The following is a 57,260-nucleotide window of genomic DNA, read 5'->3' on the forward strand; positions in this document are numbered from 1 at the left end:
CTTTTTCGCGGGCGTAGCCGGCAAAACAGCCACGCCTCCAAGAACCCAATCCCGCAATCCGGCGAAGAACCTTTTCTTTGGTTTTGGCCGGGCGAGAGGAAGCGTAGATTGGACCTTCTACCGCCCAATATCGGAAACTCCCTATAATCGAACGACCGTTCATTTAGCGTGCCCCCCAAAGGCACCCCCCGTGGTTCAGGAGACACCATGCCCGCCGCCAAACAACTGCCCAAGGCCCTGCAAAACCTGGCCCTGCCTGTGATTGCCTCGCCGATGTTCATCGTCAGCTACCCCGAGCTGGTGCTGGCGCAATGCAAGGCCGGCATCGTCGGTTCCTTTCCCGCGCTGAATGCGCGTCCGGCGGAACTGCTTGACGAATGGCTCACGCAGATGCAGGAAGAGCTGGCCAGCTTCACGGCGGCCAATCCCGGCAAGCCGGTCGGCCCGATTGCGGTGAACCAGATCGTGCATACGTCCAACGCGCGCCTCGAACATGACGTGAAGGTCTGCGTCGAGCACAAGGTGCCGATCTTCATCACCTCGCTGCGCGCGCCGGTGAAGGAGATGATCGATGCGGTGCATAGCTATGGCGGTATCGTGCTGCACGATGTCATCAGCCTGCGCCATGCCGAGAAGGCAATCGAAGCCGGGGTTGACGGCCTGATCCTCGTCGCGGCCGGCGCCGGGGGCCATGCGGGCATGCTGTCGCCATTCGCGCTGGTGGGCGAAGTGCGCAAGATCTTCGACGGCCCGATCGCACTGTCGGGCTCGATCGCCACCGGCGATGCCGTGCTGGCCGCGCAGGCCATGGGGGCGGACTTCGCCTACGTGGGCACGCGCTTCATCGCCTCGCAGGAAGCCCATGCCGCCGAGTCGTACAAGCAGTCGATCACCGGCTCGGCCGCCGCAGACATCGTCTACACCAACCTGTTCACGGGCGTGCACGGCAACTACATCCGCGAGAGCATCGAGAACGCGGGCCTGGACCCCGACAACCTGCCCGTGGCCGACAAGACCAAGATGGACTTCTCCAGCGGCAGTTCCAAGGCCAAGGCGTGGAAGGAAATCTGGGGCGCCGGCCAGGGCGTGGGCCAGATCCACGACATCCCCGCCGCCGGCGAGATCGTCGCCCGCATGAAGGCCGAGTACGACGCCGCCAAGGCGCGTCTGGGCATCAAGGTCTGACCCGCCATTGCAGCCGCAGCATCAGGACCTCTCCGCGACAAAACTCACAGCCGTCGCTGAACTGAGCCGCCGGCAGCGGGCGTTGCGCGCGATCTGGGTGTTTCTGGGAGCGCTGAGCCTGCTGCTTGGCTTTATCGGCATCTTCCTGCCGGTGCTGCCGACCACGCCCTTCGTGCTGCTGGCTGCGGCGTGCTTCGCGCGCGGGTCGGAGCGCTTCCATCACTGGCTGCTGACGCATCAGCGCTTTGGCCCGCTGGTAAGCGACTGGCAGCGCCACCACAGCATTCCGCTGCGCGCGAAATGCTTGGCGCTGAGCATGATGTGGGTATCGATGGGTACCACGGCCTGGCTGATGCGGGCGCGGCCGCTGGCCTCGGTGGCGTTAGTCGCGTGCGCGGCTGCGGTCAGCATGTGGATGCTGAGGCTGCCGACCCGCCCACCGGGCGGGCACAGCAATCAGTCGTAGCGGCGCGCGTCCTCGATCAGCTTGCCATCCTGCGGCAGCGAGCCCGCAGGCACGAACAACACGTCTCCGCGCAGCCGCATCACTTCGCGCAGCGATTCCGCGATCGCGCGCTTGAGCCCTTCGTCTTCGCTCGTGGCCTCGCAATGCAGTGTCATCACGTCAGCGCCGACCGCACCGGTCACCACCAGGCGCGCCGCGCGGATTTCCGGATGCCGGCGCAGCACATCGGCCACCTGTCCCGGATGCACGAACATGCCCTTGACCTTGGTCGTCTGGTCGGCGCGGCCGAGCCAGCCCTTGAGCCGGACATTGGTGCGTCCGCACGGGCTGGCGCGGTGCGAGGAACCGGCCACGATGGCCGACAGGTCGCCGGTGCCGAAGCGGATCAGCGGATAGTCGCCGTTACCGAGCACCGTCACCACCACCTCCCCGGTCTCGCCTTCCGGCATCGGGCGCGAGCCGCCCGGCTCGACGATCTCTACCAGCACGCCTTCATCGACTACCCAGCCATCGCCGCCATCGGTTTCATAGGCAATCAGGCCGAGATCGGCGGTGCCGTACATCTGGTGGACGTGCACGCCCCGCTCCAGGAACCAGGCGCGCAGCGATGGCGGCAGCGCCTCGCCCGATACCAGCGCCTTGGCCAGGCTCGTGCAAGGCGTGCCCATCTCCGCGCCGCGCTCCAGCAGCAGCTTGAGGAAGGACGGCGTGCCCGCATACGCCGCTGGCCGCAGGCTTGCCAGCGCCTGCACCTGCGATTCGGTCTGCCCGACTCCGGCCGGGAACACGCAGCAGCCCAGCCGGTGCGCGCCGGTTTCCATCATCATGCCGGCCGGCGTGAAGTGGTAGGAGAAGGTGTTGTAGACCAGATCGCCCGAACGGAAGCCCGCGGCAAACATCGCCCGCGCGATCCGCCACCAGTCGGCATCGTGGCCGTCCGGCTCGTGGATCGGCCCCGGCGACTGGAAGATATGCTTCAGCCCGCCCAGCGGCGTGGCATTGAGGCCGCCCAGCGGCGGCACTGCGTGCTGGCGCGCCGTCAGCTCGGACTTGCGCGTCACCGGCAGCGCCGCCAACGCCTCGCGCGAGGTCAGCGCAGAGGGATCGACGTCGCGCAGGATGTCAGCAAAGTACGGCGCATTGGCTCGCGCATGGGCCACCTGGCGCGACAACGCGGCAAGCAACGCCTGCTCGCGGACTTCCGGCGCGCGGGTTTCGAGCGAATCGAAGTGTTCTGGCATGGTGCGGTACGTTGCAGGATTAGGGGGTACTTTGAAAGCTGCGACAGCGCGTCGAGAAGCCGTAGCGAGCGGGTCGGAGCGGGCCTGAGGAGCGCAGCCGTACATGGGTACGGCGAGCACCGCAAGGCCCGATCCGGCCCGCGCAGCAGGCTTATTCGTTTCTCTCAGGCAAGCCAGCGTTTGCGCCGGCGGTAACTCTTCACATCCCGGAACGACTTCCGCCCGGCGCCATCGGCATCATTGGCCGCAACGCCAAGGTAGAACTCCTTCACGTCCTCATTGGTGCGCAGCGATTCGGCATCGCCGTCCATCACCACGCGGCCGTTCTCCAGGATGTAGCCGTAGTCGGCATAGCGCAGTGCCACCATGGTGTTCTGCTCGGCGAGCAGGAAGCTGACCTTCTCGCGCGAGTTCAGGTCGCGCACGATCTCGAAGATCTCCTCGACGATCTGCGGCGCCAGGCCCATCGACGGCTCGTCGAGCAGGATCATCGCGGGCTTGGCCATCATGGCCCGGCCGATCGCGCACATCTGCTGCTCGCCGCCCGACGTGTAGCCGGCCTGCGACTTGCGGCGGGTCTTCAGGCGCGGGAAGTAGTCGTAGATCTTCTCCAGCTCTTCACGCGTCTGCGCGCGCGACAGGCCGCGCGTGTAGGCGCCGGTGAGCAGGTTTTCCTCGATCGTGAGGTGGGCGAAGCAGTGCCGTCCCTCCATCACCTGGATCACGCCGCGCCGCACGAGGTCGTTGGGCGTGAGCTGGTCGACGCGGCTGCCGCGGTATTCGATCGAGCCCTTGGTCACGTCGCCGCGCTCCGCGTGCAGCAGGTTGGAAATGGCCTTCAGCGTAGTGGTCTTGCCCGCGCCGTTGGCGCCCAGCAGCGCCACGATCTTGCCTTCGGGCACGTCGAGCGAAACGCCCTTGAGCACGAGGATCACGTGATCGTAGATGACTTCGATGTTATTGACGGAGAGAAGGCTCATGGTGCGGCTCGGTTGGGTATTGCGGTAACTCTGGACTTCGCTTTCCTGCCGTTTTGCTCCCCTCGCCCTCCGGGAGAGGGGAGCCAACCGTCAGGATTCGCGCGGCATCAAGACTTCATGCAAGCCGGCGTAATCCCCTTCTCCTTCGCATACTGCGCGGCGGTCGCCTTGAACAGCGGATGGATCAGGTTCTTGTTGCCCTCGATCCAGTCGGACACCACCACCCACTTGGTGCCATCCCATTGCTGGATCTTCACCTTGCCGGAGCCTTCATGGTTATCGCAGCTGGTCTTGATCTCCGGCAGCAGGCCGGTGGCACCCAGCTGCTGCAGGCGTGCATTGGTGATGTTGAGGTTCTCGAAGGCCCAGCGCATCTGCTCGCCGGTCATCGGCTTGCCCTTGCCGAACTTCGCCTGCGCCACACGGATGGCTTCCACCGTCACCACCGCGGCCGACACGCCACGGTTGTACAGCACCGAGCCCACCTTGTTCTTGTCCTGCATATTGCCCTTGCCGGCGCCATAGACCACCTTGTCGATATCGGCAATCAGGGGCACGGCGTGGCCCGCGACGTTCCAGGTCGCGCTCATGTAGCCCTTGGCGGCATCGCCGGCCGGCACGGTGTCTTCTTCCGAACCTGCCCACCATGAGCCGATCATCTTGTCGCGCGGGAAGCCCACCTTCTGCGCGGCCTTCAGCGCGGTCTGGTTCATCACGCCCCAGCCCCAGAAGATCACGTAGTCAGGCTTCTCCTGGCGGATCTTCAGCCACTGGGCGCCCTGCTCGTTGCCGGGGTGGGCTACCGGGATCTCGACCAGGTCGAACTTGCCGAGCTTCGCTTCGGCCTGTAGCGCCACGATCGGCTCCTTGCCATAGGCCGAGTCGTGATACAGGTAGACGATCTTCTTGCCCGCCAGCGAGCCGCCGCTCTTAGAGGCCAGGTACTTGACGATGGCCGAGACCTGCATCTGGTAGGTCGTCACCAGCGGGAAGGCATACGGGAACACCGAACCGTCCACGGCATCGGTACGGCCGTAGCCCATCATCACCAGCGGCACCTTGTCGGCGGCAGTCTTGTCGACCAGCGCGTACGAAATGCCAGTCGACATCGAGTGATACGCAGTGCCCTTGGACGTGGCGTTCTTCGACTTCAGGCGCTCATAGCATTCCACGCCCTTGGCATTGTTGTATTCGGTCTCGCACTCTTCCCACGACAGCTTGACGCCATTCACGCCCCCTTCCTTGAGGTTGACGTAGTTCAGGTAGTCGATGAAACCGCCGTACCACGACTGCCCGTTAGCGCCATACGGTCCCACGCGATAGCTCGGCAGCGCAACGAACTGCTCGCTGCTTTGCGCCAGTGCCGTTGCCGCCGGCGCCAGCAGTGCAGCCGCGGTGCTGAGCACCAGGGCGGCGCGTTGCACATTGCGGATCAGGTTGGTCATGACAGTCTCCTTCGCCCTCGAGGGCGTTTGTTATGTGCAGGCTTTGCAGCCTTGATACGACAGACAGGAACTGCGAATAAATGGATGCGCCAACATCAATGCGGGAACGGCCACAGGCGCAGCTTCTCCTTGGCGATCTGCCAGAGGCGCGCCAGGCCATGCGGCTCGACGATCAGAAAGAAGATGATGAGCCCGCCGAATACCATCAGCTGAATATGCGACACCGTGGCGTTGGTGAACGGCAGGTGCAGCATCGACGCCAGCGGCGGCAGCATGTTGTCCAGGAAGATCGGCAGCAGCAGGATGAACGCCGCGCCGAGGAACGAGCCGAGGATGCTGCCCACGCCGCCGATGATGATCATGAACAGCACGCGGAACGACAGGTCCAGCGAGAAGCCGTCGGGCTCCACCGAGCCGAGGTAGCAGAACGCATACAAGGCGCCGGCCACGCCGCAGTAAAACGAGCTGACCGCAAACGCCAGCAGCTTGGTGCGCATCAGCGGAATGCCGATCACCTCTGCGGCAACATCCATGTCGCGCACCGACATCCAGGCGCGGCCGGTGGCCGAGCGCACCAGGTTCTTGGCGATCAGCGCCAGCACCGTCACCACGCCCAGCACGAACAGGTACTTCTTCACCGGTGTGTCGATGGCGATGCCGAACAGGTCCAGCCGCTGTGCCGTGATCACGCCCGACGAGCTGTTGTTCGAGAACCAGGGGAACTTGGTCAGCGCCCACACCACGAAGAACTGCGCCGCCAGCGTCGCCACCGCAAGGTAGAAGCCCTTGATGCGCAGCGACGGCAGGCCGAACGCCACGCCCACCAACGCGGCGGACAACCCGGCGAGAATGAACGTCAGCAGCACCGGCAGCCCTTCGATGCGCAGCTGGAAGTTGTATGCCGCATAGGCGCCTACTGCCATGAAGGCCGCGGTGCCGAGCGACAACTGCCCGGCGTAACCGGTCAGGATATTCAGCCCCAGCGCCGCCAGCGCGAAGATCAGGAACGGGATCAGGATGGCCGAGAACCAGTACTCCGAGCCGGTGAACGGGATCACCACGAACGCCACGGCCATCAGCACGGCAAAGCCGATGCGGTCCTGGCGGATCGGGAAGATCTGGCTGTCGGCAACGTAGCTGGTCTTGAACTGGCCGGCTTCACGATAGAACATGGCAAGTCTCCTGTGCGAAGTCGGTCAGACGCGGTCAATGTGTTTCTCGCCGAACAGCCCTTCGGGCCGCACCAGCAGAAACAGCAAGGCAAATACATACGGGAACCAGCCTTCGATGCCGCCGAAGTTGCCGCCGAACACCGACTGGAACACCGGCGGGATGTAGATCTCGGCCAGCTTCTCCGACGCGCCGATGATCAGCCCGCCGACGATCGCGCCGGGCACCGAGGTGAAGCCGCCGAGGATCAGCACCGGCAACGCCTTCAGCGCGGTCAGCGTCAGCGCGAACTGCACGCCGTTGCGCGACCCCCACAGCAGGCCGGCCACCAGCGCGACGAAGCCCGCCACGCCCCACACGATGGCCCAGATGTTCTGCAGCGGAATGCCGAGCGACAACGCCGCCTGGTGATCGTCCGCCACCGCGCGCAGCGCGCGGCCGACCTTGGTGTACTGGAAGAACAGCGCAAGGGAACCCACCAGCACGCCGGCAATGCCAGCCGCCGCCAGGTCGAACTTGGAGATGACGATGTTGAAGTTGGTCAGGATCGATTCGATCGGCTCGTCGACGATGCCCAGGTTGATCGGGCGCACTTCATTGCCGAACAGCAGCGGCCCCAGCCCTTCGAGGAAGAACGACAGGCCGATGGTCGCCATGAACAGCGTGATCGGCGGCTGGTTGACCAGCTTGCGCAGCACGAAGCGCTCGGTGCTCATGCCGACCAGGATCATCACGATAAAGGCGCCGATCACCGCCGCCCACATCGGCATGCCCTTGTCCATCAGCCCCACCACCGCCAGCGCGGCGAAGTAGACCATCGCGCCCTGCGCAAAGTTGAACACGCCCGAGGCCTTGTAGATCAGCACGAAGCCGAGCGCCACCAGCGAGTACATCAGCCCCGATAGCAGGCCGCCGATCAGGATTTCGAAGAAGAACGTCATGGCTGCGTTCCAGTGAATGCGATTTAGGAGTGAGCCCGTCTGGGGCTCAGTGCGACGTACCCAGGTAAGCCTTGATCACGTCCGGATTACCCTTGACCTCGTCCGGCGTGCCGTCGCCGATCTTCTTGCCGTAGTCGAGCACCACCACGCGGTCGGAGATATCCATCACCACGCCCATGTCGTGCTCGATCAGGACGATGGTGGTGCCGAACTGGCGGTTGACGTCGAGGATGAATCGGCACATATCCTGCTTCTCTTCCACGTTCATGCCGGCCATCGGCTCGTCCAGCAGCAGCATCGACGGCTCGGCCGCCAGCGCGCGCGCCAGTTCCACGCGCTTCTGCAGGCCGTACGGCAGGCGCCCCACCGGCGTCTTGCGGATCGACTGGATCTCGAGGAAGTCGATCACTTCCTCGACCTTCTGGCGGTGGCGCATTTCCTCATTGCGCGCCGGCCCCCACCACAGCGCATGGGCGAAGAGCCCGGTGCGGAACTGCGTGTTGCGCCCGGTCATGATGTTGTCCAGCACCGTCATGCCCTTGAACAGCGCGATGTTCTGGAACGTGCGCGCAATGCCCTGCCGCGCGGCGGCGGTCGGGTGCATCTGCTTGCGCTCTTCGCCGCGAAAGACGATGCGGCCCTGCTGCGGGTGGTACACGCCGTTGATCACGTTCAGCATCGAGCTCTTGCCCGCGCCGTTGGGCCCGATGATCGCGCGGATCTCATGCTCGCAGACATCGAACGAAATATCCGTCAGCGCCTTCACCCCGCCGAACGCCAGCGAAATATGCTGCAGGTCGAGAATCACTTCGCCGCCGGTGCGCGCGTGCTCACCGGTGCGCTGTGCGTGTTGCGTGCCGGTTTGCGCGCCGCTGTCGTCAGCCAGCCCTGCCGGCGACAGCGGGCCGGATGGCGCAATCGCACCACCGCTGCCCGCGCCGCTCGCATCGGTCCGTGCCGTGCCGGTCCACTCGCGCTGTCCAGCGCCTTGCCAGGCCACTTGCGTCATCTTGCTGTCTCCGCTTGTACCGCTCAGGCTGCGCGCGCTGCCGGCGGCAGGCGCTTCGCATCTACCAGCTTCAGCGTTGCCGACACGCTGCCTTCACGCCCGTCCTCGAACTTCACGCGGGTCTCGATAAACTGCTCGGCCTTGCCGGCATAGAGCGCCTCCACCAGCACGCCGTACTTGTCGGCAATGAAGCCGCGCCGCACCTTGCGCGTGCGCGTCAGCTCGTCGTCGTCCGGGTCCAGTTCCTTATGCAGGATCAGGAAGCGCGCAACCTGCGAGCCGGCCAGCATGGGATCGTTGGCCAGGTCGGCATTCACCTGGTTCACGCATTCGCCGATCATCTCGAGCACGTCCGGCTGCGCGGCCAGGTCCACGTAGCCGGCGTACGGCAGGTGGCGGCGCTCGGCCCAGTTGCCGACGGCCTCGAAATCGATGTTGATAAAGGCGCAGACCTTGTCGCGGCCAGTGCCGAACGCCACGGCTTCCTTGATGTACGGGAAGAACTTGAGCTTGTTCTCGATGTACTTGGGCGCGAACATCGAGCCGTCCGCCAGCTTGCCCACATCCTTGGCGCGGTCGATGATCTTCAGGTGGCCGTCGGCGTCGATCACGCCGGCGTCGCCGGTCATGAAATAGCCTTCGTCGTTGAGGGCCTCGCGCGTGGCGTCGTCACGCTTGTAGTAGGACTTGAGCAGGCCCACGCCGCGCACCAGCACTTCGCCGTTCTCGGCAATGCGGATTTCCATGCCGGGCGCAGCCGGGCCCACGGAATCGAACTTCACCTGGCCATCCGGCTGCAGGCAGACATAGGCGCAGGTTTCCGTCTGGCCGTAGAACTGCTTGAGATTCACGCCGATGGAGCGATAGAAGCGGAACAGGTCCGGCCCGATCGCCTCGCCGGCCGTGTAGCCGACGCGGATGCGGCTCATCCCCAGCACGTTGCGCAGCGGGCCGTAGATCAGGAACTCGCCAGCCGCATAGCGCAGGCGATCGGCCAGCGGCACCGGGCGTCCGTCGAGAATATCGGAGCCGCAGCGACGCGCCACGCCCATCGCCCAGTGGAAAAGCTTGCGCTTGACCCACCCGGCATCTTCCATGCGGATCATCACTTGCGTGAGCAGCCCTTCATAGATGCGCGGCGGCGCGAAGTAATACGTGGGGCCGATCTCGCGCAGGTCGGTCATCACCGTCTCGCGCGATTCGGGGCAGTTGACGGTGAACCCCGCCACCATCGCCTGCGCATACGAGAACAGGTTGTCGCCCACCCAGGCCATCGGCAGGTAGGACAGCACATCGTCGTCGGCCTTCAGGCCATCGAAACCGCATCCGTTCTGCGCCGCGCCGATCAGGCCCTGGTGCGCATGGCACACGCCCTTGGGCTTGCCGGTGGTGCCGGACGTGTAGAGGATGATCGCGGTGTCTTCGGGCGATCCCGCGGCAACGGCCTCTTCATAGAAGCCCGGGTGCGCCTGGTCATATTCGCGGCCGATTTCCTGCAGGCGCGCATAAGACATCAGCGACGGATGATCGTAATCGCGCAGCCCGCGTGGATCTTCATAGATGACGTGGCGCACGCCGCGGCCGATGGCAGCAAGCTGCTCTTCGACCTCCAGCAGCTTGTCCACCTGCTCCTGGTCCTCGACGATGGCGAATTCGATCTCCGCATCGTCCAGCACATAGACCATCTCATTGGCGATCGCGTCCTGGTACAGCGGCACCGGTACGCCGCCAAGCGCCTGCGCGGCGGTCATGGCCCAGTACAGGCGCGGGCGGTTGTCGCCCACCACCGCGAGGTTCATGCCGCGCCGGAAGCCGAGCGCGGCCAGCCCGCACGCAAGCGCCCTGACCTCAAGCGCTACCTGTGCCCAGCTGTATGTCTGCCAGATGCCGAGATCCTTCTCGCGATAAGCCGGGTGTGCCGGCCGCTGCCGGGCGTGACCCAGCAGCAATCGCGGAAAGGTCGTCGCCGACGATTCCTGCATCGCTGTCTCCTGTCCCTCCGGCGTGGGGGTCCACGCGCGGTGTCAAGCGCCGGTCCGGTCGTTATACTTGGCTTGTTTTGCCTGGCGGCGCTCATGCCGCAGTGCATCAAGCCCGTTGTGCCTTGTATTTACTGGCACTCGCGGTTCGGTGTGATCGTAAGATAGCCGATGCCAATCACCGGGGTTGTCACGCCGGTGACAATTCCGGGTTAATCCCTACGGGAGCCATTCCAGGCCATGCTCAACGATTTTGTCGACCGCTGCGTGTGGGCAGCCGACCTCAGCCCCGAGCAGCGCGAGCGCGTGCGCCGCGCGATGTTCGTGCATGATTACAGCCAGGGCGACTACGTCTGTCACAAGGGTGACATCGCCGAGCACTGGATGGGCGTGCTCGAAGGCATCGTCAAGATCACTACCGTCTCGCCCTCGGGCAAGTCGGTCACCTTCACCGGCGTGCCGACCGGCGGCTGGTTCGGCGAAGGCGCCGTGCTCAAGTCGGAAATCCGCAAGTACGACGTGATGGCACTGCGCCGCTCCACCATCGCCTTCCTGCCGCGCGACACTTTTCAGTGGCTGCTGGATACCAGCCTGCCCTTCACCCGCTTTCTGCTGACGCAGTTCAACGAGCGGCTCGGGCAGTTCATCGCGGCGGTGGAATACGAACGGCTGCTCGACATCGATTCACGCGTGGCGCGCGCGGTGTCGTCGCTGTTCAACGAGCACCTGTATCCGGGGATCGGGAAGACGCTGGAAATCTCGCAGGAAGAGATCGGCTTGCTGGCCGGCATCTCGCGTCAGCGTGCCAACCAGGCGCTGAAGGTGCTTGAGCAGCAGGGGCTGGTGCGCGTGGATTATGGCGTGATCGAGGTGCTGGACCTCGACGGCCTGCGGCAGTACGGCGAGTAGCGGCGAGTGGCGATGTCTTGCGCTTCAGTGATTGATGACGCCACCGTCCGGGCCTACCGGGAAACGCATTACTGCGTCCACGGCGACACGCCCATGACGCTGAAGGTGGACGAAGCCAGCCCGCCACTGGCGGCACTGCATTGTCGGCTCCAGGTCGCGTCGAGCGCGTTCATCACCGCCGCCAACCCGTTCAGCCAGCGCTGCGATGAACAGGCCAACGCCCGCCGACAGCAGTCATTGTCAAAGGAGCTGGCGCAACTCGGCCTGAGCGTCATCGCAGGCCTGGGCGAGCATCCGTCCAACGGCTGGCCTGGCGAGCCGAGCTTCCTGGTACCCGGCCTCTCGCTCGAAGCGGCAAAGGCACTCGGCCGGAAATACGGCCAGAACGCGGTGATCTGGTGCGGCGCCGACGCGGTGCCGCGCCTGATCCTGCTGCGCTGAACGCGCAGGCGCCCTCCGGAGCCGCACTACCGCGGCCCCGTTCTCGCTTAGCGCTTAATAGCGGTAGTGGCGTGGATGGTGGCCATACCAGGCGTCATGCGTCCACCAGCGGCGGCCATCCCAGTAGCGGTCGCCATGCCAGCCGATCACAAAGGCCGGCGCGACCACGGCCGGAGGCGGCGCATAGACCACGGGCGGGGGCCCGTAGACGACCGCCGGCGGAGATGGCGGGGCCACATAAACCGGGGGCGGCGGAGGCGGCGGCGCCACGTAGACCGGAGCGGGCACGCCGATATTCAGGTCGACATCGACACGGGCCATCGCGGACCGGGCTGCAACCAGCGACAGCGCGCCGAGCATCAGGGCAGCAAAGACCGGGCGGGACATGGATTTCCTCTTTTCGTTAATGTGCACAATTCCACTTTAGCGGTGGTTCCCAGTAATCGGTTGCGGCGAAATGTTTCGGCATATCACCGCGTGTAAGCACGCCTTGGCTGCACACAAAAGGGGCCGCAAAATGCGCACCGGCCGCTGAAAAGCGGCCGGCGGGTCTCGCTTGCCGATCCCCGACGCTGCGCGCGGGGATCAGTGCGGATCACTTGCTGTAGACGTACACGCCACGGCCGGTCTTGCGGCCCAGGTAGCCCGCAGCCACCATCTCGCGCATCAGCATGGCCGGACGATACTTCGGATCGGCAAACTCGGTGTACAGCACTTCCATCACCGCCAGCATGGTGTCCAGGCCGATCATGTCGGCGAGCGCCAGCGGCCCGATCGGGTGGTTGCAACCCAGCTTCATGCCTTCGTCGATTTCTTCCGGCGAGGCCAGGCCTTCGCCCAGCACGCAGAAGGCTTCGTTGATCATCGGGCACAGGATGCGGTTGACGACAAAGCCCGGGCTGTTCTTCACGGTGATCGGGTACTTGCCTAATGCCTTCGACAGCGCCTCGACGGCGCCGTGCGTGGCGTCGCTGGTCTGCAAGCCGCGGATCAGTTCCACCAGGGCCATCACCGGCACCGGGTTGAAGAAGTGCATGCCGATGAAGCGGTCGGGACGCGCGGTCACCGCGGCCAGCTTGGTGATCGAGATCGACGACGTGTTCGAGGCAATGATCACGTTCTCGCCGACGATGCCATCGATCTGCTTGAGGATCTTGACCTTCAGGTCGAAGTTCTCGGTAGCCGCTTCGATCACGATGTCGGTGGCCTTGAGGTCATCGTAGGACGTGCTGCCCTTGATGCGCGCCAGCGCGGCGGCCTTGTCGGCTTCGCTGATCTTTTCCTTCTTGATCAGGCGATCCAGGCTGCCCGATACGGCGGCAACACCTTTCTGTACGGCGGCGTCGCTGATGTCCACCATCACCACGTTAAGGCCTGCCACTGCGCAGGCCTGGGCGATGCCATTGCCCATGGTACCGGCACCGACGATGCCCACTGTCCTGATTGCCATCTTGTCTTCCTCTGTTGCTGGTTAAACTGGTTAAGTATCGGGTCAGGCCGCCTGCTCGCGCAGCGCAGCGATGATGCGTTCGGCATGCTCCTTGAGCAGCTCGGGCTCCTGCATTTCGCGCGCGTGGCCACGCAGGGCGTGGTCGGCATAGCGCGGGACGATATGGAAATGCACGTGCGGCACGGTCTGCCCCGCTGCCGCACCGTTGAACTGTCCGATAGAAATGCCGTCGGGCGAGAACGCCGCGCGTACCGCGCGCGCCACGCGCTGGGTGGCGACGATGGCCGTCTGTGCGCCATGCTCCGACAGGTCGAAGAGATTCACCGCGGCTTCCTTGGGCACCACCAGCGTGTGGCCGTCGGCCTGCGGCATGATGTCCATGAAGGCCACCGTGTCGTCGTCTTCGTACACCTTGATGCACGGCAGCTCGCCGCGCAGGATCCTGGCAAAGATGTTGTTCGGGTCGTACTGGCTGTTCATGATCTTGTCTTGCAGTTGTCTCGAATGGGGGCTTACGGCGCAGCCATTGAGTGTAACGCAGGGCAGCCGCCGGTTGAGGGCACCCCGCCCGTCACCCACCCGTCAAACCGGCTGCGGCGTGAACCGGGGTCTACATATTGCGCCGATATTGCCCCCCGACCTCGAACAGCGCATGCGTGATCTGGCCCAGCGAGCACACCCGCACGGCATCCATCAACACCGCAAACACGTTCTCGTTGTCGATCACGGCCTGGCGCAGCCGCTGCAGCATGGCCTGCGCTTCTCCCGCATGTGCCGACTGGAAGGCATGCAGGCGGTCTAGCTGGCTCTGCTTCTCGGCCTCGCTCGAACGCGCCAGCGCCAGCTTCTGCGGCGTCGGATCGCCTTCCGGATTGCGGAACGTGTTGACGCCGATGATAGGCAGCGTGCCGTCGTGCTTGAGCTGCTCGTAGTAGAGCGACTCCTCCTGGATCTTGCCGCGCTGGTAGCCGGTTTCCATCGCGCCGAGCACGCCGCCGCGCTCGGCGATGCGTTCGAACTCCTGCAGCACGGCCTCTTCCACCAGGTCGGTCAGCTCCTCGATCAGGAAGCTGCCCTGGTTGGGGTTCTCGCATTTCGCCACACCCCACTCGCGGTTGATGATGAGCTGGATTGCCAGCGCGCGGCGCACCGATTCGCCGGTGGGCGTGGTGATGGCCTCGTCGTAGGCGTTGGTGTGCAGCGAGTTGCAGTTGTCGTAGATCGCGATCAGCGCCTGCAGCGTGGTGCGGATATCGTTGAAGTCGATTTCCTGCGCGTGCAGCGAGCGGCCGGAAGTCTGGATGTGGTACTTGAGCTTCTGGCTGCGCTCGTTGGCGCCGTACTTTTCGCGCATCGTCACGGCCCAGATGCGGCGCGCCACGCGGCCCAGCACGCTGTACTCGGGGTCCATGCCGTTGGAGAAGAAGAACGACAGGTTGGGCGCGAAGTCGTCGATATGCATGCCGCGCGCCAGGTACGCCTCCACATAGGTGAAGCCGTTCGCCAGCGTGAATGCCAGCTGCGAGATCGGGTTAGCGCCAGCTTCCGCGATGTGATAGCCCGAGATCGACACCGAATAGAAATTGCGCACCTGGTGGTGCACGAAGTACTCCTGGATATCGCCCATCACCTTGAGCGAAAACTCGGTGGAGAAGATGCAAGTGTTCTGGCCCTGGTCTTCCTTGAGGATGTCGGCCTGCACCGTGCCGCGCACATTCTGCAGCACCCACGCGCGGATCTTGGCTTCCTCGTCGGCGGTAGGCTCGCGCTGGTTGTCGGCGCGGAACTTGTCGAGCTGCTGGTCGATGGCGGTGTTCATGAACATCGCCAGGATGGTCGGCGCCGGGCCGTTTATGGTCATCGACACCGACGTGCCCGGGCTGGTCAGGTCGAAACCGTCGTACAGCACCTTCATGTCGTCGAGCGTGGCGATCGACACGCCGGAATTGCCGACCTTGCCGTAGATGTCGGGGCGCACGTGCGGATCTTCGCCATACAGCGTGACCGAATCGAATGCAGTCGACAGGCGCTTGGCATCCATGCCTTCCGATACCAGCTTGAAGCGCCGGTTGGTGCGGAAGGCATCGCCCTCGCCGGCAAACATGCGGGTCGGGTCTTCGTTCTCGCGCTTGAAGGCGAACACGCCGGCGGTGTATGGGAAGCTGCCGGGCACGTTCTCGCGCATCAGCCACTTCAGCACTTCGCCGTCGTCCTCGAAGCGCGGCAGCACCACCTTGCGCACCTTGGTCCCGGACAGCGTGGTCGTCACCAGCCCGGTACGGATCTCCTTGTCGCGGATCTTCACCACGTATTCGTCACCGCTGTAGGCCTCGCGCATCCGCGGCCACATGGCGAGCAGCTTGCGCTCGACCTGGCCGAGCGCGGCGTCGCGTTCGGCGGCGAGCGCATCGAGTGCCGAGCCGTCGCCCTGCGCCACCTGCAGCATGCGGCTCGATTCGCGCAACTGCTGGCGCTCGCGCGCGATGCGGCTCTGCCCGGCCACGCGGCGGTGGTAGGCGCGCATGGTGTCGGCCAGCTCCGCCAGGTAGCGGCTGCGCGCGGGCGGCACGATCACGTTCTGGCCGGTGGAGATGCGGCCGGACAGCGCGGGCAGCATGCCCGGCTTTACTTTCAGGCCGCGCGTGGCCAGTGCATCGCGCAGGCCCTGGTACAGCATCGTCACGCCGTCGTCGTTGAAGCGAGAAGCCTGCGTGCCGTAGACCGGCATCTCTTCGGCCTTACTGTGCCACTGCTCGCGGTTGCGCTGCACCTGCTTGGCCACGTCGCGCCAGGCATCCTGCGCGCCCTTGCGGTCGAACTTGTTGATGGCGACGAAGTCGGCGAAGTCCAGCATGTCGATCTTCTCGAGCTGGCTGGCCGCGCCGAATTCGGGCGTCATCACGTACAGCGATTGGTCGACATGCGGCACGATGGCCGCATCGCCCTGCCCGATGCCCGAGGTCTCGACGATCACCAGGTCGAAGCCCGCCACCTTGCACGCGGCGATCACGTCCGGCAGCGCCTGCGAGATCTCAGAGCCCGCCTCGCGCGTCGCCATCGAGCGCATGAAGACGTTCGGATTGTTGATCGCATTCATGCGGATGCGGTCGCCCAGCAGCGCGCCGCCCGACTTGCGGCGCGACGGATCGATCGAGATCACGGCGATGGAGAGCGCATCCTGCTGGTCCAGGCGGATGCGGCGGATCAGCTCGTCGGTCAGTGAAGACTTGCCGGCGCCGCCGGTGCCGGTGATGCCGAGCACCGGGGTCGATGCATTGGCTGCCTGTACATACATCGCCTTTACCAGCTCCGGATCGGCCTTGCCGTTCTCCAGCGCGGTCATCAGTTGCGCCAGCGCGCGGCGGTTGCCGCTGGTCACAGGATCGAGACTGGCTGGCGCATAGCGCGACAGGTCGATGTCGCAGCGCTGCACCATGTCGGCAATCATGCCGGCCAGGCCCATGCGCTGCCCGTCCTCGGGGCTGTAGATGCGCGCCACGCCATACGCCTGCAGTTCGCGGATCTCGTCCGGCACGATCACGCCGCCACCGCCACCGAACACCTGGATATGCTCGCCGCCCTTCTCGCGCAGCAGGTCGACCATGTACTTGAAGTACTCGACGTGCCCGCCCTGGTAGCTCGAAATCGCAATGCCCTGCGCGTCTTCCTGCAGGGCTGCCGTCACCACTTCCTCGACCGAGCGGTTGTGGCCCAGGTGGATCACCTCGCAGCCGGAGGACTGGAGAATGCGGCGCATGATGTTGATCGAGGCGTCATGCCCATCGAAGAGCGACGCCGCCGTGACAAAGCGCACCTTGTTGGCCGGACCGCGACCTTGCGCGGTGGGCTTGGGCTGTGGCGCGCCGCGCCGCACATCATGCACATCGGAAAGGTCGGTCATTGTCTCCACCGTGTCTGGTGTTGGCTGGCTGCCGCAGCGTCCACCGCTGGCGCCGCTCTGTGTCGGCTTGGCAGGATCGTGCGGGCTGTCCCTCGCGACGGGCGGGGGCCCGTCGATTATATGACGTTGACGTTAACGTAAAGCAATGGGGTGGAACACCGACGCCGGCTCGTGCTGGCTCGGCGTGTCCTCCCTTATAGAGTAGGTGCCCGGAGCGGGCACCGGGCAAACAAAAGGCCACCTGTCGGTCAAGGGGGTCGCTTAAAGTGTTGACGTGGGTAACGAGAAAAGCATAGAGTACTGTATATCCATACAGTACTCTAGGTAGGCTTTTGCTCCACACCTTTGAAACCCGCCTCAATCTGCCCCCCGAGTTTGCCGCCTTGTTGGCGGTTAACTCGGAACGCTGGTCGTGGGGCGCGCGTAAGGCTTGGAGTCTTCTGTATCGACAAAACCTCACTCGAGCGACCGCCTACGCCACCTTAACGAGGGAAGGCTTTACCTCGCATCAGGTCAATTCCATGCTGACGCAAGCTGAAATGCGCCATGCAGGCTTGGTCGAACTCAAAAAGTACGAACGAGGTCAGCTTGAGCTGGCCATTCAGCGACGCGAACGCGCACTAGCGGACAAAGGCAAGAAAATTCAGGCCCTGTCAAAACGGCAAGCCAAGCTACGCGCTCAACGCAATAAAGTAGCGCCGAAGCCGGGGAAAGCCCGTTCAAACCGCTACCTTACGACGCTAGCCCGCCTGCGGGAAGTCGATACCGAACTCAAATTTTGCCGCAACTGGGTCGCACAAAAAGAACGCGTTCTTACTGCCAAGCGCGGCAAGCTGTCCTCGCTGCTTATAGCTATTGATGAAGGCCGCTACAGTCTCTGTTTTGGCTCGAAGAAGCTGCTTCAGCAGCGGCCCGGCGAACACAACACCGAGACCACCCGTTCGCCTCTGTCGAGGATTGGCACGAGGCCTGGAACACAGCCCGAAACGGTCAGGTCTGGTCGATAGGACATACGGCTAAGCCCAGCGGCAATAGCGAACTACAGTGGCTGCCGGATACCAACCAGTTGCGCGTCCGGTTGACGGACAAGCTTGCGCATGAACGCATGGACGCTTTGGGCATTCCTCGCAGCGGAGGGCCGCAAAAGGTGATGCCCCTTCGCATGAAATGCCGATTCATTGTGATTGACGGGGTCGACTTTGCCTCGCATCGGGGCGCGGCGCGCGCAGCGCTGATTGACGCGTTTGGAAAGCGGCCTGTCACAATGCGGCTCTTGTAAAGGCTATCACCGGCCGGCGAGCGCATTTGGTATCTGCAAGCGAGCGTTGACGTTCCCACCGGTTTCAACCTAGAGACCGCTCGCACTAGAGAGGCCGGTGTCCTTGGACTGGATTTGAATGCCCGGGGCGTTGCCTGGGCTGTGGTGAAGCCCGATGGGAACCGATTGCGGGAGGGCCATCCGCAGAGCGGCTTTCTCGGCTGGGACCTAAAAGGCCTTTCCGACGCTGTACGCAAGCAAGTCATCGGAACAACCGTTGCAGAGCTTGCCCGCCTGGGCAAGCGCCTAGGCCTCGCAGTGGCCATCGAGAACCTCGATTTCGCGACGAAGAAGGCCGGCTTGCGCGCCGACGGCATCAACAAGCGATACAACGAGATGCTGAGCACGTTTGCAAGCTCACAGTTCGCGGAGCTAATGACCCGTGCCTGTGAAAAGGCTCATGTTCGGCTCTATTTGGTGAACCCTTCGTACAGTTCGGTCGGAGGCTTCACCAAATATGGCCGTCCCAATCGAATCGGCGCGGATGAGTCCGCCGCTCTTTGGTTGGGCCGGCAAGCTTTGTACGGTATCCCCTGGAAGACAGTGGGTGCCCAGTGCTTCGTCAAGAGGCACAACGAGCGACTCGTCTTTTCGCACCTGCCAGCCACCCCGAAGCAGAGCAAGACGGCCCTGGCAGGGGCTCAATGGAAAGATGTCGCTTGGGCTCTAGGCAAGAACCGACAGCGATGGGGTGAAAACCTCCGCAATTGGTTCCTCTGCCAGGTCGAAACCCCTTCCCCGCAGACCGTCTGCGAGCCTGGTGTGGCGTCATTGGCAACGGGATAGAAGTGTGGTTTTCAGCTCGAGACCTCTAGGACCTCGAGCGGCGCAGTGAAAACTGCGTTTTGTCGCCGTGTTCTCTTGTGGAAGAAATTTTGCCTAAGAGAATGGCCATCTCTGCTAGGACAGAAGATGACCATTGAGAATTACATCAACACTTTAAGCGACCGTCTAGCCTGTCGGTGGCCTTGCGTGGGTCTGGGAATGAACGCTTGTCAGCAATTCAGGCCCAGATCTTCGGGCACTCCCCAAAGGCATCCGTGCTGTGCTCTTCGGCGCGGTGCCGCAGCGCGCGCGCCCACGCCACCAGCCGGCGCAGCGACCACGGCGCCGGCGTCTGCGCCAGCGTGAAGCGCGCGCCCGGGCCGTCGCCCGACAGCCACACGCGGTAGCCTTCCGGCAACGCCAGGGCGGCGCCCGGCTCCAGCCAGATATCGTGCGGATTGCCCTCGACTGTCACCCACAGCCTGCCGGCCACCGCGCGGACGGTCTGTCCGTAACCGGCGCGCCAGCTCACGGGCTGCCCGGGCTCATCCAGTTCGAAAATCCTTAGTTCGCGCATTTCGCCACTCCTGTTCAGCTCGGCGGTTTTGCTCCGCGCCAGCCCCGAATCCGGTCGCCGGCACCCTCCTCCGCCACGCTTCCATTATTCGCATCGCCAACTAGAATCCCATGTACAGTTGCGAACAGTTTTCGATGAACTGTTCAGCAGTTTTCCCTGACACTTGCCAGGCAACGCCAGCCGCCCTCGCAGATGAAGCTAATCCTCGACCCCGCTACCGGCATCCCGCTGACCGACCAGATCGTCAACGCCGTCAAATCGTGGATCAGCAACCGCGAGGCCCGGCCGGGCGCGCGCCTGCCGTCGATCCGGCAGCTCGCAGCGGAGAACGGCATCAGCCGCTTTCCGGTGATCGAGGCGTATGACCGGCTGGTATCGCAGGGACTGCTGGATTCGCGGCAAGGCTCCGGCTTCTATGTGGCGGACAGCCCGCTGGCCGGCCGCTCGGCCCGCGGCTGGTCCGACCCGAGCCTGGCCGAGGATCTTTCCGACCACATCCTGGAGCAGTTCAACCACCCGAGCGGCACGCTCAAGCTCGCGGGAGGCTTCGTGCCCGAGACCTGGCGCGACGTGGAAGGGCTGACGCAGGCGATCCGCGCGATCTCGCGCAACGAGATCGACAGCGTGATCCACTACGCCACGCCGATGGGCCATCCGGAACTGCGCCGGCAGGTGCTGCTGCGCGTGCGGCAGCTGGGCATCGCGGCGGATCTGCCGCAGGTGCTGATCACCACCGGTGCCAGCCAGGCGCTGGACCTGGTGGTGCGCCATCTGCTCAAGCCGGGCGACACGGTATTTGTGGAAGACCCCGGCTACTACAACCTGTTCGGCCTGCTGCGCCTGCATGGCGTGCAGCTGGTCGGCGTGCCACATACGCCCAACGGTCCCGATCCGGAAGCCACCGAGGCGCTGTTGCGCCAGCACAAGCCCAAGCTGTTCTTCACCAACAGCGTGCTGCAGAACCCCACCGGGTCCACGCTGGCGCCGCCGGTGGCGTTCCGGCTGCTGGAGCTGGCGCGCCGGCATGGCTTCCGCTTTGTCGAAGACGACATCTTCTCGGACTTCCAGACGCACTTCACCGACCGGCTGGCCACGCTGGACCAGCTCGAACATGTGATCTACATCGGCGGGTTTTCCAAGACGGTGTCGGCGTCGCTGCGCATCGGCTACCTGGTGGCCGACAAGGCGCTGGTCAAGGACCTGGTCGACGTCAAGGTGCTGACCAGCGTAGCCGGCTCGCACTTTGCGGAGGCCGTGACCGCCGCGCTGCTGGAGCGCGGCGGCTACCGCAAGTATGTGGAACGATTGCGCCTGCGCGTGCGCGAGTCCTCGGCCAATGCGGTGCGGCAACTGGCGTCGTGCGGATGGGAACTCTTCTGCGAACCCGCCGGCGGCAACTTCCTGTGGGCGCGTCCGCCGGGCATCGAGGATTCGCGCGAGCTGGTCGCGCTGGCCGAGGCGTTCGGCGTCACGCTGGCGCCGGGCAACTACTTCCGGCCCGGCGGCGAGGCCTCGGCATGGATCCGGATCAACACGGCGTATGCCAACGAACCGCGCGCGGTGGCGTTCATGAAGGAAGCCGCAGCGCGCGGCTGATCTGCCTCGGCTGTCTTAGCCGCCGTGGTTATGCAGCACGGCATTGCGCCGCGCATAGGCAAAGTAGATCACCAGGCCAAGTACCAGCCAGACCAGGAAGGCCATCCACGTCAGCGCCTGCAGGTGTGCCATCAGGAACAGGCAGAACCCCGCGGACAGCAGCGGCACCACCGGCACGCCGGGGCAGCGGAAGGCGCGCGGCAGCTCGGGCCGCGTCTTGCGCAGCACCAGCACGGCAATCGAGATCAGCGTGAAGGCGGCCAGCGTGCCGATATTGATCAGCTCGGCCAGCACATTGAGCGGCACGAAGGCGGCAATCGCGGCAAATACCAGGCCCACGGTCCAGGTCGCGAAGTACGGCGTCGCATGCACCGGATGCACCGACGACAGGCGCTCGGGCAGCAGCCCGTCGCGCGACATCGCAAAGATGATGCGGGTCTGGCCGTAGGTCATCACCAGGATCACCGTGGTCATGCCCAGGATGGCGCCCAGGTCGACAAAGCCCGCCACCCAGTTCTGTCCGGCGAACTGCAGCGCCAGCGAAACCGGGTGATCCACGCCCGCGAACCTCGCGAACGGCACGATGCCGGTCATGATTGCCGCCACCGTCACATAGAGCACCGTGCACACCGCCAGCGAGCCGATAATGCCCACCGGCAGATCGCGGCGCGGGTTGCGCACCTCCTCCGCCGCGGAGGTGACGGCATCGAAGCCGATAAAGGCGAAGAACACCAGCGCCGCCGCGTTGAAGATTCCGGTCATGCCGAACGGTGCAAAGGGTTGCCAGTTGACGGGCCTGACGTGCCAGACGCCCACCGCAATGAAGAGCAGCACCACGCTGATCTTGATCGCAACCATCAGGTTGTTGATACGCGCCGATTCCCGCACGCCATATGACACCACCCAGGTAATCGCCAGCATGATCAGGCAGGCCGGCAGGTTCAGCAGCGTGTGCACGCCCGGCACCGAGCCTGGCGCGGCGGTCAGCGCCGCCGGCAGCGTCAACCCGAAGCCGGCCATCAGCGACTGGAAATAGCCCGACCAGCCCACTGACACCGCTGACGTGGCCAGCCCGTATTCCAGCAGCAGGTCCCAGCCAATCATCCACGCGACAATCTCGCCCAGCGTGGCATAGCTGTAGGTATAGATCGACCCCGACACCGGGATTGCCGAGGCGAACTCGGCATAGCACAGCGCGGCAAACCCGCACGCCATTGCCGCAATCACGAAAGACACCGTCAGCGCCGGGCCGGCGGTCAGCGCACCGGTGCCGGTCAGCACGAAGATGCCGGTGCCGATGATCGCGCCGATGCCCATCATCACAAGGTCGATGGGGCCAAGCACTTTCTTCAGGCCATCGTCGCGCGCAACGGCCAGCATTGCGTCGATGTCCTTGGTGCGGAACAAGCTCATGAGGGGACTCCTGCTGCAGACGGTGCGCGGCAGCCTCCAGGCTCGGGCCGGCACCTCGAAAAGGGCGCTAGTTTACGCCTGCGCGCAGGCGTACCCATCACATTTTCCGGCCCGTGGCCCTGGCAACGATTCATTTGACTTGCACTGTGTCCCCTTTGCGCCAGGCCGGCCAGAAAGCAGAAAGGCACGATCCACGGACCGTGCCTTTCCTTCATCCGCGGCGGGCGGACGCGCCGCCAGCCCTATTACTTCGCCACCGGCATGGTGAACTCTGCACCCTTGGCGATCGAATCCGGCCACCGCTGCATGATGCTCTTGTAGCGCGTATAGAAGCGAACGCCCTCTTCGCCGTAGGCATGGTGATCGCCAAACAGCGAGCGCTTCCAGCCACCGAACGAATGCCATGCCATCGGCACCGGGATCGGCACGTTGATGCCCACCATGCCCACCTGGATCTGCCGCGAGAACGCGCGCGCGATGCCGCCGTCGCTGGTGTAGCACGACACGCCGTTGCCGAACTCGTGCGCATTGATCAGTTCCACCGCCTCGGCAAAGTCGTGCACCCGCACCACCGACAGCACCGGACCGAAGATCTCTTCCTTGTAGATCGTCATGTCCGGCTTCACGTTGTCAAACAGCGTGCCGCCGACGTAGAAGCCGTTGTCGTGCCCTTCCACCTTGTGGCCGCGGCCGTCGGTCACCAGCGTGGCGCCCTCTTCCACGCCCCTGGCGATATAGCCTTCGACCTTGGCCTTGTGCGCGCCGGTCACCAGCGGACCCATTTCGGCGTCAGGTTCCATGCCGTTGCGGATCTTCAGCGCGCGGGCGCGTTCGGCCAGGCGCGGCACCAGCTTGTCGGCCACGTCGCCGACCGCCACCGCCACCGAGATCGCCATGCAGCGCTCGCCGGCCGAGCCATAGGCGGCGCCGATCAGCGCGTCCACGGCCTGGTCCAGGTCCGCATCGGGCATCACCACCAGGTGGTTCTTGGCACCGCCCAGCGCCTGCACGCGCTTGCCGTGCTTCGTGCCTTCCGTGTAGATGTACTGCGCGATCGGCGTGGAGCCGACAAAGGACAGGGCCTCCACGTCGGGGTGCGCCAGCAGCGCATCGACCGCTTCCTTGCCGCCCTGCACCACGTTGAACACGCCGTCTGGCAGGCCGGCCTGCTTGAGCAGATCGGCGATCAGCAGGCTCGGCGACGGATCGCGCTCGGAGGGCTTGAGCACGAAGGTATTGCCGCACGCCAGCGCCACCGGGAACATCCACATCGGCACCATCACCGGGAAGTTGAACGGCGTGATGCCGGCCACCACGCCCAGCGGCTGGCGCAGGTTCCAGTTGTCGATGCCGCCGCCGATGTTGTCGGTGAAGTCGGTCTTGAGCAGGTTCGGGATGCCGCAGGCGAACTCCACCACCTCGATGCCGCGCGTGACTTCGCCCTTGGCATCAGAGAACACCTTGCCGTGCTCGCGCGTGATCAGCGCGGCCAGGTCGTCATGGTGCTTGTCGAGCAGCTCCTTGAACTTGAAGAGGATGCGCGCGCGGCGCAGCGGCGGCAGCTCCGACCAGGCGGGAAAAGCCGCCTTGGCCGCGGCAACGGCCTCGGCCACATCCTGCGCGGTGCCGAGCGCGACGCGCGCGCCGACTTCGCCGGTCGCGGGATTGAAGACGTCGGCAAACCGCGGCGATGCTGCCTGCCGCATTGCGCCGCCGATGTAGTGATGGATTTCGGCAATCTGCCGGTTTTCTGCGATGTTCACTTCAGTGTCCTTCGTTGTTGCTGGGGCGGGGTTACTGCACGTCCTGCAGCACTTTCTTCACGGTGTCGAACATCTCGCCGATCTGCGCCTCCGAGATGATCAGCGGCGGCGAGAACGCGAGGATGTCGCCGGTGTAGCGCACCAGCACGCCACGCTCCAGGCATTTGAGGAAAGCCTCGTAGGCACGGGCGCCCGGCTGGCCGGGACGCGGCTCCAGCTCAATGCCGGCCACCAGGCCGAAATTGCGGATGTCCTTCACATGCGGCGCGCCACGCACGCCGTGCACGGCCGCTTCGAACACCGGCGACAGCTCGGCGGCGCGGCCGAACAGGTTTTCGCGCTGATACAGATCGAGCGTGGCAATCGCCGCAGCGGCGGCCAGTGGATGGCCCGAGTAGGTGTAGCCGTGCAGCAGCTCGATCGCGCCCGGCGCGGCCGAGTTGACTACGGTGTCATGCACTTCGCGGCGCACCGCGACCGCGCCCATCGGCACGGCGGCATTGTTGATGGCCTTGGCCATCGTGATCAGGTCCGGCGTGACCTTGAAGCGCTCGGCCGCGGTGGCGGCGCCGAGGCGGCCGAAGGCGGTGATGACTTCGTCGAAGATCAGCAGGATGCCGTGCTTGCTGGTGATCTCGCGCAGCTTTTCCAGGTAGCCCACCGGCGGCACCAGCACGCCGGCCGAACCGGCCAGCGGCTCGACGATCACGGCCGCCACGTTGGACGGATCGTGCAGCGCGAGGATGCGCTCCAGCTCGTCGGCAAGGTGCGCGCCCCATTGCGGCTGGCCCTTGGAGAAGGCGGCCTCGGCAATGTTCAGCGTGGCCGGCAGGTGGTCGGTGCCGGGCATCAGGTTGGCGGAGAACGCCTTGCGGTTCGGGCCGATGCCGCCCACGGCCATGCCGCCGAAGCCGACACCGTGGTAGCCGCGCTCACGGCCGATAAAGCGGGTGCGTTGGCCTTCGCCACGGGCACGGTGATACGCCAGCGCGATCTTCAGCGCGGTATCGACCGATTCCGAACCGGAATTGGTGAAAAAGATGCGGTCCAGGCCCTGCGGCATGATCGCCGCCACCTTGGTGGCCGCCTCGAACGACAGCGGATGCCCCATCTGGAACGGCGGCGCGTAGTCGAGCGTTGCAGCCTGCCGTGCCACGGCCTCGGCGATTTCCTTGCGGCAGTGGCCCGCCGCCACGCACCACAGGCCCGCGCAACCGTCCAGGATCTGGCGGCCGTCGTGGGTGGTGTAGTACATGCCGCTGGCCGACGCCAGCAGGCGCGGCGCCGCCTTGTACTGGCGGTTGGCGGTAAAGGGCATCCACAGGGCATCGAGATCGGGAATCACGGTCTTGGCGGCGTCCATACGTCCTCCTGAGGGGAAACGGGTTGGTGCTGGCACGGCGACTGGTCCAGCGTCGTTGGGGCAATGACGGCCACTCTACCGGCGGCGCGGAGCCGACAAAATATACAGTCGGGAATGGGCCGCCTTACCGTACAGTTTAGGCAACCCGAACCGTACTGGTCGGCGCGGCCGGCATAAAGCCCCGGCGAGCACCTTGCCGCTGGCGCAGGCCATCTGCGGCGCGGCACGCCACGCTGCACCGCGTCATTTTGCGCAAACCGGAACACGGCGGGCGACACGCGGCAGACGGGCCGCTAAACTGTACAGGTCAACGCACCCGAAAGTGCTTCATGATTACCCTGGACCTGATCCGCAGCCGCCGTGGCGGCGAAACCCTGACCGAGCAGATCGTGGCCGGCATTGCCGGACTGGTCGACCGGCGCGCCCTGCGCGCGGGCGCTGCGCTGCCGTCGGTGCGGCGCTTTGCGCAGCAGCACGGTGTCAGTACGTTCACGGTGGCCGAGGCCTACGGGCGGCTGACGGCGCTGGGCTACCTGGCGGCGCGCCCGGGGTCCGGCTATACGGTCGCGCACCGGCATGCCCCCGCCGGCAACGCCCGCACGCTGCAATGGGAGGCACCGGGGCTGAATGCGGCGTGGCTGCTTTCGGATGTCTTTGCCGATCATTCCGTGCCGATCAAGGCCGGTGCCGGCTGGCTGCCTGGCGACTGGCTCAACGAGGAAGGCCTGCACCAGGCCATGCGCGCGGCCGCGCGGGTGCCGGCCGCGCAGGTCTCAGGCTACGGCCACCCGTATGGCTTTGCGCCGCTGCGCGAACATATCGCCGCCAGCCTCGGCCAGTACGGCATCCCGCTGCAGGCGCAGCAGGTGGTGCTGACGCAGGGCGCCACGCAGGCGCTGGACCTGGTGGTGCGCACGCTGCTGCGCGCCGGCGACACCGTGCTGGTCGAATCCCCCTGCTACTGCAACCTGCTGCAGATCCTGCGGCTGGCCGGGCTGCGCGTGGTGGGCGTGCCGCGCACCGCGGCCGGGCTCGATACCGACGCGCTGGACGACGCCATCCGCGCCCATGCGCCGCGCGCGCTCTTCGTCAACACCGTGCTGCAGAACCCGACCGGCGCCAGCCTGACCAGCATGAATGCCTTCCGCGTGCTGCAGCTGGCCGAGCAGCACCGGCTGCTGGTGGTGGAGGACGATATCTACCGCGAACTGGCGCCGGCCGGATCGCCGATGCTGGCGGCCATGGACGGCCTGTCGCAGGTGGTCTACATCAACGGTTTTTCCAAGACCATCACGCCATCGCTGCGCGTGGGCTACCTGGCGGCGAGCCCGGACCTGGCCAAGGCATTTGCGCGCACCAAGATGGCGGTCGGGCTGACCTCGTCGGAAGTGACCGAGCGGCTGGTCTACTCGGTGCTGACCAGCGGCCACTACGGCCGCCATGTGGCCGCGCTGGCCGAACGGCTACGCGCCCAGCAGGATCATGTGACGGAAAAGATGGAGGCGCACGGGCTGGAAGTGCTGCTGCGCCCGGAAGGCGGGATGTTTGCCTGGGCGCGGATGCAGGGCGCCACAGGTGGCGAGCCCATGACTGGCAACCGGCTCGCCACGCTGGCGCTGGAGCATGGCATCTGGCTGGCGCCGGGTTCCTATTTCGAGCCGGATGAAACCGACTCGCCGTGGATCCGCTTCAATGTGGCGACCGGCGATGCGCCACAACTGTGGCAGTTCTTCGATCGCCTGGCCGGCAGGCCGCGCGATGAGGCGGCCGGGGCACGCGCCGCCTGAGGCGAATCGATGCAAAATCGATTCGGCAGTGCCGCAAGCGGCCGGAGTCAGGCCCAGAGGCGCTCGACCACCCAGCCGGCTGTTGCGCAAATTCCCAGCCAAATCCCAAGGCAGATAGCAATAAAGCGATATGTCATCTCAAAATCAACAACAAAAGTGAGTCGATTGCATGAATCTTTCGCGAAATTATACATCCATCCGTGAATGTATGTTTGCCTCGGAAGATTCTGAGATGACTTAATGAGCATCGGGCGCAGCGGCGAGCCGCACGAACACCCGATGGCCGGCCCCGGGCAGGGGATATCGTCAATCCAGCAGGAATGGCAACGCCTCCTTCAGCAGCCGCTCCGGCATCTCCTCCGCAATGTAGTGCCCGCACGGCAAGGCATGCCCGCGCACGCGCCGGGCCACCTTGCGCCATTCCTCCAGCGGCGCGAAGCATTGGCCGACGGCGCCCTGTTCGCCCCACAGCGCCAGCATCTCGCATTCGATCATGCGGCCCGCGGCGAGGTCGGCGCGGTCGTGCTCCAGGTCGATCGAGGCGCTGGCGCGATAGTCTTCGCACAGTCCGTGCGCGGCGCCGGGGCTCGCCAGGCCGCGCAGGTATGCGGCCAGCGCGGCTTCGGTAAACGGTGCGAGGCCGGCGCTGCGGCTGCCCATGGTCTGCTTCAGGTACAGCTCGGGATCGGCTTCGATCAGCGTCTCGGGAAACGGCGCGGGGCGGATCAGGAAGAACCAGTGGTAGTAGGCGCGCGCAAAGGCCAGGTTGGTCTGCTCGTACATGGCCAGGGTCGGGGCGATGTCGAGCGTGACGAGCTTGCGCACCGCATCCGGGTGATCCATCGCAAGCCGGTGCGCGACACGTGCGCCGCGGTCGTGGGCGAGCACGCTGAAGCGATCGAAGCCGAGCGCCCGCATTACGGCGATCTGGTCGGCCGCCATGGTGCGCTTGCTGTAGTTGCTGTGGTCCGGCAAACCCGCCGGCTTGTCGCTGTCGCCGTAGCCGCGCAGGTCGGTCGCGACCACGGTGAAGTGGCGCGCCAGCGTGCCCGCGACCTTGTGCCAGATCACATGCGTCTGCGGGTGGCCGTGCAGCAGGAGCAGCGCCGGGCCCTGCCCGCCGACAATGGCGTGAATGCCGATGCCGTCGCTGTCGATGCGGTGTGGGGTGAATCCTTCGAACATATCGGGCTGCCTCCTGCCTGGGTGGAATGGTGGCTGGGCAGCCAGTGTAGCGGCGCTAGCGCTCTCCATCATTGCCGGCAAGGACTTTCATCCATGCCTGCCATTCACCAATTCCGCCGAACCCCCTTTCGCAGTCAGGGTCGCGGACGGGCCGTCAGGCCGCCTCTGCTACCCTTCGGGGCAACACCTTCACACTATCAACTGGCCGAGCCCGATATGCATTCCCACGATCTCTCGGCGTGGACCCACAGCCACGTCTTCGATACCGGCAACCACGCGGCCGAACGCGGCACGCGCCTTGTCATGCTGATCACCGCCGCGACGATGGTGGTCGAAATCGCCGCCGGACTCTGGTTCAACTCGATGGCCCTGCTCGCAGACGGCTGGCACATGAGCTCGCACGCGCTGGCCATCGGGCTGTCCGCCTTCGCGTATGCCGCGGCGCGGCGCTATGCCAGCGACCGCCGCTTCGCCTTTGGTACCTGGAAGATCGAAGTGCTGGCAGGTTTTGCCAGCGCCATCTTCCTGCTCGGCATTGCCGTGCTGATGGCCGCGGGCTCGGTGGAACGACTGTTTACGCCGCAGGCGATCCACTATCGGGAAGCCATGGCGGTGACCGCGCTCGGCCTGCTGGTCAATCTCGGCTGCGCGCTGATCCTCGGCGGCACCCACCATCACGATCACGGCCATGACCACGGGCACGGTCATTCGCACGGACACGACCACCATCATCATCACGACATCAACCTGCGCTCGGCCTATGTGCACGTGCTGGCCGATGCCGCGACCTCGGTGCTCGCCATCGTCGCCCTGGCCGGCGGCTGGTGGCTGGGCTGGAGCTGGCTCGACCCGGTGATGGGCCTGGTCGGCGCGGCGCTGGTCGGCAGGTGGGCCTATGGGCTGATGCGCGAGAGCGGCACGGTGCTGCTCGACCGCGAGATGGACCACCCGGTGGTGGAAGAAGTGCGCGAAGTGCTGGCGGAGTTCGACGACGGCGAGGACGGCACGCGTGTGAGCGACCTGCATGTCTGGCGCGTCGGCCGGCAACAGTTCGCGTGCATCGTCTGCCTGGTCACGCATGACGCCACGCTGACGGCGCAGCGCGTACGCCAGGCCTTGTCCGTGCATGAGGAACTGGTGCACGTGACAGTGGAGATCAGCTGGTGCGATGGCGTCGCCCCGGCGCTGCGGGCGGCTTAAGCCCGAGTGCGGGGAGCGGTTATAAAGGGGTTCCGGCTGCGGCCGCAGGCAAAATCCTTCCGCTCACCGGATCCACCACCAAAACCTACGTCAACTCGCAATACATGCACAGCGGCGGCGTATCCGTATGCCGGTGAAACTCGCTGGACTGCATGACCTCCTGCGGCAACTTCGACGCCTGAATCAGAGAGAAGCCATAGCGCGCAAAGTAGCTGGGACAGCTCGATGACAACAACACCGCGTGCCTGGCACCGTTGGCGCGCGCGCGCATCAGCACGGCACGCACCAGGTGCGTAGCTACGCCCTGGTCGCGCTGCTCCGGCAGCACGGCCACCGAGCGGATCACCACGGTCTCGCCGAATCGTTCGCCCGCGCCGCAGCCGACGATCTGCTTTTCGAGCACGGCGACATGGAAGTGTTCCAGTAGCCGGAAGACATCGTCCGTGGGCAAGCCACAGCGTTCCAGCACTGCCCCGACAGCCGGTGCGTCCGACGTCTGGGCCGCCCGGATTTGCAAATCTCTGATCATCTGGAGCCTCTTTTTCTCACATCACTTGCGACGGGAACACCACGGAAGCCCTGCATGGTTGTCACGCGCGGCGGCGTGCCGGACAAGCGCCCGGCAACACCAAGCCAGCGGCGACACACTACATGAATCATCGTAGTTGTTCCAGACGGGGAGAACGCTGAGAAACGCCGCCTTGCAAGGCACAGACCTGTACGGGGCATGCGGCAAGACAGGGCTGGAAGCCGAGGGGCGGAAAGGGGAGTACTGCCGGGTGCCGGCGGGCCTTGTGCAAGCCGCGGCGGGAAGAACGGGCGAGCGTGCCCGGGAAAGAATGCTGGAGGCGGGGATCCGGAATCGAACCGTCGTATACGGCTTTGCAGGCCGTTGCATCACCACTCTGCCACCCCGCCATGGGACGTCCGAGGACAAACCGTGTTGCGGGCCGCAGTGTAGCGGGAAATCGAAAAGTCTGCAGGAGGCGGCGCAAACGCCCTCCCGCCCGCAGGCGGGACCGCCCCCGCGCCGGGGCTACCGATCCTACGACGGGCTGCCCATGGCCGACTGCAGGTAGTTCTGCAATCCAACCTTCTTCACCAGGTCGAGCTGGGTTTCCAGCCAGTCGATATGCGATTCGGTCGCATCGAGAATGTGTTCGACAATCTCGCGCGACACATAGTCACCGACAGACTCGAAGTACTTGATGGCTTCCTTGCAGCTGGCCTGGGACGTCTGCTCCAGCTTCAAATCGCATCCGAGCATTTCCTCGGTATTTTCGCCGATCAGCAATTTGCCCAGATCCTGCAGGTTTGGCACGCCATCGAGCAGGAGAATGCGCTCGATCAGCATGTCGGCATGCTTCATCTCCTCGATCGATTCCTCGTACTCGTGCTTGCCCAGCGCGCCGAATCCCCAGTGGCGGTACATGCGGGCGTGCAGGAAATACTGGTTGATTGCAGTCAGCTCGTGCTTGAGCTGGCCATTGAGCAACTGGATTACTTTCTTATCGCTTTTCATGGCATTTTCCCAACCCCTCGAAACCCAAAATATCTCGATTCTCATTTCCCGTGCAGCCGGCGTTTCCGGTGCATTTTCATGGTAGTCGCGTTCTGTTATTTATTCTGGAATGGGATTGCGTTTGATTGTTTTTCACGTTTTCAAGGGCGACCGGCGAACTGCCGGGGTCGGGGGCGGTGCACGACCGGGCACGCCACGGCCCGCTGAGGCGCCATAAAAAAGTTACTCGCTCGTCACCACCCAAGACTTAGCAAAACTCCTCCTGAATGCGCCTCACGGGCCAATTGTCGATGACTTCGAACGCCGACTTTATGGCGCTGCGTCCTGTGTGCCCGATCGTGGACCTCCTCCCACCATCGCGCAGGCGCCAGGCACTGTTGGCTGCTGCTGCGACTGAGTTACGCCTGATACACAAGCGGCCGCGATCATCCGCTGCCACGCCCGACGCTTCTCCCGGTTCACGGGACCACGACAGTCGCCGCCAGGTACAGAAGCAGTGCCATCAGCAGCACCGCAGTGAATCCGAGGTGAATCGCCAGCAGGGTCGCCAGCACTGCCGCCACCACCGATACGCAGGCATTGACACCCCACGCCATCGGGACCAGCGGTTCGGCACGATCCGAGACGCGTTTGAGCCCGAACGGAAACGGTATGCCCATGGCAAATGCCAGCGGCGCGACCAGCAATGCGCAGACGCCGATCCTGGCAAGCCCTGGAAGTGGTGCCAGCAGGCGGAACAGCGGGGGCAGCACGGCCAGGTAGACAAGGGCGATCGTGCAGATCGCGAAGACAGTCCTCTCCAGAGGACGGCGGCGAATCCTGCTGCCACTCACACGCTGTCCGCTGGCAGCTACCGGTGCCATGCCGGCCTGCAGGCGTCTGGAGTATCGGCTGCCGAGACTGGCAAAGATCAGGAAGGCACTCAGCGTTACCGCTACCGAGTACAGCGGATGGCTCAGGAACAGCGTGAACTTCTGGATGAACGCTATCTCCACGAACATGAAAGCAAAACCGATCGCGGCAAAGTACGCCACGACCCGCAGCTCGAACCCGCCTGCGACAGCTGGTGCTGCGTCGCGAGACCGCCGCTGGCGATACCGTGCCACCCACAGCGGCACCAGGATCAGCAGCACGGCAGCCACGCAGGCCTGCAGCAGCGTGGCGATCAGCACGGGATAGCCCCACTCCAGCATCGACAGGCTGCCCTGCGCCTTCAGCGCGAGCAGTTCCGGCAGCGAACGCCACTTGAAGAAGTGGAAGAAGTACGGCCTGTCGTCCGTGGCGGGACGCACATCGAACTTGTAGCGCGCTAGGAATCCCGCTCGATCGCCCGATAGCAAGGCCTGTGCCGTGTCGAAGTAATAGGGTTGATCGAGCACGTTGTACCGGTTTGCCTGCGACGCGGGCATCCCGGGATAGTAAGCAAGATCGAACGATCGCGCCCGGCAGAATTCCTGCAATGCCGCGATGCTGGCGTCGCTGATATCCCCGTTGCTGATCACCAGTGTTGCGGTCTTCCAGCCGCGGATCATGGCGATGCGGCGCGATGCACTGGCCTGCCCGCCGCGCTCGATGGCCTCGATCGCGGTGGACAGCAGCCTGGGAATATCGCGCGGCGGCAGCGTGACCCAGCGCGTGATGGCGAGCAGACCGCCGGGCCTGAGATGGCGCAGGTATTCCTCGAAGGCCTCCACCGTGTACAGGTAGTTCTCGGAAAGCGCGTGCAGGCCGCCCGACGCCGCACCAAACGAATCCAGCAGCGCAATCTGGATCAGGTCATAAGGCTCGCTGCGCGATGCCACCAGACCGCGCGCCTCGCCGATCAGCACGCGGACGCCGGGCGCGCTGTAAGGCTTGCCGGAGAAATCCGCGAACCGGTGCTGGACCAGATCGATCACCTGCGGGTTCAGTTCGATGGCATCGACGGCGCTTGCACGATGGTAGATTGCCTGCAGCACATCGGCGCCGGCGCCGCTGCCCAGCACGAGCACGCGGGGGCGTTGCAGCAAGTGGTACGGCAACGCGGACGTCAGGTAGTCCAGGTAGGCGAGCGGCTCGCGGCGTCCGTCATAGCGGTTCAACACGGAAAGGCCGTCGCCGTCAGTGAAGATGCCCAACTGCGCGGGCGGCTCCATGGTGGCGTTGAGGCTCAGGCCCGGTGCGTGCCGCAAGGGAATGGTAGGGCTGTCGACGACCGTGATCAGGCCCATCGGACTCCACGCCTGCGCAATCGTGCGCGCATCCTTGATGCGCAGCGTCTGGCTCAGCTCCTTGTACTCGGAGGGCGACAGCGCGATCCAGCGCTCGGGCACGCTGGCCGGCACGATCACCGCTGTTGCCAGCAGCAATACGGGAAGCCAGCGCCGGTGCCATCCGCATGCCATGCTCGCCAACGCACCCGCGGCGGTGCCGGTGCCACCCAGCAGCCTCAAGGCATCGACAGGCGTCAGCACAAACAGCGCGCCAACGATCGCGAGGCTGCCTATGCCGGCGCCAAGGATATCGAAGGCGTAGATCCGATGGATCTGTGCCTGGAAGCTGGTGAAGGTCAGGCAGATGCAGACGGCCGCGCAGAAGAACGGGATGAACAGCAGCAGATAGATCCACAGCAGGCGCACCGGCTGTCGCGGGTCCCACAGGATCTCAAGCGGATTGAACGGAATGTGCTGGGCAAGGTTAAAGCAGGCGATCGCACTCAGTCCGAACAGCACTGCGCCGACCGTGAACACGCTGCAGAACCGCGGCACCAGCACACGCTGCGCCAGCGTCACGGCGGTACCGGCCGCGCCGTAGCCCAGCAGCGCGACGCTGATCATCATGTAGGCGAAGTGGTGCCACTGGATGATCGAGAGCAACCGCAGCAGCAGCACTTCATAGCCGAGCGCGGAAGCGGACAGCAGCCCCATCGCGAGCAATGGCGGGGACCGCATGCTCAACGCCCTCCGGCCAGCGGGACGAACCGGACGGGCAGGACCTGCCGGGTGGAGATGGTGCCGTCGCTCGCCTTCTCGATCAGCAACAGATACTGGGTCATGAACGGCGCGCCGACCGGGATCACCATCCGCCCTCCGGGCTTGAGCTGCGCAATCAACGGCGGCGGGACATGGCTGGCCGCTGCGGTGACGAGGATGGCGTCATAGGGCCCGTGCTCGGCCCATCCGTAGTAGCCGTCGCCCAGCCTGGCTTCCACCTGCCGATACCCAAGCACGCCCAGGCGCTCCCTTGCCTGCGTTGCCAGGGGCTCGATGATCTCCATCGTGTAGACCGCACGCACCAGCTCCGCGAGGATCGCCGCCTGGTAGCCCGAGCCGGTGCCGATCTCGAGCACCACGTCCGTGGGCCCGACCCGCGCCAGGTCAGTCATGAGGGCAACGATGTAGGGTTGCGAGATCGTCTGGCCGTGCCCGATCGGCAGTGGCCGGTTCTCGTAGGCATAACGTTCCTCCTCGGGCGGGACGAACCTGTGGCGCGGCACCTTCGCCATGGCGGCCATCACCCGCGCATCGAGTGTAGCCTTGCCGGTTCCGTCACGCGTGGCAGCCGATATGGCGGCGATGTCCCGGACCATGGCATTGCGCAACGGCGTGAATGCGTCATCGGCACGCAGGCCGGCGGATGCCAGCGCCAGCGCAATGGCGGGCACCAGGATACGCATCAGGAGCGTCGCCGGCTTCACAATGACTCCCAGACTAAGGGACAGTCCAATCGTATGGCCGGCGGGCGGGCTCTGCAAGGTGGCTTTGGGGGATGCCGGCAGCAGCTCTGGCGTGGAGGCTACTGCCGGTGGAGGCGGGATGTTGCCGGCATCGCGGGGGATAAGCAGAGGAAGGGAGTCGCTCGTTAAGCGTTCCGGCGCAACTATTAACTGACTTGCGCGCGAGTGGAGAGGCATGACAAGCGATACCACGTGGCAGGCCAATCCGACAAGCTGCGTCACGCTCGACGCTTAGGCACAGTACCGGTTGATTTTTCGACACGGATGCCGCGACAACTTGGCGCATATCGCAGCGCGGCGTTGCTGCCGCTTTCTCTGCCTCAGTCGTCGTTATCTCCGTGGTGTCGATGGTGTCCGTGGTATCCATAGCCCCAGTACCCATACGGACGATAGCCGTACCCGCTATCGTACGGCACCACGACACAGCCGCCGAGCATCGTGGAAGCGGCAATCAGCAATGCGAGCATGGGTTGCATGGCGATTCCCCAAAGGTGACAAACGCGGAGAGGCCAGGCTGGCTTTCCAGCCAACCTGCGCTCTCCGCAAAGCTCCTGCACTCAGGCTACGTTGCAGCGGCCTTCGCCCTGGCAACGCCCCCTCGGTTCGCCCGGTGGGAGCAGCTTACTGTTTCTTTGTCTTGTTCACGCTGGCTGCGGCCTTCGCGGCTTCGGGCTGCGCCTCGGGCTTCGCCACATCCGCCTTGGCCTTCGCCTTCTCGGAATCATTCTTTGCTTCAGGCTTCGGCATACCAGTTGCCTCTGTATGGGTGGCCTTCGTCTTGCTCGCCTTGTGGTGTGTGCCCTTGGCGGTGGACTTATTGGCATCAGCCTTTACGTCAGCCTTCTCCTTATTGGCGCTGGCTTGGGCCTTTACTTCATCGCCCTGCGCGCCGGCACTCTTCGTGTTCTTGTCGGCTTTTTCCTGCGTGGCGCTCTTTTCCTTGACGACCTTCACCTGGTCTTTCGTCGCCCCGGCTTGTGGCTGAGTCGCGGAAGCTGGCACACCAGTCTGCGCGAAAACGGTACCGACAAGGGCTGCAGAGGCGAGAGCAGCGAACAGCTTCTTCATGACGTGAACTCCTGAGGAATTTCTGGCAGCTCGGCAATGCGCCGTGCTTACCCGCTAAAACGGTACTGTCCTGAGCCAAGTTGACTCAGGACCCGTGACAATCCGTAAGTTCTGAAACAGGCAAACTCAATTCGCGAGCATGGCCGGATGTGCCTACGCTTGCAGCACGGGGCTTCGTCCCTTCGGAAGAACTCCGACTGAACTCCGACTTCGGTCCGCGCTAAAAATACTCGGTTGTTTTGTAGCCCCAAAAGTCCGGCTGGACACCTGGCGCCTCGACGTCGCGTTACAGAAAGTCACCGCTGTGCGAATCCGCTAATACACTGCCGACCCATGCTGACCTAGAGTCTCTGCAAGAGAAAAAGGAGAAAATCATGCGAAAGGCCGCATCGCTCTTGCTTCTGGTCGGCGTTACCGCGCTTGGCTCCAACATGGCTGAGGCGCGAGTGGACGTCGGCATTGGTATTGGCATCCCCATGCCAGCGATTGTCGCCCCGCCGCCCGTCTACTACGAGCCAGCTCCCGTAGTCGTTCAGCCGCCGCCCGTGGTAGCGGCTCCGGCCTACTATTACGACGACTGGCAGGGCCGCGCCTGGAGAGAGCGCCAATGGCGCGAACAGCGATGGAGGGAGCACGAATGGCGGGAGCGCCGGCGGGAATGGCGGCGCTGGCATGACGACTACGATGACTAGCATGCGCAAGCGCTTGGCTTGTGGGTAACAGTCGGAACGCCGAGGGGCTCGTCATCACTCATTAGATTTGCAGGTAACAGTATGAGGCCGCGTCATGCGACCAAGGCAGACCTTCGAGATGTGGAAGCATTGCTCCGGTCGTGTTCACTACCCGTTGGCGGAATACATAGCGAAGCGGTGCAATTTCATGTCAGCCGGGACAAGACTGGCCTCCTCGGCTGCGTCGGTATCGAGGTGTTCGGTGACAGCGTTGGCCTGTTGCGAGGAGTCGCTGTCGCCGAGCGCGCGAGACGGGCAGGGCTGGCCGCCTTGCTGGTGTCCGCACTGGTCGCTGATGTCCGCCTGCGTGGCGTCGATACCCTGGTCGTCGGAACTAGAGCGGCAGCCGGCTATTTCTCCCTCCTTGGCTTCACGCTCGCCGACCCTGCTGCCATCCCTCCGGAATTGCTGGCTTCACGTGAATTCGCTAACGCCCGTATCAGTGAAATGGCTCTATTGAAGGCTAAGCTCTAACCTCGCCAAACACCGAGCTATCCCACTGCCGCACTATCGAGCCGCCCTGGTCCAAGTGCAGACATAGGAATGCTTTCGATACGCACGTTCCATACCATTCCGGTTGCAGCAACCATTTCTCATGAATGCATTCTTGGGCTATGTGACTTCGCCATGAGGTTTCGTCCATGAGCTGTCGACGTTGCACAACAAGTTGACGGCAGATTTGGACTGAGGGCAGTCAATGTCAACGTAGAACCCGAAGCCAATGGCCGGGTTGAGGAACTACCAATGCGCAAAGCTCGCGTCATTCTCTATATTTCGCGTAGACATCTCGAGAACATCTTCGGATGCCCTGCACGTGGCAGGTTCGTTCAGAAAAGAGAAGGTGGTTTCCAAATTTCGCTGACCACCGCTCTCGCCTACCGAAAGGCAAACTCCAGAGGATAAAAGCGGTGGCGACCAGCGTTGCGCGGATGAGGTTAGGAAATTCCCACGTTTCCGTTATGTTGGGGACAATTCCCTGACTGCCGGAGACTCGCCCGCGTGTGTGACTAAAAAGCCGCCACGATGGCATGACGCCAGCCGAACGTCCCGGCCTCGCCGAAGGCCGCGTGCGTGTCGACACGCACGTACGTTGCACCTACCAGCAACAGATGAAACAGAAGGCGAGTTTCACGAGACATTATTTGAGCAGTCAAGGGCCGACTGAACAGAATTAGATATAGGAGGCGCGTATGCAATCTGACGGAAGCGATGGGACGCTTGAGACCCGATTGGCACGAGTACATGGTCGCGTGCAGGGTATCGGCTACCGGGAAGCCTGTGTGCGCCGCGCCCAGGAATTAGGCATCACCGGCTGGGTGCGCAATCGCATGGATGAATCGGTAGAACTGATGCTGCAAGGCTCGCCGGCGCAACTTGCCGAAATGTGTGCTTGGCTAAGCGACGGCATGCCGGCAGCCCTCGTGGAGCGAATTGAAGTCACCGATGTACAACCACCGTTTGCACGCTTCCACAGCTTCGAGCGCTTGCCTACTTTGTGAGGGATGGCAATTCGGTGCCGCACGCGAAGCACTCAGGACACGAATAAGCTACGCTAAGTAGGTTGATCAGCGAACCGAGCGAAGGCTATGGTCGCCAACTCTGACCGGACGCGCCTGCCGCTGTCCAAGTACCGGAAGAAGCGTGACTTTAATGTCACGCCGGAGCCCGCGCCTCACGCCGGCGGTCCTTCAGCCGAAGGCCAGCACTTGTCGTTCGTTGTGCAAAAGCACTGGTCCGGGCGGCTGCACTACGACTTTCGACTCGAGCTAGATGGTGTCCTGTTGAGCTGGGCCGTCCCCAAGGGGCCGTGTTACGACCCCCAGGAGAAACGGATGGCCATCCATGTCGAAGACCATCCAATTGGCTACGCAAGTTTCCAAGGAATTATTCCCCCGAAGCAATACGGAGCTGGAAAAGTCATTGTCTGGGACCACGGCACTTGGGAACCAGTGGGCGACCCTCGTGAAGGGATTCAGACCGGAAAGCTAGTTTTCCAGCTGCATGGGGAGAAGCTCGCCGGGCGCTGGGAGCTAGTGCGCATTTCAAAGTCCGAAGACAAGCAAGACCAGTGGATGCTTTTCAAGAAGCGAGATGAGTGGGCGCGATCCCTTGCAGAGTATGACGTCGTCAAAGCCCTGCCGGACAGTGTCGTCGACAAGCCCCTGGGGCCTATCGAGGAGCGCGAACCCAAATCCAACCCCCGGCCTTCGCTCGGCGTGGAACCCGAAGCCGACCTCACCCTTGCAGTGGCCACCACATTGCCGGCGACGCTCGAGCCGCAGCTCGCTACCCCGGCTGCGTCCCTTCCAAAGGGGAATGGCTGGATAGTGGAGACGAAATTCGACGGGTACCGCCTTCTTGCGCGGGTAGACAAGGGCCGCGTCAAGCTCTTCACCCGAGGCGGCCACGATTGGACAAGCAAGCTCAAAACCCTTGCGGCAGAGTTGAAAGACCTGAGCGCCTCGAGCGCCTGGCTCGACGGCGAAATCGTTGTTCTCAAAGATGGCCTACCTGATTTCAACGCTTTGCAGAATGCCATCGACGCGGCTCGCGGCGAGAGCATCGTCTACTTCCTCTTCGACCTTATCTACCTGGACGGAAAAGACTTGCGCAAGGTGCCACTGAGCTCCCGGCGAGCCCTCCTCGCACGCCTTGTTGGAGAGCCCGGCGAGCGAATCCGAATCAGCGAGCATTTCGACGCGCCACCAACCCAAGTATTCAAGGCTGCATGCGATTTGGGGCTGGAAGGGCTAATGTTCAAACGGCATGACGCGCCGTATGTCTCGACGAGGACTCAGACTTGGCTAAAGGCGAAGTGCACGCTTCGCCAAGAGTTCGTCATCTGTGGCTTCACGAATCGTGCTGGCGCGCCTCAGGAGGTAGGCAGCCTGCTGCTGGCATATCACGATGATGACAAGCTCCGCCATGCCGGCAGTGTCGGCACAGGCTGGGATGCCAAGACTGCCAGAGACTTGTGGGCACGTCTGAAAGCGCTCGAGGTGCCTTCTCCATCGTTCGACCCGAAAGCCGTCAAGCCGAGGCGCTGGTCCAGGCGCACCGTCGGTAGCGAACACTGGGTCCAGCCAGTACTGGTGGCAGAAGTCGCCTTCGCTGAGTGGACCGCTGACGGTCTTGTGCGACAAGCCTCGTTCAAAGGCTTGCGCACGGACAAGCCGGCAAGCGGAATCACCCGGGAAGCCGCCAAGACAGCAGCCTCAGCCCCGGCACCCAGTGCGGTGAAGGTGACTCACCCTGAGCGGGTCATCGACCCGTCAACCGGGATGACCAAGCTCGACCTCGTCCGCTACTATGAAAGCGTAGCCGACTGGATGCTGCCCCACCTCAAGGACCGCCCACTATCGTTGTTGCGCGCGCCCAATGGCATCATCGAAGAACTGTTTTTTCAGAAGCACCCTGAGAGCAAGATGCCTGGGCTCAAAGAACACGACCCCACCTTGTGGCCAGGTCACGGTGCCTTGCTTACCGTCGACAACATGGACGCGCTTGTATCCGCCGCTCAGATGAACGTCGTCGAGTTCCACACCTGGAACTCCACGGTCGGACGCCTGGACAGGCCTGACAGGGTGATTTTCGACCTGGACCCCGGCGAAGACCTGAAGTGGTCGCACATGCAGGAAGCAGCACTCCTTGTCCACACGCTGCTGACTGAACTTGGCCTCAAGGCTTGGCCAAAAACCAGCGGCGGCAAGGGCTTGCACGTCGTCGTACCGCTGGCACCAAGGCTCGATTACGACACTGTGAAGGGCTTCGCCAGAACCTTCGTCGTGCATATCGCCAAGAGCATCCCCCAGCGATTCTCCGCAGTGCCAGGGCCTGCGAACCGCAAGGGAAAAGTCTTCGTCGATTACCTTCGCAACGGCATGGGCCAGACCACTGTCGCGGCATTCTCCGCTCGTGCACGCCCTGGCCTGGGAGTGTCCATGCCAGTAACGTGGGAGCAGCTTATGTCGCTAAAAAGTGGAGCGCAGTGGACTGTCGCGACAGCGCGCGAGTACCTTAGCTTCCAAACCGGGGACCCGTGGGCGGAATTTTGGTCGACCAGTCAGACATTGACCTCCGCGATGAAGCGGCTAATCTGACCCCAACGCCGCACTTTGCCGGGTGCTGCCTCACCGACAGCTTATTGCGTGGAGGAATTCATGCCAGCTCGTTCAATCGCCTCCCTATCCCTTTCATTCGGGTTGGTCTCAATCCCCGTCAAGCTGTATTCCGCGACCGAGAGCGAAACTGCCGTCAGGTTTAATTTCCTCGCCCCGGATGGCTCCCGTGCCAAGCAGCAGTACATATCAGAGAAGACGGGTAAGCCCGTCGACCGTGCAGACTTGCAGAAGGGGTACGAATTTGAAAAAGACCGCTTTGTCGTGTTCTCACCTGAGGAGCTGAAAGCCTTAGAGGAAGGCGCCAGTCATGTTGTTGAGATCGTTGCGTTCATTCCTGAAATGGCCGTTGACCCTATTTTCTACGACAAGGCTTACTACATCGCTCCCGACAAGCGCGGCGGCAAGCCCTACAGCTTGCTCCAGAAGGCCATGGCCCAAAGCCACCGCTGCGCCCTGGCCAGATGGGCTTCCAAGGGAAAAACGCATATCGTGCAGGTTCGCCCCGCCGACGACGGGCTGGTGTTCCAACAGCTTCTCTTTGCCGATGAAGTCAGGTCATTGAAAGACCTGCACATTGAGCAAGTCGATGTTTCCGATGCCGAGTTGCGATTGGCGCTGCAGATTATCGACCAGGCCACAGAAGAGACCTACGACCCGACGCAGTACGCAGACGAAGAAAAGAAGCGTGTTCTCAAAGCCATTGACGAGAAGATCGCAGGCAAGAACATTGTCACGCACGAGCAGGTGGAGGTGTCCCCTACAGGCCAGGTAATCGACCTGATGGATGCTCTGCGCGCGAGCCTGGCAAAAGGCGGCAAGGCCAAAGCACCTGCCGCAAAAGCCAAGGTTGCCGCCACAGATGTCTCTGCTCTTGCAACAAAGGAGCGCAAAGGCGTGAAGCGGGCGGAAAAAGTCGCACCGGCACCTACCAGAGTTCGGGCACGGAAGTGACAGGCAGCGCTTCAGACCAGAAGTTTTCGCTAAGCAAGCTTCAGTCGCTGCTCGGCGTTTCGCGAGCCGTCCTGTCGGGCCTTGTGAGCGCCGGCTTTGTGAAGCCCGTCCGCGGTCGGCGCAACGAGCTGCGCTTCAGCTTCCAGGATGTCGTCCTGCTGCGCACCGCCTATCAGCTGCAGTCCGCCAACATTCCGGCGCGGAAGATTCTTCGTTCGCTCGAACGGCTCCGAACTTCCCTGCCGGCAGAGCTTCCCCTCACGGGAATTCGAATCACTGCGGTCGGTAATGCAATTGCTGTGCGTTCCGGCCCCGCTCAATGGGAGGCCGACTCGGGGCAGCTTCTCCTGGACTTCGAAGTGGCACAGGTAAAGGGCGACGTGGCGTTTCTGGACAGCGCACCTCGCGGCGCGAGGGAGGCTCACATCCAAGCCGAGGAGTGGTTTGAGCTCGGTGAGGAGCTGACTGCCACGGACCGGCGTGGGGCCGAGCATGCCTATCGGAAAGCCATGGAGTTGCTGCCGGTGGCGCACTATGGCGCTTACACTAACCTGGGCGTTCTCCTATGTGAGGACCGGCGGGGCGAAGAAGCTCTGGCGGTGTTTGACAGGGCTTTGGAATATTTCCCGGAAGATTGTCAACTTCACTTCAATCGCGCCGTCGCCCTGGAGGAGCTGGACCGGGGCGACGACGCCCTGGACGGTTACAGGCGGTGCCTGGAGCTTGCTCCAGACTATGCGGATGCGCACTACAACCTGGCGCGGCTTAACGAACTGCGAGGAGACAGACAGGGCGCACTACGGCACTACAACGCGTACCGTCGACTCCAGGAGCCCTGACGCCCCACCCTCACTCCACCGTCACCGACTTCGCCAGGTTGCGCGGCTTGTCCACATCCGTGCCGCGCGCGCATGCCGTGTGATACGCCAGCAGCTGCAGCGGCACCACGTGCAGGATCGGCGAGAGGTCGCCATAGTGCTCGGGCATGCGGATCACCTGGATGCCGTCCGACGACTGGATCTGCGTGTCGCTGTCGGCAAACACATAGAGGCGGCCGCCGCGGGCGCGCACTTCCTGGATGTTGGACTTGAGTTTTTCCAGCAGGGCGTCGTTGGGCGCTACCGTGACCACCGGCATGGCTTCGGTGACGAGCGCCAGCGGGCCGTGCTTGAGTTCGCCTGCGGGATAGGCCTCGGCGTGGATGTACGAGATTTCCTTGAGCTTGAGCGCGCCTTCCATGGCGATCGGGTAGTGCAGGCCGCGCCCGAGGAACAGCGCGTTCTCGCGGCGGGCGAAGTCTTCCGACCAGGCGATGATCTGCGGCTCGAGCGCCAGCACGCCGTGCAGCGCGGCGGGCAGGTGGCGCAGGTTGGCCAAGTCCTTCGCTTCGGCCTCTTCGGACAGGAAGCCGCGCACCTTTGCCAGGGCCAGGGTGAGCATGTAGAGGGCGGCGAGCTGGGTGGTGAAGGCCTTGGTCGACGCCACGCCGATCTCGGTGCCGGCGCGGGTCAGGAAGCGCAGTTCGGTTTCACGCACCATCGCGCTGGTGGCCACGTTGCAGACGGCGAGCGTATGGGTGTGGCCCAGTGCCCGCGCGTGACGCAGCGCGGCCATGGTGTCGGCCGTTTCGCCGGACTGGGAGATCACCACCACCAGCGCGCGCGGATTGGGGACCGTCTGGCGGTAGCGGTATTCGCTCGCCACCTCGACCTGGGTCGGAATCCTGGCGATGCTTTCCAGCCAGTACTTGGCCGTGCAGCCGGAGTAGTAGCTGGTGCCGCAAGCCAGGATCAGCACGCTGTCGATCTCGGCGAAGACCTCGCCGGCGCGCTCGCCGAACAGTGCCGGTGAAATGCCTTCAATGCCTTCGAGCGTGTCGCCCAGCGCGCGCGGCTGCTCGAAGATTTCCTTCTGCATGAAATGACGGTACGGGCCCAGGTCCACCGAGGCGGCGTGGGCTTCGACCAGGCGCGCTTCGCGCTCGACTGGGTGGTCGTTGGCGTCGTGGATGGTGACGCCGTCGAGCGTGATCTCGACCACATCGCCCTCTTCCAGGTAGATGATGCGGTTGGCGGTGCCGGCCACGGCCAGCGCATCCGAGGCAAGGAAGGCCTCGTTCTCGCCCAGTGCCACCACCAGCGGCGAGCCGGCGCGCGCGCCGACCACACGGCCGGGCTGGTCCTTGGCGAACACGGCAATGGCGTAGGCGCCGTGCAGGCGCTTGGTGACCGCACGCACCGAAGCGAACAGGTCGCCCCGTGTGGCGCCGCTCGGGTAGGTGTAGGCCTGGTGGATCAGGTGGGCCACAACCTCGGTGTCGGTCTGCGACTCAAACCCGTAGCCCACCGCGCGCAGCTCTTCGCGCAGCGGCTCGTAGTTCTCGATGATGCCGTTGTGCACCAGGGCGATGGTATCGCCGGACAGATGCGGGTGGGCATTGACGGTATCCGGCTTGCCATGCGTGGCCCAGCGGGTGTGTGCCACGCCGGTGAAGCCGGCCAGGCCGGAAGCCTGCGTCTGCGCATCCAGATCGGCCACGCGCGACACGGTACGCGCGCGTTCGACCGCATCGTCGCGCACGACGGCGACGCCGCATGAGTCATAGCCGCGGTACTCGAGGCGGCGCAGGCCTTCGATCAGGACCGGAACGATATTGCGCGTGGAAACCGCGCCGACGATGCCACACATGGTGAACCCCCGTTCATGGCGCCCTTCCCGGGCGCCGGAAATTGAATGCCAGTGAAAGCGCCTTCGCGGCGCCTCCCCTGCTTACTTTTTCGCTTGCTTGACCGGACGCTGCCAGGCGTCGACGGTCAGCTGCTTGGCCCGCGACAGTGTCAGCTTGTCGGCCGGCGCTTCCTTGGTGAGCGTGGTGCCCGCGCCCAGCGTGGCGCCGCGGCGCACCGTCACCGGCGCCACCAGCTGCGTGTCCGAGCCAATGAAGACATCGTCCTCGATCACCGTGCGGTGCTTGTTTACACCGTCATAGTTGCAGGTGATGGTGCCGGCGCCAATATTGACGCGCGAGCCCACTGTGGCGTCGCCCACATAAGCCAGGTGATTGGCCTTGCTGTGCGCGGCCACTTGCGCGTTTTTCACCTCGACGAAGTTGCCGATATGCACGTCCTCGCCCAGATCGGTGCCCGGGCGCAGGCGTGCGTACGGGCCGATCCGGCCGGCGGGGCCGATCTTCGCCTCGTCGATATGGCAGAACGGATGCACCAGCGCGCCGGCACCCACGGTACTGTTGCGGATCACGCAGTGCGCGCCGATCCGCGCCCCGTCGTCCAGGTGCACGCGGCCTTCGAACACACAGCCCACGTCGATCGTCACGTCGCGGCCGCAGGTCAGCTCGCCGCGCACGTCGATGCGTGCGGGGTCCAGCAGCGTCACGCCGGACTCCAGCAGGCGCCGTGCCAGGTTGTGCTGGTGGATGCGCTCCACTTCGGCCAGTTGCAGCTTGCTGTTCACGCCCAGCGTCTCCCACAGCGCGGCCGGCTGGGCCGAGACGATGTCGAGGCCCTCGGAAGCCGCGCGCTCGACGGTATCAGTCAGGTAGTACTCGCCCTGCGCGTTGTCGTTGCCCAGCGTGGAGAGCCAGCGGCGCAGATGGCCGGTGGGGCACACGATGATGCCGGTGTTGATCTCGCGGATGGCCCTGACCGCCTCGCTGGCGTCCTTCTGTTCGACGATGCGCACAATGCTGCCTGCCGCATCGCGCACAATCCGGCCGTATCCGGTAGGATCGGTCATCTCGACCGTGAGCACGCCAAAGCGCTCCGTGCCCGCCTCGGACACCAGTGCCTTGAGCGTCGCAGCCGTAGTGAGGGGCACGTCACCATAGAGAACCAAGGTGGGCTGGCTGTCGTCCAACAGGGGAAGTGCCTGCATCACCGCATGGCCGGTGCCCAGCTGCTGGGCCTGCTCGGCAAAGGCGACGTCACCGGCACCCACGGCTTCGCGCACGCGATCGGCACCGTGGCCGACCACGACCACCAGCCGGGCAGGCGACAAGGCACGCGCCGTATCGAGGACGTGGGCAAGCATGGGGCGGCCGGCCACGGGATGGAGAACCTTGGGCAAGTCGGAATTCATCCGCTTTCCCATGCCCGCGGCAAGAATGACGATATTCACAAGGAGACCCCTCAGTGAGTGTGTCTAAAAATATTCTGGAACGAGCCAACCGGGTGATTCGCAACGCGCGCCTCCCGGTATTGCCGAAAGCCTTCGCGCGGCCTCTGCCGAATCGCCGGAAGCCTTGTCAGGACTGGGCTGGCGGGCGATCAGGCAGCCCATTCAGGATGCGCGCCGATTTTAACATGACGGTTTCTGCGCAATACGGGACTGTTTCCGATTTTCACAACCGCTGGACCCGGCGTTTCATCACGGCATTCGCCGCCACGGTGCTTTGCGCCTGCAGTGCGATGAAGGTCGGTTACCAGCAGGGTGATCGGCTGGCGTACTGGTGGATCGACCATTATGTCGACGTCAGCGCCGCCCAGGAGCCGCCCACGCGCGAAGCCATCGCCCGCTTCTTCGCCTGGCATCGCAAGGCGCAGTTGCCGGAAATCTCGGCGCTGCTGACGCAGGCGAAGTCACAGGTGCAGCAACCGGTCACGCCCGCCATGGTCGGGCAGTTCCAGGATGCCAGCCAGCGGCTGGCACGGCAGTCGTTCGAGTACGCCATGCCCGACCTGGCCGACCTGCTGCTGACGCTGAAGCCGGAGCAGATCGACCGCATGGACAAGAAGTTCGCCGAAGGCAACACCAAGTATCGCAAGAAATTCCTGAGCGGCGACGCCGGCGACCGCGAGGACGCCCGCTACGACAAGGTGATGGACTACGCCAAGTTGATCTACGGCCGTTTCTCGGACGAGCAGGAGAAAGCCATCCGCGCCGCCGTCGTCCCCGTGGTGCGGGGCGCCGATGCGCGCTATGCCGAACGGATCAGGCGGCAACAGGAATGGCTGGCGCTGGCGCGGCAGGTGCAGGCGACCCATCCGCCCAAGGCGCAGGTGCTGGACATGCTGCGCCACTACGGCGAGCACTGGCAGAATCCGCCCGGCAAGGCCCGGGCCGCGAGCTACGAAGCCAACAACGAGGCTGGCATTGCGCTGACGGTGACAATCGCCAACCTGACCACGCCGGCGCAGAAGGCGCACGCGGCCGAGCGGTTCCAGAAGTGGATCGACGACACGCAGGCGCTGATGCGCGAGAAACATGGCGGCGCGGCGCAGGCGGCGGTCAGCTACTAAGCTTTGCCCACCTCGCAAAACAAGAACGGCCGCATCAGCGGCCGTTCTGTCGGGCAGAGCAGCTTACTCCGCGCTGGCCGGCACCGCCGGCACCGCGGCAGGCCGCTCGAAGCGCACGAACTCCAGCCGGTTCTCTTCCACGCCACCGGCAAACACCAGCGGCTGCTGCTGGAAGGTGGTTTCACCGAACAGTGACGCCTCATCCACCTTGGCCAGGCCCGTGGCCAGCCCGGTGAACGGGAACAGGTCGGTATCCGCCAGGTGCGATGGCACTACGTTGCGCAGCGCCGCGAAGATGTTGTCGATGCGGCCCGGGTTCTGGCGCTCCCAGTCCTGCAGCATCTCGCTGACCTTCTTGCGCTGCAGGTTTTCCTGCGAGCCGCACAGGTTGCACGGGATGATCGGGAATTCCATCGCGCGCGCATACGACGCAATGTCCTTCTCCGAGCAATACGCCAGCGGGCGGATCACGATGTGCTGGCCGTCGTCGGTCGACAGCTTGGGCGGCATCGCCTTCATCTTGCCGCCGAAGAACATGTTCAGGAAGAAGGTCTGGACGATGTCGTCGCGGTGGTGGCCCAGCGCGATCTTGTTGGCGCCCAACTCTTTGGCGGTGCGGTAGATCACGCCGCGGCGCAGGCGCGAGCACAGCGAGCAGGTGGTCTTGCCCTCGGGCACCTTCTCCTTGACGATCGAGTAGGTGTCCGCCTCGACGATCACATATTCCACGCCAACGGACTTCAGGTACTCCGGCAGGATGTGTTCCGGGAAGCCGGGCTGCTTCTGGTCCAGGTTCATCGCGATCAGCTTGAACTTGATCGGCGCGCGCTTCTGCAGCGCCATCAGGACCGACAGCATGGTGTACGAGTCCTTGCCGCCACTCATGCAGACGAGCACGGTATCGCCGTCCTCGATCATGCCGAAGTCGCCGATGGCCTTGCCGGTTTGCGATTGCAGCCTCGTCTCGAGGCGATAGAAGTTATTGGAGTGGCTCATGGCGCATACCTGCTACGTGGCGCCCGCCGGATGGAATGGCCGGCCTGGCGCAAAAAGGGGCCCACATTTTACTTGAGGCGCTGGCGCGCTGCCGGGGCTCCGGTGCGCGGTCAGTTGCGCTTGATGTGGAAGACTTCAACGCCCACTGAATCGCAGTCCGGGTACACATCCGGCTTCTCGGTGGACACGCGCACCGCGCGCACCTTGGGGTGCTTCAGCATGGCACGCGCCACGTCGTCGCACAGGGTTTCCTGCAGGTGCACGTGGCCCAGCGCCATGCGCTCGGCCACGGTGTTGCGCATGAAGTCGTAGTCCACGACTTCGTCCAGCTTGTCGGCGTGCGGCGTGCTTTGTGCCAGCGGCACGAACAGGTCGATATTGATCAGCACCCGCTGCTCGCCCTTCTTCTCGAACTCGTGCACGCCGATATTGATCTGCACTTCGTAGTTGCGCAGGAACATGCGGCGGCAGTCTTGCAGGCTGGGGTGGGAAAGGGCGGCGAGCATGGTCATGGTGAGCTACGAAGGGGAAAAGCGATTCAAGGCAGGCGTGCCGCGCCACATGGGCGCTGTACGGCCTGGAGGTCATTCATCGGTCAGGAACATCACGTCGCGCGACAGCGGCATCAGGTGCTGCCCGCCATCCACGTACAGGGTGGTGCCGGTCACCGCGCGCGCCTGCGCCAGGTAAGCCACGGCCTGGGCGATGTCTTCCGGCGTGGAAGACTGGCCCAGCGGCGTGACGCGGTGCGCGCGCCGGAAGCTCTGCTCCGACTGCTCGCCGGACACCAGTGTAATGCCCGGCGCCACGCCGACCACCCGCAGCCGCGGCGCCAGCGCCTGTGCCAGTTGCACGGTGGCGGTCTGCAGCGCAGACTTGGAGAGCGTGTACGACAGAAAGTCCGGATTCAGGTTGTCGAGCTTCTGGTCGAGCAGGTTGATCACCACGCCGCGCGGCTCGGCTGCGGTGGTGCCGGCAGCGCCCAGCGCCTTGTGCAGTTCGCGCGCCAGCAGCAGCGGCGCGGCGACGTTGGTGCGCATATGCGTATCGAGCGACGCATACGAGAAGCTGGTCGCCACGTCGTACTGGAACAGCGAGGCGTTGTTGACCAGGCAGGTCGGCACACCGAGCGCGGCCGTGCAGGCGGCGATCAGCTGCGCGGTGGCGGCTTCGTCGGCCAGGTCGGCACGCAGCACGGCGGCGCGGCGGCCGGCGGCGCGGATCTGCGTGGCCAGCACCTCGGCTTCGTCGACCGAGCGGTGGCAGTGCACGGCCACGTCCCAGCCTTGCGCGGCCAGTTCGAGCGCAATGGCGCGGCCGAGCCGGCGGGCGCCGCCGGTCACGAGCGCCACGCCGCGGGCGGCGCCGGTCGGGTGCCCCGGGGCCGGTGCACCACCGGGTGCGCTTGCAGGGGATTTGGATGCTGGCATTGCTACAATCGCGAAATGCAGAAAGCCGCTAGTTTACCCCTTCCCCCCGCCGACGCGCTGGCCGCCTCCGACTCGCTGGCCACGCGCATCGGCGAAACCATCGATGCGGCCGGCGGCTGGCTCGGATTCGATCGCTATATGTCGCTGGCGCTCTACGCGCCCGGACTCGGCTACTACAGCGGCGGCGCCGCCAAATTCGGCCGCGACGCGCGCGACGGCAGCGACTTCATCACCGCGCCCGAACTCTCCCCCTTCTTCGCCCGCACGCTGGCGCGCCAGTTCGCGCCGCTGCTGGCGCAAGGGCTGCCGCGCCTGCTCGAATTCGGCGCCGGCACCGGCCGGCTTGCCGCCGACCTGCTGCTCGCGCTCGAACAGGATGGCCAGTTGCCGCAGGAATACGCAATCGTCGAACTGTCGGGCGAACTGCGTGCGCGCCAGCAGGCGACGCTGGCGCAGCGCGCGCCGCATCTGGCGCAGCGGGCAGTCTGGCTCGACACGCTGCCGGAGCATTTCGAAGGCGTGGTGGTCGGCAATGAGGTGCTGGACGCCATGCCGGTGCGCCTGTTCGCGCGCAAGGGCGGACGCTGGCACGAACGCGGGGTGGCCCGCAGCGTCGCCGGCGACGACAGCACCAGCGCCCACGCCTTCACGTTCGAAGACCGCCTGCTGGCCGAGGCCGATATCCCGGAAGCGCTGCACGCGATTCCTGGCGACTACGACGTCGTCACCGAAACCCACGCCGAAGCCGAAGGCTTTGCCCGTGCGGTGGGGGCGATGCTGGCGCGCGGCGCGGCGTTTTTCATCGACTACGGCTTTCCCGCCAGCGAGTACTACCACCCGCAACGCGCCGGCGGCACCCTGATGTGCCACTACCGGCACCACGCGCACCCGGACCCCTTCCTCTACCCCGGCCTGCAGGACATCACCGCGCACGTGAACTTCAGCGGCATCGCGCACGCGGCTGTCGACGCCGGGCTGACCGTGGCGGGATTCGCCTCGCAGGCGCGCTTCCTGATGAACGCCGGCATCACCGACCTGCTGATGACGCTCGATCCGTCCGACGCCCGCACCTTCCTGCCGGCCGCCAACGCGGTGCAGAAGCTGCTTTCGGAAGCGGAGATGGGCGAACTGTTCAAGGTCATCGCCCTGACGCGCGGCCTGGACGACGGCGAGCCGCTGGCAGGCTTCGCGCGCGGCGACCGCTGCCACGCGCTGTAGGCCGGCCATGTTGCGCTGGACCTTCACCATCTTCCTGAGCGTGGTCATACTGTCCGCGGCGCTGCCGTGGCTGCAGAAGATCGGGCTGGGCCGGCTGCCGGGAGACGTGCGTTTCCGGCTGTTCGGGCGCGAGTATGTGCTGCCGTTTGCTTCGACGATCCTGCTGTCGATGGTGGCATTGGTGATCGGGAAGCTGCTTTAGAACCCATTTCACAATGAAGAAGGGGACCCTTCTTCATTGTGAAATGGGTTCTTAGTCCAGTGAATCACTTGACCGCTCCGACGGTGAAGCCCTCCACAAAGCGGTCAAGAAAACTGTTGTAAAGCACCGCCACCGGCACGCTGACAATCAGGCACGCCCCCATCAGCGAGCCCCAGAAATAGACATCGCCCCGCACCAGGAAGGTCGGCACGCCGACGCTCACCGTGTACTGCGACGAACTGGTGATGAAGGTCAGGGCGTAGACGAACTCCTGCATCGCCAGCGTCATGCTGAAGATGACCACGGTCAGTATCCCGCTCGACGACAGCGGCACCACCACCTTCAGGAAGGCGCCGAAGCGGCTCAGGCCGTCCATCATGGCGGCCTCCTCGATATCGCGCGGCACGGCCTTGAAGAAGCCCATCATCAGCCAGCTGCAGAACGGCACCGTGAAGCTCGGGTACACCAGCACCAGCGACCAGAGCGAATCCTGCAGGCCCAGCGCGCCGATGATGCGCGAGAACGGGATGAACAGGATGGTGGGCGGGATCAGGTAGGTCAGGAAGATGCCGATGGCCCACTGCCGGCCCCAGCGCCCTGACAGGCGGGCCAGGCTGTAGCCGGCGGGCACCGCCAGGAGCAGCGTGATCCCCACCACGCCCGCGGCCACCGCCAGCGTATTGAGCACCCAGCGCAGGTAACGGGTCTCGCCGAACAGTATGCGCAGGTTCTCCATCGTGGGCGGCAGGTTGAACAGGAACGGGTTGTTGGCGGTGTTGATCAGGTCGTGCACATCCTTGAAGGTCGTGATCAGCATCCAGTAGAAGGGAAACGCGCAGAACGCCGCGAACGCGGCGACCAGCCCGAAATGGACGCCGCGAGCGGCCCGGCGTCGCCAGATGAATGTGGCGGCGCGCATCTCAGGTCACCTCGGCGCGACGCGCCAGGGTCAGCAGCACGATCACGACGGCCACCAGCACCGGGAACAGGAACAGCGAGATGGCGGCACCTTCGGCCAGGTCGCCGCCCTGGATGCCGGTGAAGAACGCCAGGCTGGCCAGCACCTGGGTGGTGTCATAGGGCCCGCCCCGGGTCAGCACATAGATGATGATCATGTCGGTGAAGGTGAACACGATGCCGAACAGCAGCGCCACCAGCATGATGGGCATCACCAGCGGGATGTTGATAAGGAACAGGTGCCGCCAGAAGCCGGCGCCGTCCATGGCGGCGGCGTCGTGGATATCCTGCGGGATGCCGCTCAGGCCCGCGAGGATGATCACCGTGGCCAGTGGCAGCAGGCGCCAGACATCTACCACAATGACCGAGGCCATCGCCAGGTTCGGCTGGCCGAGCCACACCGGCCAGTTGTGCACCCCCAGCACGCCGACCGCGGCCAGGGTCCAGTTGATGATGCTGTAGACCGGGTCGAAGATCCACAGCCAGCCGATGGTGCCGAGCGAGATCGGCGCCACCCAGGGCAGCAGGATCAGCAGGCGCACCAGCCATTTGCCGCGGAAGTCCCGGTACAAGGCCATGGCCAGCATCTTGGCCAGCACCACCACCAGCGCCTGTGACACCAGCGTGAAGACCAGCGCGTTGCGCAGCGAACGCCAGAATGTGCCGCTTTCCAGCACGCGCCGGAAGTTCTCCAGGCCGACGAAGTGCAGCACCTGGCTGCCGACCGTGGCATCCGAGAGGCTGTAGTAGATCGACAGCAGGAACGGAAAGCCGACCAGCAGCGCGATATAGATCACCGCCGGGGCGAGCATGGCGCGGCCGAGCCAGCGGTCGTCGTCGGCCAGGCGCTGAGCGGGCTGCCTCGCCACGTCCTGCACTGGCTGCCCGGTGGCGATGTGCAGCGGTTTCACGGCGCGGCTCCCAGGCTGGCCCCGGATTTCGCATCGAAACGGCGCAGCTTGCGCTCGGGCACCACGAAGCGATGGCCGCGGCCGGCCTCGATCGGGACCGTCACTGTGCAGGGAATGCGCGAAACCACGCTGGCCGGCGGCAGCGGCGCTTCCAGCTTGCCGTACACGAGGCGGTCCGAGCCCAGGTTCTCGATGCGCGTCACATCCACGGTAAAGGCCTGCAAGGCATCCTCCGCCGGATAGGCTTCGCGCGGCAGGAAATGCTCGGGCCGGAATCCGGTCACGACTCCGTCAGCCTCGATCAGGTTCATCGGCGGCGAGCCGATGAACGTGGCGACGAAGAGATCCGCGGGACGTTCATAGACTTCCTGCGGCGTGCCGATCTGGTGAATCCTGCCGTGGTCGAGGATAGCGATGCGGTCGCCCAGGCCCAGCGCCTCGATCTGGTCGTGGGTGACGTAGATGGTGGTGATGGCCAGCCGGCGCTGGAATCGTTGCAGCTCGTCGCGCGCCGAGGTGCGGAGCTTGGCGTCGAGATTGGACAGGGGCTCGTCGAGCAGGAATGCCACCGGTTCGCGCACCACCGCACGCGCCAGCGCCACCCGCTGGCGCTCGCCGCCGGACAGCTGGCGCGGCTTGCGCTGCAGCAGATGGCCGATGCCGAACAATTGCGCGGCCCAGTCCACCTTGCGCCCGACCTCCTCGCGCGACATATGCCTGGCCCGCAGCGGAAAGGCGATATTGTCGAACACATCGAGGTGCGGGTACAGGGCGTAGCTCTGGAACACCATCGCCATGTTGCGCAGCCTGGGCGGCAGCGCCGTGACGACGCGGCCGTCCACCAGGACGTCGCCGCGGCTGGGCGCCTCGAGCCCGGCAATCAGGCGCAGCAGCGTGGTCTTGCCGGAACCGGACGGCCCCAGCAAGACCAGGAACTCGGCATCGCGGGCGCCAAGGTCGATATTGTCGACCGCGCTGGCGCCATCGAAATGCTTGGTGAGCGAGCGAACTTCTACGGAAGCCATATGCAGCCGCGCTACACCATGCCCTTGTCGCGCCACTTGGAGAAAATGCGCTTGCACGCGGCGTCGGCAAGACGGACGGCGTTCTCGGGCGTCTCGTCGCCCGTGGCCGCCTTGGCGAACATGGTGTTGAGGACCCAGGTATTGAAGATTTCGTCGATGGCCGCGTTGGCGTAGCCGGGGTAGCCGACATTGGTCGCCTGGTTCATCAGCGCGCCGAGCACCTTGTACTTGTCATGCGGCATGGCCTTCTGGTCGTCGGCGATCAGCTTCTGCAGGTCGGGCACGGTGCTGTTGAAGCACGGGAAGTTGTAGAACTCGCTGCCCAGGAAGCCCTGCCGGAAGTTGTCGATATAGTCGACCAGGAACTTCTTCGCACCGGCGATGTTCTCGGCGAATTTCCAGATCACGTAGCAGTCCATCACGTGCTCCAGCGCGATCCGCCGCACCGGCCCCTGCAGGGCCTGAGTGAGCCAGATATCCCGCGCGATCGGCAGGTTCTTGTTTTCGCCCTCCCGGGTGATGGAAATGGCGTTCAGGCACAGCGAGATCTTGCCTGCCAGCATGGCGCGATTGTTGGATGACGGGTCCCATGCCAGCACTTCCGGCGTCATGGTCTCCTGGAACAGCGCCTTGACGAACTTCACCGCTTCGATGGTGTTCTTCGAGTTCAGCACCACGGTGTGCCGTTCGTCCTGGACCGAGCCGCCGAACGCATACAGGATGGTGCGCGCCGCCATCGCGGTGTCGAGTTCCGCGGATAGCCCGATGCCGACCGGAATGCCGTGCTTTGCCTTGATCTTGCGGCCGGCCGCCAGGACATCCAGCCAGGTGTCCGGCGGCTTCATGCCGACGTCGTCCCAGAGGTCCTTGCGGTAGTTGATCGGGTCCGGCACGAAGCTGTCCGAGAAGCCGAAGTACTTCTTCGTCTTCGGGTTGTACGTGCTCTTGATCGCCAGCTCCATCGGCTTGCCATGCTTGCGCTGGCATTCCTCGTAGAGCTCGCGGTGGTCGATCACCTGCTCCTCGTAGACCGGCGCCGGCGAGAGGAACATGAACAGGTCATGCCCCTTCTGCGCCGAGACCTCGGCAGCGGCGCGCGTGGCCAGCGCGGGGATGCCGACGTGGTCGACCACCACCTCGGTATCGTTCTGCTGCCCCCATTGCTTGATGTAGGTGTCGTCGAACCACTTGTCGTAGCCGGGCACGAAGTGGTTCCACTGCAGGATCCTGAGAGTGTGCTTTGCCGCATGGGCATGCCTGGGGATCAGGAAGGGTCCGAGGCCGGCAGCAAGCCCGACGGCGCCCGTGGTCCGGATGAATCTGCGCCTGCCGGTGTTGGTGTCCGCGCTGGCGCTGGTGGCGACGGCCATGTCGGTACCACCTGGATGCGCTGTCTTGGCCATGGCTATCTCCTTGTACGAGAAAGCGGTCGGCTCCCACCCCGGTTCTGGGTAGCCAGCTACCCTACCTTCAAGGGTAGGCTTCATTTCATGAATAGGAAATCCCGACACATGTCACGAAGTGATGGAACCGTGACATGCCGCCCCTTCCACTTTCAGAAATGAGTCCTAAGCTGGAAAGAGTGAGGAGGTGATATGAAAACCGCATCCGCACACAGCTTTCCGGCCGGTGCCAGGTCCGGGCCCCCTACCCGGATACGCCAAGCCACCGTCTGCGCCCTGGCCGGCCTGGAACTGGCGCTGTCCGTCCCCGCCGCCGCCAGGGTGGAAGGCGACACCATCGTGCTCGGTGCCGCGGTCTCGCTCACCGGCAAGTACTCCACCAACGGCAAGAACACTCAGGACGGCTACAACCTCGCAGCGAAGCGTATCAACGAGACGGGCGGCGTCAAGGTCGGCGGCAAGGCCTACCAGCTGAAGATCATCTTCTACGACGACGAATCCACCTCGGCCCGCGGCGCGCAGCTGGCCGAGCGGCTGATCAGCCAGGACGGCGTAAAGTTCGTGCTGGGGCCTTACAGCTCCGGGCTCACCAAGGCGATCGCCCCGGTCACGGAGAAGTACCGGATCCCGATGGTCGAGGGCAACGGCGCGGACCGCAACCTGTTCACGCAGGGCTACCGCTACATGTTCGCGGTGCTCAATACCTCCGACTACTACCTGCGCGCCGCCATCAGCCTGGCTGCCGAGGAAGCGCAGCGGGCCGGCAAGTCACCGAAGAGCCTGAAGGTGGCCATCGCCATCGAGAACGACAACTTCTCGCAGGACGTGCGCGACGGCGTGGCCGAGGATGCGAAACGCCTGGGCATGCAGGTGGTGATCGACGACAAGCTGCCGCCCGAGCTGAACGACATGTCGGTCACGCTGGCCAAGGTGAAGGCGCTCAAGCCGGACATCCTGGTGGTATCCGGCCATGAAAAGGGCGCGACACTGGCGGTGCGGCAGATGGCGGAGATGCGGATCGACGTGCCGATGCTGGCCCTGACCCACTGCGACTCCGCGCAGATCATCGAGAAGTTCGGCAAGAGCGCGGAATTCGCGGTGTGCGGCTCGCAATGGGACCGCTCGCTGAGCTACAAGGACCGCTGGTTCGGCACGGCCGACCAGTATGCGCGGCGATTCGAGCAGGAGTTCCGCTACGAGGCACCGTACCAGGCGGCCGAATCCAGCGCGTCGGTGCTGGCCTTCGTCGACGCCTTCGAGCGCGCCGGTTCGTTCGATACGGAAAAGGTCCGCGAGGCGCTTGCCGCCACCGACCTGATGACGTTCTACGGCCCGCTCAAGTTTGACCAGAGCGGCAAGAACATCGCCAAGTCGATGGTGCTGTACCAGGTACAGGACGGCAAGTTCAAGGTGGTCGCGCCGGGCAAGTGGGCGTCGTCGAAGGTCATCTATCCGGCACCCGCCTGGGCGCGGCGCAAATAGGGGGCCGCTGCGCGGCCTGGCACAGATGACCGATCTCGCGGTCCTCATCCAGAGTCCCGAGCTGAACCTGCAGCTCGTGGTGGATGGCCTGCTGGCCGGCGCGATCTTTGCGCTGGCCGCCTACGGCATGGCGCTGGTATGGGGCGTGATGAACCTCATCAACGTGGCCCAGGGCGAGCTGGTGATGCT

Annotated in this window: 50 protein-coding genes and 1 tRNA gene (1 of these 51 running past the window's edge); 20 read left to right on the forward strand and 31 right to left on the reverse strand. The window is 64.4% G+C overall.

Translation table 11 applies throughout. The features are described from left to right. The first annotated feature begins 207 nt into the window (after positions 1-207). Entirely contained in the window at positions 208-1,185 is a 978-nt protein-coding gene (locus RM96_RS04735; protein ID WP_039008268.1) for an NAD(P)H-dependent flavin oxidoreductase, read from the forward strand. Positions 1,186-1,267: 82 nt separating this feature from the next. Continuing rightward, positions 1,268-1,651 (forward strand): YbaN family protein, encoded by a 384-nt coding sequence (locus RM96_RS04740; protein ID WP_193752393.1) that lies wholly within the window; start codon positions 1,268-1,270, stop codon positions 1,649-1,651. Here the strand turns inward: RM96_RS04740 and RM96_RS04745 are convergent. From RM96_RS04745 to RM96_RS04775, 7 genes are all read right to left on the reverse strand, one after another. Beyond that, on the reverse strand, positions 1,642-2,892 hold the full coding sequence (locus tag RM96_RS04745; RefSeq protein WP_039008270.1) for a phenylacetate--CoA ligase family protein: 1,251 nt from the start codon (positions 2,890-2,892) through the stop codon (positions 1,642-1,644). The two genes, RM96_RS04740 and RM96_RS04745, sit on opposite strands and share 10 nt — an antisense overlap. 164 nt (positions 2,893-3,056) lie before the next feature. Next, complete coding sequence (locus RM96_RS04750; protein ID WP_039008272.1) at positions 3,057-3,872, reverse strand: ABC transporter ATP-binding protein; 816 nt, start codon at positions 3,870-3,872, stop codon at positions 3,057-3,059. Positions 3,873-3,979: 107 nt separating this feature from the next. After that, positions 3,980-5,317 (reverse strand): ABC transporter substrate-binding protein, encoded by a 1,338-nt coding sequence (locus RM96_RS04755; RefSeq protein WP_039008274.1) that lies wholly within the window; start codon positions 5,315-5,317, stop codon positions 3,980-3,982. Between the two features lie 95 nt (positions 5,318-5,412). Next, positions 5,413-6,489, reverse strand: coding sequence for a branched-chain amino acid ABC transporter permease (locus RM96_RS04760; RefSeq protein WP_039008276.1), 1,077 nt, complete (start codon positions 6,487-6,489; stop codon positions 5,413-5,415). A gap of 24 nt (positions 6,490-6,513) precedes the next feature. Then, positions 6,514-7,428 carry a branched-chain amino acid ABC transporter permease gene (locus RM96_RS04765; protein ID WP_039008277.1) on the reverse strand — a complete coding sequence of 305 codons (915 nt, stop codon included), beginning with the start codon at positions 7,426-7,428 and terminating at the stop codon, positions 6,514-6,516. A 46-nt stretch (positions 7,429-7,474) separates the two neighbouring features. Beyond that, entirely contained in the window at positions 7,475-8,437 is a 963-nt protein-coding gene (locus RM96_RS04770; RefSeq protein ID WP_039008279.1) for an ABC transporter ATP-binding protein, read from the reverse strand. 23 nt (positions 8,438-8,460) lie between these two features. Then, positions 8,461-10,419, reverse strand: a complete 1,959-nt coding sequence (locus RM96_RS04775) for an AMP-dependent synthetase/ligase (protein ID WP_039008280.1) — start codon at positions 10,417-10,419, stop codon at positions 8,461-8,463. 237 nt (positions 10,420-10,656) lie between these two features. Between RM96_RS04775 and RM96_RS04780 the strand changes: the two genes are divergently transcribed. Next, positions 10,657-11,325: a Crp/Fnr family transcriptional regulator gene (locus RM96_RS04780; protein WP_039008283.1), complete on the forward strand. Its 669-nt coding sequence runs from the start codon at positions 10,657-10,659 to the stop codon at positions 11,323-11,325. A 12-nt stretch (positions 11,326-11,337) separates the two neighbouring features. Then, entirely contained in the window at positions 11,338-11,766 is a 429-nt protein-coding gene (locus RM96_RS04785) for a DUF3293 domain-containing protein (protein WP_039008285.1), read from the forward strand. 54 nt (positions 11,767-11,820) lie between these two features. Here RM96_RS04785 and RM96_RS04790 read toward each other — a convergent pair whose 3' ends face one another. From RM96_RS04790 to icmF, 4 genes are all read right to left on the reverse strand, one after another. Continuing rightward, positions 11,821-12,153 carry a hypothetical protein gene (locus tag RM96_RS04790; RefSeq protein ID WP_039008286.1) on the reverse strand — a complete coding sequence of 111 codons (333 nt, stop codon included), beginning with the start codon at positions 12,151-12,153 and terminating at the stop codon, positions 11,821-11,823. A gap of 208 nt (positions 12,154-12,361) precedes the next feature. Further along, positions 12,362-13,216 (reverse strand): 3-hydroxybutyryl-CoA dehydrogenase, encoded by an 855-nt coding sequence (locus RM96_RS04795; RefSeq protein ID WP_039008287.1) that lies wholly within the window; start codon positions 13,214-13,216, stop codon positions 12,362-12,364. 42 nt (positions 13,217-13,258) lie between these two features. Next, on the reverse strand, positions 13,259-13,696 hold the full coding sequence (locus tag RM96_RS04800; RefSeq protein WP_039008289.1) for an HIT family protein: 438 nt from the start codon (positions 13,694-13,696) through the stop codon (positions 13,259-13,261). A 130-nt stretch (positions 13,697-13,826) separates the two neighbouring features. Next, positions 13,827-17,117, reverse strand: coding sequence for a fused isobutyryl-CoA mutase/GTPase IcmF (gene icmF, locus RM96_RS04805; protein WP_039008291.1), 3,291 nt, complete (start codon positions 17,115-17,117; stop codon positions 13,827-13,829). 332 nt (positions 17,118-17,449) lie between these two features. Here icmF and RM96_RS38475 point away from each other — a divergent pair, with 332 nt between their 5' ends. Both RM96_RS38475 and RM96_RS04815 read left to right on the forward strand, forming a co-directional pair. Beyond that, positions 17,450-18,124, forward strand: a complete 675-nt coding sequence (locus RM96_RS38475) for a hypothetical protein (RefSeq protein ID WP_152624040.1) — start codon at positions 17,450-17,452, stop codon at positions 18,122-18,124. Between the two features lie 386 nt (positions 18,125-18,510). Continuing rightward, entirely contained in the window at positions 18,511-19,221 is a 711-nt protein-coding gene (locus RM96_RS04815) for a hypothetical protein (protein ID WP_152624041.1), read from the forward strand. 217 nt (positions 19,222-19,438) lie between these two features. On the opposite strand, the gene RM96_RS04820 is transcribed toward RM96_RS04815, so the two are convergent. Beyond that, entirely contained in the window at positions 19,439-19,777 is a 339-nt protein-coding gene (locus RM96_RS04820) for a DUF2917 domain-containing protein (protein WP_039008296.1), read from the reverse strand. A 192-nt stretch (positions 19,778-19,969) separates the two neighbouring features. On the opposite strand from RM96_RS04820, the gene RM96_RS04825 reads away from it, so the two are divergent. Continuing rightward, positions 19,970-21,373: an aminotransferase-like domain-containing protein gene (locus RM96_RS04825; protein WP_039008298.1), complete on the forward strand. Its 1,404-nt coding sequence runs from the start codon at positions 19,970-19,972 to the stop codon at positions 21,371-21,373. 15 nt (positions 21,374-21,388) lie between these two features. Here RM96_RS04825 and RM96_RS04830 read toward each other — a convergent pair whose 3' ends face one another. The 3 genes from RM96_RS04830 to RM96_RS04840 all read right to left on the reverse strand — a co-directional run bounded on the left by RM96_RS04830 (position 21,389) and on the right by RM96_RS04840 (position 25,912). Then, positions 21,389-22,786 carry an amino acid permease gene (locus RM96_RS04830; RefSeq protein WP_039008300.1) on the reverse strand — a complete coding sequence of 466 codons (1,398 nt, stop codon included), beginning with the start codon at positions 22,784-22,786 and terminating at the stop codon, positions 21,389-21,391. Positions 22,787-23,031: 245 nt separating this feature from the next. Continuing rightward, positions 23,032-24,549 carry a CoA-acylating methylmalonate-semialdehyde dehydrogenase gene (locus RM96_RS04835; protein ID WP_039008302.1) on the reverse strand — a complete coding sequence of 506 codons (1,518 nt, stop codon included), beginning with the start codon at positions 24,547-24,549 and terminating at the stop codon, positions 23,032-23,034. 31 nt (positions 24,550-24,580) lie between these two features. Continuing rightward, on the reverse strand, positions 24,581-25,912 hold the full coding sequence (locus RM96_RS04840; RefSeq protein WP_039008304.1) for an aspartate aminotransferase family protein: 1,332 nt from the start codon (positions 25,910-25,912) through the stop codon (positions 24,581-24,583). A gap of 329 nt (positions 25,913-26,241) precedes the next feature. On the opposite strand from RM96_RS04840, the gene RM96_RS04845 reads away from it, so the two are divergent. Continuing rightward, positions 26,242-27,699: an aminotransferase-like domain-containing protein gene (locus tag RM96_RS04845; protein ID WP_039008306.1), complete on the forward strand. Its 1,458-nt coding sequence runs from the start codon at positions 26,242-26,244 to the stop codon at positions 27,697-27,699. 306 nt (positions 27,700-28,005) lie between these two features. Here RM96_RS04845 and RM96_RS04850 read toward each other — a convergent pair whose 3' ends face one another. After that, positions 28,006-28,884, reverse strand: a complete 879-nt coding sequence (locus RM96_RS04850; protein WP_039008307.1) for an alpha/beta fold hydrolase — start codon at positions 28,882-28,884, stop codon at positions 28,006-28,008. Between the two features lie 216 nt (positions 28,885-29,100). On the opposite strand from RM96_RS04850, the gene dmeF reads away from it, so the two are divergent. After that, positions 29,101-30,084 carry a CDF family Co(II)/Ni(II) efflux transporter DmeF gene (gene dmeF / locus RM96_RS04855; protein ID WP_039008309.1) on the forward strand — a complete coding sequence of 328 codons (984 nt, stop codon included), beginning with the start codon at positions 29,101-29,103 and terminating at the stop codon, positions 30,082-30,084. 85 nt (positions 30,085-30,169) lie between these two features. Here dmeF and RM96_RS04860 read toward each other — a convergent pair whose 3' ends face one another. The 6 genes from RM96_RS04860 to RM96_RS04885 form a co-directional block, all read right to left on the reverse strand. After that, positions 30,170-30,613 (reverse strand): GNAT family N-acetyltransferase, encoded by a 444-nt coding sequence (locus RM96_RS04860; RefSeq protein ID WP_039008311.1) that lies wholly within the window; start codon positions 30,611-30,613, stop codon positions 30,170-30,172. 314 nt (positions 30,614-30,927) lie between these two features. Beyond that, a tRNA-Cys gene (locus RM96_RS04865) sits at positions 30,928-31,002 on the reverse strand. A 127-nt stretch (positions 31,003-31,129) separates the two neighbouring features. Continuing rightward, on the reverse strand, positions 31,130-31,606 hold the full coding sequence (gene bfr, locus RM96_RS04870; protein ID WP_039008312.1) for a bacterioferritin: 477 nt from the start codon (positions 31,604-31,606) through the stop codon (positions 31,130-31,132). Between the two features lie 458 nt (positions 31,607-32,064). After that, on the reverse strand, positions 32,065-34,536 hold the full coding sequence (locus tag RM96_RS04875; protein WP_039008313.1) for a spermidine synthase: 2,472 nt from the start codon (positions 34,534-34,536) through the stop codon (positions 32,065-32,067). Positions 34,537-34,538: 2 nt separating this feature from the next. Further along, entirely contained in the window at positions 34,539-35,261 is a 723-nt protein-coding gene (locus tag RM96_RS04880; protein WP_052279336.1) for a protein-L-isoaspartate(D-aspartate) O-methyltransferase, read from the reverse strand. A 681-nt stretch (positions 35,262-35,942) separates the two neighbouring features. Continuing rightward, positions 35,943-36,389: a hypothetical protein gene (locus RM96_RS04885; RefSeq protein WP_039008315.1), complete on the reverse strand. Its 447-nt coding sequence runs from the start codon at positions 36,387-36,389 to the stop codon at positions 35,943-35,945. Positions 36,390-36,763: 374 nt separating this feature from the next. On the opposite strand from RM96_RS04885, the gene RM96_RS04890 reads away from it, so the two are divergent. The 6 genes from RM96_RS04890 to RM96_RS04915 all read left to right on the forward strand — a co-directional run bounded on the left by RM96_RS04890 (position 36,764) and on the right by RM96_RS04915 (position 43,031). Beyond that, complete coding sequence (locus RM96_RS04890) at positions 36,764-37,081, forward strand: hypothetical protein (RefSeq protein ID WP_039008317.1); 318 nt, start codon at positions 36,764-36,766, stop codon at positions 37,079-37,081. 177 nt (positions 37,082-37,258) lie between these two features. Further along, positions 37,259-37,594, forward strand: coding sequence for a GNAT family N-acetyltransferase (locus RM96_RS04895; RefSeq protein ID WP_238587095.1), 336 nt, complete (start codon positions 37,259-37,261; stop codon positions 37,592-37,594). Positions 37,595-38,310: 716 nt separating this feature from the next. Beyond that, a complete protein-coding gene (locus tag RM96_RS04900; RefSeq protein WP_039008321.1) occupies positions 38,311-38,619 on the forward strand; it encodes an acylphosphatase in 309 nt (102 codons plus the stop codon). Between the two features lie 87 nt (positions 38,620-38,706). Beyond that, entirely contained in the window at positions 38,707-41,220 is a 2,514-nt protein-coding gene (ligD, locus tag RM96_RS04905) for a DNA ligase D (protein WP_039008323.1), read from the forward strand. 60 nt (positions 41,221-41,280) lie between these two features. Further along, on the forward strand, positions 41,281-42,192 hold the full coding sequence (gene ku / locus RM96_RS04910) for a non-homologous end joining protein Ku (RefSeq protein ID WP_039008326.1): 912 nt from the start codon (positions 41,281-41,283) through the stop codon (positions 42,190-42,192). Continuing rightward, positions 42,189-43,031 (forward strand): tetratricopeptide repeat protein, encoded by an 843-nt coding sequence (locus RM96_RS04915; protein WP_039008327.1) that lies wholly within the window; start codon positions 42,189-42,191, stop codon positions 43,029-43,031. Before ku ends, RM96_RS04915 begins: the two co-directional genes overlap by 4 nt. Positions 43,032-43,041: 10 nt before the next feature. On the opposite strand, the gene glmS is transcribed toward RM96_RS04915, so the two are convergent. Then, positions 43,042-44,880 (reverse strand): glutamine--fructose-6-phosphate transaminase (isomerizing), encoded by a 1,839-nt coding sequence (gene glmS / locus RM96_RS04920; RefSeq protein ID WP_039008335.1) that lies wholly within the window; start codon positions 44,878-44,880, stop codon positions 43,042-43,044. An 81-nt stretch (positions 44,881-44,961) separates the two neighbouring features. Further along, positions 44,962-46,326 carry a bifunctional UDP-N-acetylglucosamine diphosphorylase/glucosamine-1-phosphate N-acetyltransferase GlmU gene (gene glmU / locus RM96_RS04925; RefSeq protein ID WP_039008337.1) on the reverse strand — a complete coding sequence of 455 codons (1,365 nt, stop codon included), beginning with the start codon at positions 46,324-46,326 and terminating at the stop codon, positions 44,962-44,964. 185 nt (positions 46,327-46,511) lie between these two features. Here glmU and RM96_RS04930 point away from each other — a divergent pair, with 185 nt between their 5' ends. Next, positions 46,512-47,447 carry a DUF6279 family lipoprotein gene (locus RM96_RS04930; protein ID WP_238587098.1) on the forward strand — a complete coding sequence of 312 codons (936 nt, stop codon included), beginning with the start codon at positions 46,512-46,514 and terminating at the stop codon, positions 47,445-47,447. A gap of 63 nt (positions 47,448-47,510) precedes the next feature. On the opposite strand, the gene ttcA is transcribed toward RM96_RS04930, so the two are convergent. The 3 genes from ttcA to RM96_RS04945 form a co-directional block, all read right to left on the reverse strand. Beyond that, positions 47,511-48,443, reverse strand: a complete 933-nt coding sequence (gene ttcA, locus RM96_RS04935) for a tRNA 2-thiocytidine(32) synthetase TtcA (RefSeq protein ID WP_039008340.1) — start codon at positions 48,441-48,443, stop codon at positions 47,511-47,513. Positions 48,444-48,553: 110 nt separating this feature from the next. Then, positions 48,554-48,955 carry a dihydroneopterin aldolase gene (locus tag RM96_RS04940; RefSeq protein ID WP_039008342.1) on the reverse strand — a complete coding sequence of 134 codons (402 nt, stop codon included), beginning with the start codon at positions 48,953-48,955 and terminating at the stop codon, positions 48,554-48,556. A gap of 72 nt (positions 48,956-49,027) precedes the next feature. Then, positions 49,028-49,873, reverse strand: coding sequence for an SDR family oxidoreductase (locus RM96_RS04945; RefSeq protein ID WP_193752394.1), 846 nt, complete (start codon positions 49,871-49,873; stop codon positions 49,028-49,030). A 15-nt stretch (positions 49,874-49,888) separates the two neighbouring features. On the opposite strand from RM96_RS04945, the gene RM96_RS04950 reads away from it, so the two are divergent. Both RM96_RS04950 and RM96_RS04955 read left to right on the forward strand, forming a co-directional pair. Then, positions 49,889-51,091: a class I SAM-dependent methyltransferase gene (locus RM96_RS04950; protein WP_039008345.1), complete on the forward strand. Its 1,203-nt coding sequence runs from the start codon at positions 49,889-49,891 to the stop codon at positions 51,089-51,091. A 7-nt stretch (positions 51,092-51,098) separates the two neighbouring features. Beyond that, the gene (locus tag RM96_RS04955; RefSeq protein WP_039008347.1) at positions 51,099-51,293 is read left to right on the forward strand and encodes a DUF2905 domain-containing protein; all 195 of its coding nucleotides are present in this window, start codon (positions 51,099-51,101) and stop codon (positions 51,291-51,293) included. A 64-nt stretch (positions 51,294-51,357) separates the two neighbouring features. Here the strand turns inward: RM96_RS04955 and RM96_RS04960 are convergent, their stop codons facing one another. The 4 genes from RM96_RS04960 to RM96_RS04975 are packed head-to-tail and all read right to left on the reverse strand — an operon-like array spanning position 51,358 to position 55,589. Beyond that, on the reverse strand, positions 51,358-52,212 hold the full coding sequence (locus RM96_RS04960) for a carbohydrate ABC transporter permease (protein ID WP_039008348.1): 855 nt from the start codon (positions 52,210-52,212) through the stop codon (positions 51,358-51,360). 1 nt (position 52,213) lies between these two features. Continuing rightward, on the reverse strand, positions 52,214-53,161 hold the full coding sequence (locus RM96_RS04965; RefSeq protein ID WP_238587099.1) for a carbohydrate ABC transporter permease: 948 nt from the start codon (positions 53,159-53,161) through the stop codon (positions 52,214-52,216). Next, the gene (locus RM96_RS04970; protein ID WP_039008350.1) at positions 53,158-54,186 is read right to left on the reverse strand and encodes an ABC transporter ATP-binding protein; all 1,029 of its coding nucleotides are present in this window, start codon (positions 54,184-54,186) and stop codon (positions 53,158-53,160) included. Before RM96_RS04970 ends, RM96_RS04965 begins: the two co-directional genes overlap by 4 nt. Positions 54,187-54,197: 11 nt before the next feature. Next, positions 54,198-55,589: an ABC transporter substrate-binding protein gene (locus RM96_RS04975; RefSeq protein ID WP_082016424.1), complete on the reverse strand. Its 1,392-nt coding sequence runs from the start codon at positions 55,587-55,589 to the stop codon at positions 54,198-54,200. A gap of 192 nt (positions 55,590-55,781) precedes the next feature. Here RM96_RS04975 and RM96_RS04980 point away from each other — a divergent pair, with 192 nt between their 5' ends. After that, positions 55,782-57,071, forward strand: a complete 1,290-nt coding sequence (locus tag RM96_RS04980; protein ID WP_052279332.1) for an amino acid ABC transporter substrate-binding protein — start codon at positions 55,782-55,784, stop codon at positions 57,069-57,071. Between the two features lie 25 nt (positions 57,072-57,096). Further along, on the forward strand, positions 57,097-57,260 hold the 5' portion of the coding sequence (locus tag RM96_RS04985; RefSeq protein ID WP_039008351.1) for a branched-chain amino acid ABC transporter permease. Its footprint extends 733 nt past the window's final position; 164 of the gene's 897 nt are visible here — the first part of the coding sequence; its start codon is at positions 57,097-57,099; its stop codon lies off the right edge, out of view.

Origin of the sequence: Cupriavidus sp. IDO, assembly GCF_000812465.1 — a bacterium.
Classification (GTDB): Bacteria; Pseudomonadota; Gammaproteobacteria; order Burkholderiales; family Burkholderiaceae; genus Cupriavidus.

What these genes read in the sequence shown, in the direction of transcription:
- RM96_RS04735 (WP_039008268.1), top strand. Translation starts at nt 208, where the DNA reads ATGCCCGCCGCCAAACAACTGCCCAAGGCCCTGCAAAACCTGGCCCTG.
- RM96_RS04745 (WP_039008270.1), bottom strand. Translation starts at nt 2,892, where the DNA reads ATGCCAGAACACTTCGATTCGCTCGAAACCCGCGCGCCGGAAGTCCGC.
- RM96_RS04750 (WP_039008272.1), bottom strand. Translation starts at nt 3,872, where the DNA reads ATGAGCCTTCTCTCCGTCAATAACATCGAAGTCATCTACGATCACGTG.
- RM96_RS04755 (WP_039008274.1), bottom strand. Translation starts at nt 5,317, where the DNA reads ATGACCAACCTGATCCGCAATGTGCAACGCGCCGCCCTGGTGCTCAGC.
- RM96_RS04760 (WP_039008276.1), bottom strand. Translation starts at nt 6,489, where the DNA reads ATGTTCTATCGTGAAGCCGGCCAGTTCAAGACCAGCTACGTTGCCGAC.
- RM96_RS04765 (WP_039008277.1), bottom strand. Translation starts at nt 7,428, where the DNA reads ATGACGTTCTTCTTCGAAATCCTGATCGGCGGCCTGCTATCGGGGCTG.
- RM96_RS04770 (WP_039008279.1), bottom strand. Translation starts at nt 8,437, where the DNA reads ATGACGCAAGTGGCCTGGCAAGGCGCTGGACAGCGCGAGTGGACCGGC.
- RM96_RS04775 (WP_039008280.1), bottom strand. Translation starts at nt 10,419, where the DNA reads ATGCAGGAATCGTCGGCGACGACCTTTCCGCGATTGCTGCTGGGTCAC.
- RM96_RS04780 (WP_039008283.1), top strand. Translation starts at nt 10,657, where the DNA reads ATGCTCAACGATTTTGTCGACCGCTGCGTGTGGGCAGCCGACCTCAGC.
- RM96_RS04785 (WP_039008285.1), top strand. Translation starts at nt 11,338, where the DNA reads ATGTCTTGCGCTTCAGTGATTGATGACGCCACCGTCCGGGCCTACCGG.
- RM96_RS04790 (WP_039008286.1), bottom strand. Translation starts at nt 12,153, where the DNA reads ATGTCCCGCCCGGTCTTTGCTGCCCTGATGCTCGGCGCGCTGTCGCTG.
- RM96_RS04795 (WP_039008287.1), bottom strand. Translation starts at nt 13,216, where the DNA reads ATGGCAATCAGGACAGTGGGCATCGTCGGTGCCGGTACCATGGGCAAT.
- RM96_RS04800 (WP_039008289.1), bottom strand. Translation starts at nt 13,696, where the DNA reads ATGAACAGCCAGTACGACCCGAACAACATCTTTGCCAGGATCCTGCGC.
- icmF (WP_039008291.1), bottom strand. Translation starts at nt 17,117, where the DNA reads ATGACCGACCTTTCCGATGTGCATGATGTGCGGCGCGGCGCGCCACAG.
- RM96_RS04820 (WP_039008296.1), bottom strand. Translation starts at nt 19,777, where the DNA reads ATGCGCGAACTAAGGATTTTCGAACTGGATGAGCCCGGGCAGCCCGTG.
- RM96_RS04825 (WP_039008298.1), top strand. Translation starts at nt 19,970, where the DNA reads ATGAAGCTAATCCTCGACCCCGCTACCGGCATCCCGCTGACCGACCAG.
- RM96_RS04830 (WP_039008300.1), bottom strand. Translation starts at nt 22,786, where the DNA reads ATGAGCTTGTTCCGCACCAAGGACATCGACGCAATGCTGGCCGTTGCG.
- RM96_RS04840 (WP_039008304.1), bottom strand. Translation starts at nt 25,912, where the DNA reads ATGGACGCCGCCAAGACCGTGATTCCCGATCTCGATGCCCTGTGGATG.
- RM96_RS04845 (WP_039008306.1), top strand. Translation starts at nt 26,242, where the DNA reads ATGATTACCCTGGACCTGATCCGCAGCCGCCGTGGCGGCGAAACCCTG.
- RM96_RS04850 (WP_039008307.1), bottom strand. Translation starts at nt 28,884, where the DNA reads ATGTTCGAAGGATTCACCCCACACCGCATCGACAGCGACGGCATCGGC.
- dmeF (WP_039008309.1), top strand. Translation starts at nt 29,101, where the DNA reads ATGCATTCCCACGATCTCTCGGCGTGGACCCACAGCCACGTCTTCGAT.
- RM96_RS04860 (WP_039008311.1), bottom strand. Translation starts at nt 30,613, where the DNA reads ATGATCAGAGATTTGCAAATCCGGGCGGCCCAGACGTCGGACGCACCG.
- bfr (WP_039008312.1), bottom strand. Translation starts at nt 31,606, where the DNA reads ATGAAAAGCGATAAGAAAGTAATCCAGTTGCTCAATGGCCAGCTCAAG.
- RM96_RS04875 (WP_039008313.1), bottom strand. Translation starts at nt 34,536, where the DNA reads ATGCGGTCCCCGCCATTGCTCGCGATGGGGCTGCTGTCCGCTTCCGCG.
- RM96_RS04880 (WP_052279336.1), bottom strand. Translation starts at nt 35,261, where the DNA reads ATGCGTATCCTGGTGCCCGCCATTGCGCTGGCGCTGGCATCCGCCGGC.
- RM96_RS04885 (WP_039008315.1), bottom strand. Translation starts at nt 36,389, where the DNA reads ATGAAGAAGCTGTTCGCTGCTCTCGCCTCTGCAGCCCTTGTCGGTACC.
- RM96_RS04890 (WP_039008317.1), top strand. Translation starts at nt 36,764, where the DNA reads ATGCGAAAGGCCGCATCGCTCTTGCTTCTGGTCGGCGTTACCGCGCTT.
- RM96_RS04900 (WP_039008321.1), top strand. Translation starts at nt 38,311, where the DNA reads ATGCAATCTGACGGAAGCGATGGGACGCTTGAGACCCGATTGGCACGA.
- ligD (WP_039008323.1), top strand. Translation starts at nt 38,707, where the DNA reads ATGGTCGCCAACTCTGACCGGACGCGCCTGCCGCTGTCCAAGTACCGG.
- ku (WP_039008326.1), top strand. Translation starts at nt 41,281, where the DNA reads ATGCCAGCTCGTTCAATCGCCTCCCTATCCCTTTCATTCGGGTTGGTC.
- glmS (WP_039008335.1), bottom strand. Translation starts at nt 44,880, where the DNA reads ATGTGTGGCATCGTCGGCGCGGTTTCCACGCGCAATATCGTTCCGGTC.
- RM96_RS04930 (WP_238587098.1), top strand. Translation starts at nt 46,512, where the DNA reads ATGACGGTTTCTGCGCAATACGGGACTGTTTCCGATTTTCACAACCGC.
- ttcA (WP_039008340.1), bottom strand. Translation starts at nt 48,443, where the DNA reads ATGAGCCACTCCAATAACTTCTATCGCCTCGAGACGAGGCTGCAATCG.
- RM96_RS04940 (WP_039008342.1), bottom strand. Translation starts at nt 48,955, where the DNA reads ATGACCATGCTCGCCGCCCTTTCCCACCCCAGCCTGCAAGACTGCCGC.
- RM96_RS04945 (WP_193752394.1), bottom strand. Translation starts at nt 49,873, where the DNA reads ATGCCAGCATCCAAATCCCCTGCAAGCGCACCCGGTGGTGCACCGGCC.
- RM96_RS04950 (WP_039008345.1), top strand. Translation starts at nt 49,889, where the DNA reads ATGCAGAAAGCCGCTAGTTTACCCCTTCCCCCCGCCGACGCGCTGGCC.
- RM96_RS04955 (WP_039008347.1), top strand. Translation starts at nt 51,099, where the DNA reads ATGTTGCGCTGGACCTTCACCATCTTCCTGAGCGTGGTCATACTGTCC.
- RM96_RS04960 (WP_039008348.1), bottom strand. Translation starts at nt 52,212, where the DNA reads ATGCGCGCCGCCACATTCATCTGGCGACGCCGGGCCGCTCGCGGCGTC.
- RM96_RS04970 (WP_039008350.1), bottom strand. Translation starts at nt 54,186, where the DNA reads ATGGCTTCCGTAGAAGTTCGCTCGCTCACCAAGCATTTCGATGGCGCC.
- RM96_RS04975 (WP_082016424.1), bottom strand. Translation starts at nt 55,589, where the DNA reads ATGGCCAAGACAGCGCATCCAGGTGGTACCGACATGGCCGTCGCCACC.
- RM96_RS04980 (WP_052279332.1), top strand. Translation starts at nt 55,782, where the DNA reads ATGAAAACCGCATCCGCACACAGCTTTCCGGCCGGTGCCAGGTCCGGG.